Raw genomic sequence first — 56,062 nt, forward strand, 5'->3', positions numbered from 1 at the left:
CCAAAGGGCACGGACTTCGGCCGCTACTGCGGCGCGACCGTGATCACCCCGAACCTTTCCGAATTCGAAGCGGTCGTAGGGCACTGTGCCGACGACGCCACGCTGCGTCAGCGCGGCGAGGCGCTGCGCGAGGCGCTGGACCTGGAAGCGCTGCTCGTCACGCGCTCCGAGCGCGGCATGACGCTGCTGCAAAGGGGGCAGCCCCCGCTCGACCTGCCCACTCGTGCGCGCGACGTGTTCGACGTCACCGGCGCGGGCGACACGGTCGTCGCGGTGCTTGGCGCGGGGCTCGCCTGCGGGCTGTCGCTGCCCGATGCGACCGCGCTCGCCAACGTCGCCGCCGGCGTCGTCGTCGGCAAGCTCGGCACCGCGACCGTCAGCTGCGAGGAACTGCGCGAGGCGCTCGGCGCCACGCACTGAACAAGGAGTCATCATGTACATCGTCACCGGCGGCGCCGGCTTCATCGGCAGCAACATCGTGCAGGGCCTCAACGCCCGCGGCATCACCGACATCCTGGTCGTCGACGACCTCACCGACGGGCGCAAGTGCCTCAACCTCGCCGACGCGCACATCCGCGACTACGCGGACAAGGACGACTTCCTGCGCCGCATCCAGGCCGGCGAGGATTTCGGCCGCATCGAGGCGGTATTCCACGAAGGCGCCTGCTCCTCGACCACCGAGTGGGACGGCCGCTTCGTGATGACCGTGAACTACGACTACACCAAGGCGCTGTTCGGCTGGTGCGTCGAGCGCGGGATTCCCTTCCTGTACGCCTCCTCGGCCTCGGTCTATGGCATGGGCCCGACCTTCCGCGAGGCGCGCGAATTCGAGCGTCCGCTGAACATGTACGCGTACTCGAAGTTCCTCTTCGACTGCCATCTGCGCCCGCAGCTGCCGAACGTCAAGAGCCAGGTCGCCGGCCTGCGCTACTTCAACGTGTACGGCCCGCGCGAGCAGCACAAGGGCAGCATGGCGAGCGTCGCCTGGCACTTCAAGAACCAGCTCAACGAGAGCGGCCGGCTGCGCCTCTTCGAAGGCTCGGACGGCTACGGCCCGGGCGAACAGCGGCGTGACTTCATCCACGTTGACGACGTCGTCGCCGTGAACCTGTGGCTGCTCGACAACCCGCAGGTCTCGGGCATCTTCAATGTCGGCACCGGCAAGGCGCAGAGCTTCAACGAAGTAGCCCGCGCCGCGATCAATTGGCACAAGGGCGAAGGCGGGGGCGGCGGCATCGACTACGTCGCCTTCCCCGAGCACCTCAAGGGCCGTTACCAGAGCTACACGCAGGCCGACATGGGGGCACTGCGCGCCGCCGGCTACGCGGACACGTTCATGCCGGTCGAAGTCGGCGTACCGAAGTACATGGATTGGCTGGCACAGAGCCTCGGATGACGCAGCCGCGGCAGATCCTGGTGGTCGGCCCGTCGTGGGTCGGGGACATGGTGATGGCACAGAGCCTCTTCATGACCCTGAAAGCCGAAGGTCCGTGCGAGATCGACGTCCTCGCGCCGGGCTGGTCGCTGGCCATCCTGGAGCGCATGCCCGAGGTGCGCGGCGGCATCGCCATGCCGCTCGGCCACGGCCAGATCGGCCTGAAGGAGCGCTGGCGGCTGGGCCGCGAACTTGCCAGGCGGCACTACGATCAGGCGATCGTGCTCCCGGGCTCCCTGAAGTCCGCACTGGCCCCCTTCTTCGCGCGGATCCCGCAGCGCACCGCCTTCCGCGGCGAGATGCGTTACGGCCTCATCAACGACATGCGCCGCCTCGACAAGGCCGCGCTGCCGATGACCGTGCAGCGCTTCGTCGCCCTCGGGCGCCCTGCCGGCAAGCCGCTGTCGCAGCCCTTTCCGCGCCCGCGTCTGGTCGCGAACACGGCCAGCCAGGCGCGTCTGCGTGCCGAACTGGGCCTCGACCCGGACCGCCCCGCGATCGCCTTCATGCCCGGCGCCGAATATGGCCCCGCCAAGCAATGGCCGCTCGCGCACTACGGCACCCTCGCCGCCGAGCTCGTCGAGCGCGGCTACCAGGTGTGGGTGCTCGGCTCGGCCAAGGACGCGCCCGCCGGCCAGGAAATCGCCGCGAAGGCGGGAGAGGGCAAAGGTGAGGGCGTGCATAACCTGTGCGGCCGCACCCAGCTCGGCGACGCCGTCGACCTGCTGGCGATAAGCGCTGCCGCGGTGACCAACGACTCCGGCCTGATGCACGTCGCCGCGGCGCTCGACCGGCCGCTGGTCGCCGTCTATGGTTCCTCGACGCCCGACCACACGCCACCGCTGTCCGACCGCGTCGCGGTCCGCTACCTGCGGCTCGAATGCTCGCCCTGCTTCGAGCGGGTGTGCCCGCTCGGTCACACCCGCTGCCTGCAGGACATCACGCCGGCCAGCGTGCTCGCCGCCCTCGCGACGCTGGGCGTGACGGCGCAGCAGGACACCCGCGGAGCCGCCTGATGCGCGTACTGGTCGTCAAGACCTCGTCGCTCGGCGACGTCATCCACACTTTGCCGGCGCTCACCGATGCCGCGCGCGCGATCCCCGGCATCCGCTTCGACTGGGTCGTCGAGGAAGCCTTTGCCGAGATCCCGTCCTGGCACCCGGCCGTCGACGAAGTGATCCCGGTCGCCGTGCGGCGCTGGCGCAAGTCGCCCTTCGCGGCGCTGCGCAGCGGCGAATGGCGGCGCTTCACCCGCCGCGTCAGACAGGGCCGCTACGACGCGACCATCGACGCGCAGGGCCTCATCAAGAGCGCCTTCCTGACGCGCTACGCGAGCCGGCCGGTGCACGGCCTGGACCGCAACTCGGCGCGCGAACCGTTCGCGACGCGCTTCTACACGCACACCCATCCTGTGCCGGTCGGTCACCATGCCGTCGAGCGCGTGCGCGAACTGTTCGCCCGCGCGCTCGGCTACCCCGTGCCCGACGGCCCCGGGGAATACGGTCTGGATCGCCGCCGCGTACTGCCACCCGGACGCGACGTGGGCGACTACCTGCTGTTCCTGCACGGCACCACCTGGGCGACCAAACACTGGCCGGAAACCTATTGGCGGCAACTCCTCGGACTCGCCCGCGACGGCGGCTGGGCGGTGCGCCTACCCTGGGGCAACGACGAGGAGCGCGCGCGCGCCGAACGCCTCGCCACCGGCCTCGCCAACGTCACCGTGTTGCCGCGCCTGAAGCTCGCCGGCATCGCGGCCCAGCTCGCTGGCGCGCGCGCCTGTGTCGCCGTAGACACCGGCCTCGGCCACCTCGCCGCGGCCTTCGACGTGCCGACGCTGTCGCTGTTCGGCCCGACCAACCCCGGCTTCACCGGCGCCTGGGGCCACAACCAGTTCCACTTCGCGTCGAACATGGCCTGCGCGCCCTGCCTGCAGCGCCGCTGCACGCACGAACCGACCGAGGAGGAGCGGTCCCGCTTCGACCTAACGACCGAGCAACCGCTGTGTTTCACGCGCCTCGCCCCGGAGCGCGTGTGGCGCGCGCTGCAGTCCGTGATCGCGGACGGCGCCCCGGGCGAGGAAGCGGCCGGCACGCCCCCCTCGCCGGACGACTGCAGCGAGGCGTTGCGCCCCGTTTTCGACCGCAAGGCCCGCTGATGCAGCTTGCTTTCTGCCTGTACAAGTACTTTCCCTTCGGCGGCCTGCAGCGCGACTTCCTGCGCATCGCGCTGACCTGCCAGGCGCGCGGCCACGGCATCCGCGTGTACGCCCTCGAATGGGAGGGCGAGGTGCCGCCGGGCTTCGAGCTCGTGCGCGTGCCGGCGAAGGCGTTCTCCAACCATCGCCGCTACGCGAAATTCACCGACTGGGTGCAGGCCGACCTGCGCCGCCACCCCACCGACCGCATCGTCGGCTTCAACAAGATGCCGGGGCTCGACGTGTATTACGCCGCCGACCCCTGTTTCGAGGACAAGGCGCGCCGCCTGAGGAAGCCGCTGTACCGCTACAGCCCGCGCTACCGCCACTTCTCGGCCTACGAGCGCGCGGTGTTCGCGCCCGAGGTGCATGCCGAGATCCTGACCATCTCGCCCGCGCAGCAGGCCCTGTTCGCGAAGTACTACGGCACGCCGCAGCGCCGCTTCCACCCGCTGCCGCCGGGCATCGCCCCGGACCGCCGCGCCCCCGCGAACGCCACCGGGATCCGCGCCGCCTTCCGGGAGGAGTTCCACCTAGCCAACGACGACCTTCTGGTCGTGCAGATCGGCTCCGATTTCCCGCGCAAGGGCCTGGACCGCACGCTCGCGGCGATCGGCGCGCTGCCCGATCCCCTCAAGCGCCGCACGCACCTGATGGCACTCGGCGCCGACGATCCCAAGCCCTTCATGGACCAGGCGCGCACGCTGGGCATCGCCGGGCGCGTGACGCTGCCCGGCGGGCGCAGCGACGTGCCACGCTTCCTGCTCGGCGCCGACCTGTTCACCCACCCGGCACGCCACGAGAACACCGGCACCGTGCTGCTCGAAGCCCTGGTCGCGGGCCTGCCTGCCTTGGTCAGCGGCGCCTGCGGCTACGCGCACTACATCGAGGAAGCCGAGGCCGGGCGCGTCATCGCGGAACCGTTCGACCAGGCCGAGATGAACGCCGCGCTCGCACAGATGCTCGACGACGACGCGGCGCGGGCTCGCTGGCACAGCAATGCGCTCGCATATGCCGACAGCCACGACCTGTACAGCCTGCCGGAGCGCGCCGCCGACGTGATCCTCGGCTCGCGGGGCCCGGACCGTCGCGGACGCCAACCGGCGTGATGTTCCGATGAGTACCGTCGTCCTCGCCGAACCCATCGCAACGCTGTGGGCCGGGCGCGACCCCTTCGCAGCCGCTGCGGCGCTCACCGGCACCGTCGTGCGCGAACTCGAAGGTCGGCGCACCTTCCGCTTCGAGCTCGCCGGTCGCGGCTACTACGCCAAGCTGCACCGCGGCATCGGCTGGGGCGAGATCCTCGAGAACCTCGCGCGCCTGCGCCACCCGGTGCTCGGCGCCGAGAACGAATGGCGCGCGATCCAGGCCTTCCACGCGCACGGCCTGGGCACGATGACGGCAGTGGCCTTCGGCGACCGCGGGCGCGGCCCGGCGCGGCGCGAGTCCTTCCTGATCACCGAGGCGCTGGAACCGACCATCGACCTCGACGCCTTCACGCGCGAGTGGGCCGACAAGCCGCCACCGGTGGCCCTCAAACGCGCGCTGCTCAAGGAAGTGACCCGCATCGCGCGCGGCATGCACGAAGCCGGCATCAACCACCGCGACTTCTACCTGGTCCACTTCCTGCTCGACCTGGACCCGCCACCGGCGCCCGACCGGCTGCGCCTGTCCGTGATCGACCTGCACCGCGCGCAGCTGCGCGAACGCACGCCGCGGCGCTGGCGCGACAAGGACCTCGCGGCGCTGTACTTCTCCGCGCTCGACATCGGCCTCACGCGGCGCGACAAGCTGCGCTTCGTGCGCGACTACTTCCCCGGCCCGCTGCGCGAGACGCTCGCACGTGAAGCGCGCCTGTTCGCCCACCTCGAACGCGAGGCCGCCCGCCTCAAGCGCCGCTACGAGCGCAAGTTCGCCCATCGGCCGGCACTGCAGCGATGACCCCTCAGGCCCCCGTCGCCACGCCCCCGTTGATCGCCGCCCCCCCCCTCATCGACGCTGCCGCATTGCGCATGGCCGGACGCGCACCCGCCGTGCCCTTCCGCGTCGCGCTCGGCGACGGGCGCGAGCTCACGATGCTCCGCCTGCTGCGCGTACTGCCGCACAAGCGCGTCGTCGGCGAAAGCCTGCTCGACGGCCGACGCGTGCTCGCGAAGCTCTTCATCGACAAGGACAGCGCCCGCCACCGGGAGCGCGAACACCGCGGCATCGGCGCGCTGGCCGCCGCGGGCATCCCGACGCCCGCCACGATCGCCGCCCCGGCACTGCCAGGCGGCGGCCACCTCCTGCTGACGGAATTCCTCGACGACGCGACGACGCTCCTCGACCACTGGCGTCCGCTCGCCGCATGCCCGCCGGGCGAGGCCGCCGCCATCGCCCTGCTCGCCCCCGCGTTCAGCCTGCTGGGGCGCCTGCACCGGGCCGGTCTCGCCCACGACGACCTGCATTTCGGCAATTTCCTGCTGCACGACGGGCAACTGCACCTCATCGACGGCGACGCCGTCACGTGCGCCGCGGCGCCACTCGCGGCCAAGCCCGCCGCCCGCGACCTCGCGATGCTGATCGCACAGCTGCCGCGTACCTGGGACGGCTCCCTGGCGCCGCTCCTCGACGCCTACCGCGACGGCGGGGCGCAAGCCATCGACGCCACCGTGCTCGCCCGCGCGCTGCGGCACGAGCGCGCGTGGCGCCTGCGCGACTACCTCGACAAGAGCGGGCGCGACTGCACCCTCTTTCGCGTGCGCCGCAGCGTGCACCGCTTCGAGGCCGTCGTGCGCGGCGAGGCCGACACCCTCGCTCCCATCCTCGCCGACCCCGACAGCTGGATCGCCGCCGGCAAGGCGCTGAAGCGCGGCAACACCTGCACCGTAGCGCGCGTGGAACTGGACGGGCGTCCGCTCGTCATCAAACGCTACAACCTCAAGCACCTGGGCCACGCGATCTCGCGCGCATGGCGGCCGACGCGCGCCTGGCACTCGTGGCGCGAAGGACACCGCCTCAGCCTGTTCGGCATCCCGACGCCGCGGCCGCTGGCGCTGATCGAGGAACGCTGGGGACCGCTGCGCGCGCGCGCCTGGCTCGTCACCGAATACTGCGGCGGGCCGGACATGCTCGCCCATCTCGCACCGGACACCGAACCCGCGCCCGCCGAGGCCGCCTCGCTGCGCGTGCTGTTCGAGACCCTGTACCGCGAACGCATCAGCCACGGCGACCTGAAAGCGACCAACCTGCTGTGGGACGGCAGCCAGGCCCTCGTGATCGACCTCGACGCTGCCTGCCAGCACGCCACGCAAACCGGCTTCCACCGCGCCTGGCGCCGCGACCGCGCGCGCTTCCTGCGCAACTGGCCGGCGGAATCGCCGCTACATCGCTGGCTCGACGCGATGCTGCCGGGTCGCCCCTGAGCATTCCAAGCGGCAGTCGAATACGACCATTCGCCCTGAGCTTGTCGAAGGGCATCGGCAGGGCTTCGACAGGCTCAGCCCGAACGGCACGGGGTTGCCATGCCGGCACGCCGGACCTTACTCCCCGGCGGCCGCCCCTTCGCCGTGCTCCGCGAACTGCATCGCGTACAGCCGCGCGTAGTGGCCGTCGCGCGCGAGCAGTTCGGCATGTGTGCCGCGCTCGACGATGCGCCCTTGCTCCATGACCATGATCACGTCGGCCTTCTCGATCGTCGACAGCCGGTGCGCGATCACGAGCGTCGTACGCCCGCGCATGACCCGGTCGAGCGCGGCCTGGATGTGGCGCTCCGACTCGGTGTCCAGCGCCGACGTCGCCTCGTCCAGGATCAGCACCGGCGCATCCTTCAGCAGCGCGCGCGCAATCGCCAGGCGCTGACGCTGTCCACCCGACAGCACGACGCCGTTCTCGCCGATGTCCGTGTCGTAGCCCTGCGGCAGGCGCTCGATGAACTCGGCCGCAAAGGCCGCCCGCGCGGCGCGCTCGACCGCCTCGCGCGGCGTGCCGGCAAGATCGCCATAGGCGATGTTGCTCGCCACCGAATCGTTGAACAGCGTCACCTGCTGCGTCACCAGCGCGATATGGCGGCGCAGGTTCTTCAGCGTGTAATCCTCGACATCGACGCCGTCGATCAGGATGTGGCCGCTCTCATGATGGTAGAAGCGCGGGATCAGGTTCGCGAGCGTCGACTTGCCGCTGCCGGAGCGCCCGACCAGCGCCACCATCTGCCCCGGCTCCACGCTGAAGCTGATGCCGTCGAGCACCGGCCGGTCCGTGCCCGGATAGCGGAAACTCAGGTCGCGCACTTCCAGCCGCCCCTCGACCCGGTCGCGCTCGACCGTGCCGCGGTCCTCCTCGATCGGCTCGTCGAGCTGCTCGAAAATGCTCTCTGCCCCCGCGACGCCGCGCTGGATCGTCGAACTGACCTCCGACAACTGCCGGATCGGCTTCGGCAGCAAGCCGGCCGCGGTGATGTAGGCCACCAGGTCGCCCGCCGACGCCTCGCCGCGCAACAGCAGCACCAGGAACAGCAACGCCGCCATCGCCGCGTAGGTCACCAGCTGCAGCGCCGGCGTGTAGATCGCGCCGGTCTTGACCATGCGCAGCTGCTTGTTCGTGTTATCCGCGCTCGCCGCACGGAAGCGCCGCGACTCGTACTCCTCGCCGCCGAAGCTGCGCACCACCCGGTAGCCCTGGATCGTCTCCGAGGCCACGTGCGTCACGTCGCCCATCGCTGCCTGGATCTTCCTGCTCTGCTTGCGGAACTTGCGGCTCGCGTTCGTCACCATGAGCCCGATCACCGGCAGGATGGCCAGCATCACCAGCGTCAGCTTCCAGTTCATCCACAGGATGTAGCCGAACAGGAAGATCACCGACAGCCCTTCGCGGATGACGATCTTGATCGCATCCGTCGCGGCCCCCGTCACCATCGTCACGTTGAAGGTGATGCGCGAGATAAGGTGGCCGGAGTTCGTCTGGTCGAAATAACGGTTCGGCAGTCGCAGAAGGCTGTCGAACAGCCCCATGCGCAGATCGTGCACCAGGCCCAGCGACACCTTGGCGAGGAAGTAATTGCCCAGATAGGACCCCACCCCCTGCCACATCGCGATCGCCACGATCATCACCGGCACGGCCTTCATCAGCGGCAGCGTCGCGAGCAGCGGCACGCCGGGGAACATCACCGCGTCCGGGTTCGTCAGGCCATCCACGAAATACTTGAGAATCCCCGCGAGCATCGGCTGGGACGAGGCGAAGATCAGGAAGCCCACGATACTGACGGCAAAGGCCGGCACGTAGGGCCGGACGTAGGTCAGCAGGCGAAGATAGATCCTGAGGCTGGAAGCGGGCTTCGTTTCTGCGGGCTTTGGTTCTTTATGGCGCTTCAAGTCGTGGAGCATCCGGAAAGGGGAATCGTGCACCGCCGCAAAACGGGCTTGCAGGGAAGCATGCGGGGTAGAATTGTACCTTTGAAACCCGGCGCCCGAACCCCGTGACCAAGCTGACCCGCGAAGCGTTTTCTGCCCTGCGCAAAGGCGCAACGGTCATCGAGGCAGACCCGAAGGGAGAAAAGGTCCTGCGCCTCGGCGACGGCTCCTTTCTCAAACTGTTCCGCCGCAAGCGCATCCTCTCGTCGGCGCTGCTCTTCCCGCCCGCAAGACGCTTCCGGAACAACGTCGAATCGCTCGCTGCGCGCGGGATTCCCTGCCCGCAGGTCACGGAACTGTACGAATTCGACAGCGAGGGCAAGACCGCCGTACGCTACTGGCCGCTGCCCGGAGACACGGTCCGCGGCCTGCTGCCCGGCCTCCCGGCCGCGGAACGCGGCGCCATGCTGCTGCGGCTCGCCGCCTTCATTGCCCGACTGCACGACCTGGGCATCTATTTCCGCTCGCTGCACTTCGGCAACGTGATCCTCACGCCGTCGGGGGAATTCGGCCTGATCGACCTGTCCGACATGCGCGCGCAACGCGCACCGATCAGCCGCCCCAAGCGCATCCGCAACTTCCGCCACTTCTTCCGCTACAAGGACGATGCCCGTTTCATCACGGAACTCGGCACCGCGCGCTTCCTCGCAGCCTACAACGATGCGTCGCGCGTGCGCATGGAAGCGGCGCACCTGGCGCGCATGCCCAACCTCAATCCGGCGTCCTGACCCCGTCCCGGGCGCGGTAATACGCTTCGAGGGCGGGCCGGCCGCTTTCGATCACGGCCATGAAGACCGGGATCCAGAAGAATACCCACAGCGTGCGCGGGGAGGCGATCACCCCGTTGGTGTCCGTCAACAAGCCCCCCCAACCTACCAGCGCCACCAGGAGCCAGGAAGATCGCGCACGCCAGGTCAGCACGAAGAAGGCTGCGGCCATCGCGGCGAACGTCAGCAGACTCGACAATCCGCCGAAATAGAACGCTGAGACGTAGGCACTGTGCGGATGATAGAACTGCCCCAGGATCAGGTGCTGGTCCTTTCCGCATCCGAAAACCACGCCGCACTCCCCGACCACTCTCCGGATAGCCGCTTCCCAGATATCCAGTCGGTAGCTCGCTCCGCGCTCCAACAAGATCGAGCCGGCGCCGCTGGCAAGCAGAACCAGCACGACAAGCCCGAGCACGATCAGCACCGCCTTGATATACCGGCGCTGAACCGCGTATCCGACCAGGAAGAATGCCATGCCGAGCAGTGCCGAACGGGCCTGAAAGACGACCGCACATGCGGCGCAAAGCCCGACGAGCCCCAGCAGGCCAAGCCAGCGGGCGACAGCCGACGATCGTGCCAGACGCGCCTCGACGTGGAACACCCACAGAAAGACCAGACCGGAAATGATCATGAGTGCCGCGAAAATCGGATTCCCGGTACGTCCCCACAGTGCGATTCGCTGCGCCAGACCGGAGGTCCGAAGGGCCAGGACCCAATCGACCGTCGCCACGACCAGCAATGCCAGCGCGACCAGCGAATACGCCAGGAACGACCGCCTGACCGCGCCCTCGTTCTTCTCGATCATCACGCAAGTCAGGAACAACACCGCGATATAGACGGAATCCTTAAGGAAGGAGACATCCCTGAACCCAAGCAGGAGTGCGAACAACCCGAAGCAGGCGAAGAAGACCGGGGCCGCCTTGTACGGTTCAAGTGCCAATCGCGGCAACGACAGCCACCAGATCACCGCGGGGACAGCCAGACCGGCATAAAAGATGTTGTTCGATGCCTTGGCCGATATCGGCAGGAAAAAGGACACCATGAAGACGAACAGGACAGCGGGAAAGAATTCCGCCCGGAATCTGCTCGGGCGCATCGCGGATACTGGCATTCGATCTCGTCAGAAAATACGCGTCAATAACCGAACAATTCGTAGTCGCGTTCATAAACGCGCCGAATCCGGTCGATCGTGCGCGTTTCAAAGGTCATTGCCTGCGGCTTCGTCTCGGAGACGTTGACTGCTTCCAGCGCCGCATCGACACCGAGGCTGGCGCAGACATGGCGAAAGTCCTCGACGATGGTTTCCTGCCGCCCGATGTAATCCATGCGAACCTGGCCAAGCGAATCGCACAGGAATTCCCACTGCGGAGCGAAGTGAATCTGCCGATGCGCGTTCTCTTCGCACAGCCAGTGCTGCACGAATCGATCGAAGGAATCGTAGCCTGTGACCAAATTATGCGCGGCCAGATCGCGCGGACCCCGGTTGCTCGAGCACAGATAGCGATAGGCCGAATATGCGCGGTCTAGCGGGTTGCGCACGAAGCAGAATTTGTAAGCGCGTTCGAAGAACTCCGGAAAACTGCGCTCGTAGAACCACAGCGGCATGTGTCCCTGCGTCCGCTGCGGAAACAGGGCCGTCTTTATACTGCTCCCCGCGCATTTGGGCACGTGGATGAAGATGCATGAATGCCGCTGAAAATCCTCCGGAAGAAACACGCTGTCCGACAGGATCTTGTCGAGCGCAGACCGGTCGACGATCGAGCGGCGACTGAGAACGGTCTCCCGCGTGGCCTTGGGAACCAGCTTCCAGAGATACCTTCTCGTCTGACCGCGCCACATTTGCAAGGCGACCGCAGGATCGCGCGCGCTCGCCCACAGGAAGAAGAGAGTTGTATGTGCGTGCTTGAGGATTGACATTCGTATACTTGACCTCGGCTTCGCGGGCTAGATGCCGACCCTCTGACGCAGCCGCTCGACCCAGCCCACAGGCGGATGCTCACGCAGCGGCGGCACGAGGGCGTGCGCAATCTTCTCGCCCAAACGATCGAAACGATACTCCTGCTCTGCCAGCGCCTGCCCGGCTGCGGCAATTCGGTCGGCAAGAGCGGGATCCGCGCGCAGCGCCGCGAGCTTCGCGCTCAGTTCCACGGCATCGCGGTATAGCACGACGTTTTCCATGTCGCGAAACCCCAAGGCGGCGTTCTCCCCGGCCCCCTGATCATTGGCGCACAGCACGCAGCCGCAGGCCATCGCCTCGAAATTCTTGATCATGTACTCGCCGATGCCCGCATCGGCGCTGACGAAGAAGCGGATGCGGTTGAGCGTCCGCAGGTATTCCTCACCCGAGGCCGTGCGCGTGATCAGGATCTGCTCGCGCGCGGCGATCTCGTCGAGCATCCGCCGGCGCCCCGTATAGACCGAACTCTTGGTGCTGCCGACGAAGGCGAGCTCGATGTCGCGCGCGAGGCCCAGGTTGCGCAGCATCGCCTGATCGTAGCCCTTGGGCACGAACACCGCGTCGAAACCTTCGCCACGCAGCCGCTGCGAAACCGTGAAACCGGACGAAATCACGCGCGCCCAAGGCAACTGCGCATAGTGGCGGCTGAACTTGCCCTGGTATTTTCCGGGGAAGTAGTTCTGGCAGGCGTCGTGCTCCAGGATCACCAGATTCGGCACCGTACGGATGAACGAAACCTGCCGGATCTCCTGCTTGAAGCGCAGGAAGAACACGATGCGGTCGTAGTCCTCGACGCGGACCTTGCGCCGGAAGTAGCGCCGCAGGTTGGCCTGATCCTCGCCCCCGAGCCAGCGCAGGTCGCAGTCGGTATGCGCAACGATGCCGTCGTAGAGACGGTCGAGGATGACGCGTTGCTCTTTCTGCACCAGCAGCAGGACGCGCAGGCGCGGCGCGCCGCTCATCGGGTCCATTCCGGCTCGCCGAGCACCGCCTGCACCATCGGCAACGCAAAGAAGCGCCGGCGCGCGGCCTCGTCCGAGAATCCGGCATACAGGCGCATGAAACCGCGCTCGACGAGCTCCGCCCGCCCGACTGTCGTCATGCGCGCGTGCTCGACCAGCAGACGCGCCAGCCCCTCCGCGTCGCGCAAGGGAAACAGCGCCCCCGCGTCGCCGACGACCTCGGGAGCGCCTCCGCAATCCGTCGCGATCACCGGTACGCCTGCGGCCATCGCCTCAAGCAGCACCATGCCGAAAGGCTCATGGTCGGAACTCAGCGCGAACAGATCGAAGACCGAGAAGGCGCGGCGCGCGTTCGGCACCTGTCCGAGGAAGCGCACCCGCCCGGCGATGCCCAGCTCTCCGGCAAGCTTCCGCAGCGAGTCCTCCAGGCGCCCCTTGCCGAGGATCGCCAGCAGCGCGTCGCCGGGGAGCTCCGGCAGGGCACGTGCGAATCCGCGCAGTAGCGTAGTCTGGTCCTTGTCCGGGTGCAGGCGGCCGACATTGCCGACGACGAAGGCATCGCGCGGCAGCCCGAGCAGGTCGCGCGCAGCCTCGCGCGGCAGCACTTCGGCACGCACGGTATCGACGTCGATGCGATTGTGCAGCGTCGCGATGCGCTCGGCCGGCCACGACGGCACGCCGCGGCGGATGTCGTCGCGGATCGCGTCGGACACCCCCAGCAGCCCGAGGCGCTTGCCGAACCAGCGCGCAAAAAGCTTGTGCGTCAGGCGCTCGTAGTCGCCGAAGGCGTGATGCACGCCGATCACCGGGAGTTTCGTCCCCCAGCACGAAATGTGGATGGGCTTGAAGCGGTGCGCGAGGATCAGCGCGAAGTCGCGCCCGGCGATGATCTCGCGCACGCGGCGCATCGCGTCGAGCTTGAGCCCGCGCACGTCGGCGCCGTCGTAGTCGAGGTAGATCACCTCGTCGGACGCCGACAACGCAGTGACTTCGTCGCTGGGCGGGTCGGTCAGGTAGACCGTCGTGACCTTGTACGGCGAATCCTTGAACAGCACCGCGTACTGCCGCGCGACGTCACCGAACGGACCGTAGTGACAGTGGCAGAACTGCAGGATGCGGCGCTCAGCCAAGGGCCGCGCCCTCCTTCACGACCAGCACGTCCTCCATGATCAGATACTGCAGATCGGAGCCGAAGAACATGTTCAGCGCGTCGGTCGGCGAGCAGATCATCGGCTCGCCGCGGCGGTTGAGCGAGGTGTTGAGCACCACGCCGTTGCCGGTGAGCTTCTCCAGCTCCTTCATCAGGTCGTAGTAGCGCGGGTTGTACTCGCGCTTGAGCACCTGCGCGCGCGAGGTGCCGTCCTCGTGCACGACTTCGGGCACGCGGCTCTTCCATTCCTCGGCGACCTCGAAGGTGAAGGTCATGAAGGGCGCGGGGTGGTCGGTCTGCAGCATCTGCGGGCCGACGGTGTCGAGCATGCTGGGGCAGAAGGGGCGCCAGCGCTCGCGGAACTTGATCTGCTCGTTGATGCGGTCGGCGACGCCGGCCGCGCTGGGGCAGCCGAGGATGGAACGCCCGCCGAGCGCGCGCGGGCCGAACTCCATGCGTCCCTGAAACCACGCGACGGGGTTGCCGTCGGCGAGGATCTGCGCGATGCGGGCGGGCATCTCGGTGTTGCCGTTCGCGATCTTCTCCCACTTCGGCTGCGCCGGGTGCTTCGCGCACGCGGCGATCACGTCCTCGTTCGTGTAACGCGGGCCGAGATAGACGTGCTCCATCTTCTCGACCGGCACGCCGCGTGCGACCGACACCCAGGACGCCGCACCCACCGCCGTGCCCGAGTCGCCGGAAGCCGGCTGCACGAAGAGCTCGCGCAGGTCGGGGCGCGCAATGATCTTCTGGTTGAGCTTGACGTTCAACGCGCCGCCGCCGGCGAACGCCAGCCGCCCGGTCTCGCGCAGGATGTCGCCGAGGTAGTAATCCATCATCTGCAGCGCGAGGTCCTCGAACAGCTTCTGCATGCTCGCGGCGTAGTGGATGTAGGGTTCGTCGGCGATGTCACCGGCACGCTTGGGCCCCAGCCAGTCGATCAGCTTGGGCGAAAAGTAGAAACCCTTGCCGTTTTCCTTGTAGCGGCGGAAGCCGATCACGTTCGCGTAATCGGTGTCGATTACGAGTTCGCCGTTCTCGAATTTCGCCAGGCGCGAGAAGTCGTACTTGTCCGGATCGCCATAGGGCGCCATGCCCATGACCTTGTACTCGCCGTCGAGCATCTCGAAGCCGAGGTACTCGGTGATCGCGCCGTACAGGCCGCCGAGCGAATCGGGGTCGTAGAACTCCTTGATCTTGTGGATCCGGCCGTTCTCGCCATAGCCGAAGAAGGTCGTCGCGTACTCGCCCTTACCGTCGATGCCGAGGATCGCGGTCTTCTCGGTGAAGCCGGAACAGTGGTAGGCGCTCGATGCGTGCGCGAGGTGGTGTTCGACCGGCACGATCTCGGTTTTCTTCAGGTCGAAACCCAGCTGTGCGAGGCACCACTCGATGCGCTTCTTGTAGCGGTAATAGCGGCGATTGCCCGTCAGGATCGCGTCGAGGCCGCGGTCCGGGGCGTACCAGTAGCGCTTCGCGTAATGCCAGCGCGCCGGCTCCGTGATGCTGATGGGCGCGAACGGGATCGCCACGGCGTCGACGTCCTTCGGCTGGATGCCGGCGAACTCCAGGCAGAACTTCGCCGCCTCGTAAGGCATGCGGTTCTTGGCGTGCTTGTCGCGCACGAAGCGCTCTTCTTCGGCCGCCGCGACGAGCTTGCCGTCGATGTACAGGGCGGCGGAGGGGTCGTGCGTCAGGGCGCCGGACAGGCCGAGAATGGTCAGAGCCAAGGGTGAAGCCTCAAGAATCGTAGTGCCGGTGCCCCATTGAGCCCCGGCATCGGAATGACGAAAAATCTTTGCAGTATACCGTCCCGATCACGGTCGCTGGCAACGCACGAGACCTCGCGATGTAACACATGTCGTACGATCGACGCTTCGCGATCGGGCTCGGCGCCCACGGGCTCGACATGCGGCACCGCGGCAAGAAGACTGAAGCGCCGCCGACGGTGCCGCTCAGGGCGCCCTCAGGGCGCCCTCAGGGCGCCCTCAGTGCGCCTCATCCCAGTTGTCGCCGACGCCGACCTCGACCAGCAGCGGTACCGCCAGCTCGGCCACGCCACACATCTGCGCCGGAAGTTCCGCACGCACGCGCTCCAGCTCGTCGCGCGGCACCTCCAGCACCAGTTCGTCATGCACCTGCAGGACCAGGCGCGACTTCAGCCCCGAAGACGCGAGCCAGCCGTGCACGGCGATCATCGCCTTCTTGATCAGGTCCGCCGCCGTGCCCTGCATCGGCGCGTTGATCGCCGCGCGCTCGGCCCCCTGTCTTCGCCCCACCTGCTGCGCACGGATGTCGGGCAGATGGAGACGCCGGCCGAACACCGTCTCGACGTAGCCGCGCTCCTTGGCCTCGGCCTTGACGCGGTCCATGTAGGCGGCGACCCCCGGGTAGCGAGCGAAGTAGCGATCGATCCAGCCCTGGGCGGCGGCGCGGTCGATGCCGAGGTTCTTCGCCAGGCCGTGCGCGCTCATGCCGTAGATGAGGCCGAAGTTGATCACCTTCGCATAGCGCCGCTGCTCGCTCGTGACCTCCGCGGGCGTCACGCCGAACACCTCCGCGGCGGTCGCGCGATGCACGTCCTCGCCTTGCGCGAAGGCTTCGAGCAGGCGCGCGTCGCCCGACAGGTGCGCCATGATGCGCAGCTCGATCTGCGAGTAGTCGGCCGACACGATCACGTGCTCGCGCGGCGCGATGAAGGCCGCGCGGATGCGCCGCCCTTCGGCGGTGCGGATCGGGATGTTCTGCAGGTTGGGGTCGGAGCTCGCAAGCCGCCCCGTGACCGCGACGGCCTGCGAGAAGCTCGTGTGCACGCGCCCGGTCTTCGGATTGACCATGCGCGGCAGCTTGTCGGCATAGGTGCTCTTGAGCTTGGCGAAGCCGCGGTGTTCGAGCAAGAGCTTGGGCAGCGGATAGTCGTCGGCGAGCTGCTGCAACACCTCCTCGTCGGTCGAGGGCTGGCCGGTCGCGGTCTTCTTCACCACCGGCAGGCCCAGCTTGCCAAAGAGTATCTCGCCCAGTTGCTTCGGCGACGCGAGGTTGAACGGCTGACCGGCCAGGTTGTGCGCCTCGCGCTCCAGCTCCATCAGGCGGCGCCCCAGCTCCTCGCCCTGTTGTGCGAGGAGGAACGGGTCGATCAGCACGCCGGTGCGCTCCATGTCGAACAGCACCTGCATCGCCGGCAGCTCGATGTCGCGGTAGAGCGCGGCGAGTGCCGGCACGGCCTCCAGTTGCGGCCACAGCTTCCGGTGCAGGCGCAGCGTGATGTCGGCGTCCTCGGCGGCGTACTCGGTCGCGCGGTCGATCGCGACCTCGTCGAAACCGATCTGCTTCGCCCCCTTGCCGCACACGTCCGTGTAGGGAATCGTCGTCAGGCCGAGGTGGCGCTTCGCCAGCGAATCCATGTCGTGCGACTTGTCGCTCTCGAGCACGTAGGACTGGAGCAGCGTGTCGTGCGCGATGCCGGCGAGGCGAATGCCGTGGTTGGCCAGCACGTGGGCGTCGTACTTGAGGTTCTGGCCGAGCTTGGCATGCTGCGCGGATTCGAACCACGGCTTGAGGCGCGCCAGCACCTCGTCGAGCGGCAGCTGCACCGGGACGTCCGGCCCGCGGTGCGCGAGCGGCAGGTAGGCCGCCTCGCCCGCGACGATCGCGAAGGACATGCCGACGAGCCGTGCCGCCATCGGATCGAGGCTGGTGGTTTCAGTGTCGAAGGCGACCAGCTCGCCGGCGTTCAGCTTTGCGAGCCAGACATCGAAGGTCGCCCAGTCGAGAATGACCGAGTACCCGCCGCGGTGCGCTCCCGGCACGCCCGGAGGATCCTCGGCGTCGACGACGCCAGTGCCTGCCTCAGCTGCCACCGCACCAGTCAGCCCGTCCAGATCCTTCAGCCAGCCGCGGAACTCGAAGCGCTCGTACAGCGCGCGCAGCGCCGCCTTATCGTCCCCGCGCGCCGGCAGATCGTCGAGTGCGACCGGCAACGCGACGTCGGTCGCCACCGTGACGAGCTTCTTCCCCAGCGGCAGGAAGTCGAGGTGCTTCCTCAGATTCTCGCCCACCTTGCCGCCGACCTTGTCGGCATTGGCGACGAGCTTGTCGAGCGTGCCGTACTCGGCCAGCCACTTCACCGCGGTCTTCGGGCCGCACTTCTCGACCCCCGGCACGTTGTCGACGGTGTCGCCGACCAGCGCGAGGTAATCGACGATGAGCTCGGGCGGCACGCCGAACTTTGCGGCAACGCCGACCTCGTCGAGCACTTCCTCGCTCATGGTGTTCACCCACTTCACGCCGGGGCGCACGAGTTGGGTCAGATCCTTGTCTCCGGTCGAGATCACGACCTCCCAGCCGCGCTCGAGCGCCAGGCGCGTCAGCGTGCCGATCACGTCATCGGCCTCGACCCCTTCGACCGCCAGCAGCGGCCAGCCTTCGGCCTGCACCGCCTCGTGCAGCGGCTCGATCTGGGCGCGCAGGTCGTCGGGCATCGGCGGACGATGCGCCTTGTACTCCGGATACCAGTCGTCACGGAAGGTCTTGCCCTTGGCGTCGAACACACAGGCGCGGAATTCGGCCTTGTAGTCGCTTTCGAGCCGACGTAGCATCGACAACACACCCCGGATCGCACCTGTCGGCTCGCCCTTCGAATTGCGCAGATCCGGCAGCGCGTGGAAAGCGCGATACAGATAGCTGGAACCATCGACGAGCAACAGGACGGGCATCGGACAAACTTCCTTGCGGGATCCGGGCGAATTCCGGAATCAGATGAAGCCGGCACACGGACCGGCAGAACGACAAGACGAGAACAACATGACCGCGAAAGAGAAAGTCCCTCCCAACGCACCGAGCAGCACGACGCAGCGTTTCAACGCCCGCGAGTCGTGGCGGATCTTCGGAATTATGGCAGAGTTCGTCGAGGCGACCGAACGGCTCAACGCTGTCCGGCCCGCGGTGTCCATCTTCGGCAGCGCGCGCATCCCGCCCGACCACATGTACTACATCCTCTCGGAAAAGATCAGCCGCCTGCTGTCCGACGCCGGCTTCGCGGTGATCTCCGGCGGAGGCCCCGGCATCATGGAGGCGGCGAACAAGGGCGCCTATTTCGGCAAGAGCCCGTCGATCGGCCTCAACATCCAGCTGCCGATGGAACAGAGCTCCAACCCCTACCAGGACATCTCGCAGACCTTCCAGCACTTCTTCGCGCGCAAGTTCATGTTCGTGCGCTTCGCCTCGGCCTACGTCGTGATGCCGGGCGGCTTCGGCACGCTGGACGAACTGATGGAAGCCCTGACGCTGATCCAGACCGGCAAGAGCCGCAAGATTCCGATCATCCTCGTGCATGGTCCGTTCTGGAAAGGCATGATCGACTGGTTCCGCGACCGCCTCGTCGCCGAGCGCATGATCAACCCCGAGGACCTCGACCTGATCCAGGTCATCGACACGCCCGAAGAGGTCGTCGAGGCGATCTTCAAGCACTACGAGAACCGCGGCTTCCTGCCGCTGCCCGAGGAACACGAACTGCTGCTCAACCTGTAGTGATTGTTCATTCGAATACTCGACGCGGGATGCGCCTCGTATCGGCGAACCGCCCCCGAATGACGGACGCACAACGCGGGTCCCTGCTAGAATCCGCGCCATCCAAGGAGAGCACCATGCGCCGCAACCTGATCGTGCTGCTGATGGCCCTCGCAACCCCGGTTGCGGCCCAGCAGCCTCCGAAACTCGAACCGATCCCCGAACCGCCGCCGATGCCCGCGAGCGATCCGTCGCTGGATCCCGAAGTCCGCATCGTCAAGCGTGGCGAGGACACCGTGCAGGAGTACCGCATCCGCGGCAAGCTCTACATGGTCAAGGTCACGCCGCCGCACGGCGTGCCCTACTACCTGATCGACAACGAAGGCAACGGCGTGATGACGCGGCAGGACGTGCTTCCGACGCTCGCCGTGCCGATGTGGGTGATCAAATCCTGGTAATGCAACCCCGGCCTGCGGGCCACTGAGCACCGTCTTACCCAGCCATGTCCGTTTTCACCGCTGTCGCCCCCGAGACGCTGTCGCGCTGGCTCGGCCGTTATGCCATTGGCCGCCTCGTCGAGCTGCAGGGCATCTCGGCCGGCGTGCAGAACAGCAACTTCTTCGTCACGACCACGCTCGGCCGCTATGTGCTGACGCTGTTCGAGGCCATCCCGCGCGCCGAACTGCCCTATTTTCTCCACCTCATGGCCCACCTCGCGCGCCACGGCCTGCCGGTGCCGGCGCCGATCGCGGATCGCGACAACGAATATCTCGGCACGCTGTCGGAGCGCCCTGCCGCGCTGGTGATGCGCCTGTCGGGCAAGTCCGAGATGGCCCCCACGTCCACGCACTGCGAGCGCGTCGGCGCGATGCTCGCAGGCCTGCATCTGGCCGGGCTGTCCTACGGCCGGCGCCAGGACAACCCGCGTGGTGCGGCGTGGCGCACGACCGCCGCCGCGCGCGTGCGCCCCTTCCTGCCGGCGGACGAACAGGCCCTGCTCGATGCGGAGCTCGCCTTCCAGGCCGCGGTGGACTACGCCAGCCTGCCGCAGGGCGTGATCCACGCCGACCTCTTCCGCGACAACGTGTTGTGGGATGGCGACTACATCGGCGGCGTGATCGATTTCTACTTTGCCGGCCACGACGCGCTGCTCTTCGACGTCGCCGTGACCGTGAACGACTGGTGCACGACCGCAGGCGGCGAACTCGACCCTCAGCGCACGGCCGCCCTGCTCGCCGCCTACCACGCCGAACGCCGCTTCACGGATACCGAACGCGCGAACTGGCCGGCGATGCTGCGCGCCGCTGCGCTGCGCTTCTGGCTGTCGCGCGCCGAGGACTTCCACCTGCCCAAGCCGGGCGAAATGGTGCTCGTGAAGCCGCCCGCCGAATACCGCGACATCCTGCGCCTGCGTATCGCCGCGACGCCTCCGCTACCGATCTGAACGATGAACGATCCGCACACGACCGATCACGCCGCATCGCACCGCCGCCATCCGCTGCCGCCGGCGGCCCACGTCACGCCTGGCGACACGCTCGGATGGATCGCCGCGGGCTGGAAGACCTTTATCGCCAACCCCGGCACCTGGGTCCTCCAGACGCTGGCGCTGATCGCGGTGCTGTTTGTGCTCGCCGCGGCGGTGGGCTTCATCCCGACCATCGGCCCGCTGCTCGCCCCGCTGGTTCTCCAGCTGGTGTTCCCGATGCTCGTCGCCGGCATGGTCACCGGCGTCCATGCGCAGCATGAGGGCCAGCCGCTGCGTGTCGCCCATCTGTTCGAGGGCGCCCGCCGTCACGCGGGCAACCTGTTGATGGTCGGCTTCTTCTTCGTGCTCGGCGGGCTCGCCGCGGCACTGATCGCGGTTCTCGTCGGCAGCAGCGCCGCCGTGACCGGCATGCTGGTCGGCCTGCTCGGCAGCATCGGCCTCGCCAATGGCGTCGCCCTGCTTTCGGCCGCACTGTGGCCCGTCCTGCTGATCCTGCTGCTGATGGCGCTGTGGTTCGCCCCGGCGCTGGTCGTGCTGCAGAACGTCTCGCCGCTCGACGCTATGAAGCTCTCCCTGCGCGCCTGCATCTCCAATCTCGCCAGCTTCATCGTCCTCGGCTTCGTGCTGTACGTCCTGACCTGGTTCGCCATGCTGCCGTTCGCGCTGGGCGTCCTCGTGCTCGTTCCGGTGATGGCCGGCGCGCTGTACGCGGCCTGGCAGGACACCTTCGCTCCGCACGCCCCGCAGCCGACACCCGCGCTGCCCGGCCCCACCGACGCCCCTGCCGAGTAAGCGCATGCACGCACGACAACTTCCGGCCCAGCGCGGCTTCGCGTGGCTCGGCGAAGGCCTGCAACTGTGGCGGCGCAACCCCGCGCTGCTCACCTTCGCGTCCTTCGGCTACCTGCTGCTGCTGATCCTCGTCAGCGTCGTGCCGTTCATCGGGCAGGTCCTCGCTTCGCTGCTGATGCCCGTCCTGTCGCTGGGCGTGCTCAACACCTGCCAGGCCATAGCCGCCGGCCGCAAGGCGGGGCCGGACGTGCTGTTCTCCGGCTTCCAGCAGAATCTCCCCGCGCTGGTCGCGATCGGCGGCATCTATCTCGCCGGCAGCCTGCTGGTGCTCGCGCTCACGGCCGTCGCCGACGGCGGCGCCCTGTTCGGAATCATGACGAGCGGCGGCAAGCTCGATCCGGAAATCGCCACCAGCACCGGTTTCACGATGGCGCTGCTGGTTGCGATCACGCTGTCGACACCGGTGATGATGGCCTACTGGTTCGCCCCCCTGCTCGCCGGCTGGTGGCAGGTGTCGGCCCCCAAGGCGATGTTCTTCAGCTTCTACGCCTGCCTGCGCAACTGGCGCCCGTTTCTCGCGTACTCGATCGCGCTGGCGCTGTTCGGCGCGATCCTGCCGGGCATCGTGCTCGGCATCGTCGGCATGGTCTCGCCGACGCTCGCGACCCTGCTGTCGGTGCCGCTGCCGCTGCTGCTGATCCCCATCGTCTTCGCCAGCTTCTACACCAACGCGCGCGACATCTTCGGCGAGCCCGGCAATGTCCCCGAGCAAACCTGACGCCGGCACGTTGGGGCTGCTGGGCGGGACCTTCGACCCGATCCATTTCGGACACCTGCGCCTCGCCGAGGAGGCCCGCGAGGCGCTCGGGCTCGCGCAGGTCGCGCTGATCCCGGCCGGCCAGCCGCCGCACCGCGATATGCCGCAGACCCCCGCCGCAGACCGCCTGGCGATGGTGCAGCGGGCGAGCGCCGGCAATCCGGGCCTCGTCGTCGACGCTGGCGAAGTGTACGCACCGGACAAGAGCTACACGGTGCTGACGCTGGAGCGCCTGCGCGCACTCCACGGGCCGCGGCGCCCGCTGGTGCTGATCCTCGGCGCCGACGCCTTCAACGGCCTGCCGGGCTGGCACCGCTGGCAGGAACTCTTCGGCCTCGCCCACATCGCGGTCGCCAATCGCCCGGGTTTCGCGCCGCACGGCCGGCGCTGGCCCGGCACGCTGTCGCCGGAACTCGACGCGGCGTGCGCGGGTCGCATCGACACGGACCCTGCAGCCCTGCACCGGAGCCCGGCCGGGCGGGTCGTTCCCTTCGACATGACGCCGCTGGCTATTTCCGCGTCGCTGATCCGCGACCTCATCCACGGCGGGCACAGCGCCCGCTATTTGCTGCCCGATTCCGTTCTCGACTATATTGGGCTGCACCACCTTTACCGCAGAACCTGATGGACACCCGCACACTCGAAAAAACCGTCGTCGCCGCCCTCGAAGACATCAAGGCCAAGGACATCGAAGTCCTCGACACCACCCGTCTGACTTCGCTGTTCGACCGCATCGTCATCGCCACGGGCGACTCGAACCGCCAGACGCGGGCGCTGGCGCGCAACGTGCAGGAAAAGGTCCGTGAAGCCGGCGCGCCGGTCATCAGCGTGGAAGGCGAGGAAACCGGCGAATGGGTGCTCGTCGACCTCGGCGACATCGTCGTGCACATCATGCAGCCGGCGATCCGCGTCTACTACAACCTCGAGGAACTGTGGGCCGCCCCCTCGACCCTGCGGCGCGGCCGCAGTGCGGCGGGCGTCGCGGCGCAGTGACGCCTCGCCTGCAACCGGCCCGGGGCCGGTCGCAGCGCTCGCACACTCATCCATGAAACTGCTGATCGTCGCCGTCGGCACGCGCATGCCCGCATGGGTCGAGGCCGGCTTCGACGAATTCGCGCGCCGCATGCCGCGCGAGTTGCCGCTGCAGCTCGTCGAAGTGAAGGCCGAACCACGCACCACCGGCAAGACCGTCGAAGGGATGATGGCGGCCGAAGCGACCCGCATCGAGGCGGCCCTGCCGCCGCGCTGCCGCCGCGTGATCCTCGACGAGCGCGGCAGCGACCTCACCACCGTCGCGCTCGCCGGCCGGCTTGAAGCCTGGCAGGCCGACGGTGCCGACGTCGCGCTGATCGTCGGCGGCCCCGACGGCCTGTCACCGGCCCTGAAGTCGAGCGCGCACGAGCGCATCCGCCTGTCCAGCCTCACGTTGCCGCACGCGCTGGTGCGCCCGCTGCTCGCCGAAGCCCTGTACCGCGCCTGGACGGTGCAGAAGAACCACCCTTACCACCGGGAATGAGCGGTGCAGCGGGGGACGTTGCCGACGGGCGCCTCGTCCTCGGTCGCGACGCCCCGGAAGGCGCCGGCACTCGCATACCTCGCCCCTATTTCACGGCGCCGAAATCGAACACCAGCGGCTCGGACACGCTCTTGTGTTCGGCATTGGCCTTGTTGAACACGGCGACCTGCCCGGTGAGCCGGGATCCCGGCTTGAACACGACATCGTCGGCGTTGCCGGTATCGAGGGCGCGGGCGAATTCCAGATTCCAGTACCCGGCCTTCCACACGCCCTTGGCTGCGACGTCCGCGGCACTGCCCGAGGCGTTCGCTGCCGCGAACGAAGGCAGGCGCTCGCCCTTGTTTTCCTTCGGGCGCGGCAGCATCTCGTAGGGTGCGGTGCCCTCGTCGCGCCGCTTCGAGATGTAGATCACCGGACCGTCCTTCACCTGATACTCGGCGGCCGATTCCTGCATCTTCGTCGTCACGTGGTGCGTCATGTCCTCCGCGATGCCGCCGGGGTTGGTGCGCGCGGCCGACCACAGCCACACGTCGACCGTGTAGTCCCGGGTCGACAGCATCGTGCGGTCGAAATCACCGGCAAGGTGGAAGCGCACCGCGAACATGTCCTCGAGCTGGTTCTCGCGCTGGTACTTGTCGCCGCGCCAGCTCCATTCCTTGTGCACGGTGTCCGCGGCATCGTCGGGATAACGCACGGCGAGATAGAGGCGCCCCGCCGCGACGCCTGCCTTCAGTTCCACCGCAAGGCTGCCGGCTTTGTTGCGCTCGCCGGCCGGATCGAGACCGTACTTCGCGCGGTCCTCGCGCTCCAGCGCGGGCTTCACGGGGACCTTGACCCAGCCGCTGCTGCCCCACTCGCCCAGTTCGCCGTCGACCTTCGGAGCGGCGGCGAGGTTCGCCACCGGAATCACCTGCGGGGCCTGGGCCTGCGCGGCCAACGGCAGCAGCAACAGGAGCGTGGCAAGTAGTTTCATGGGCGGCTCGGTCGGGTGTCGGGATCGCGCTTATTCAACGACGATCTTGCCGAACATGCCCTGATCCTTGTGATCCTCGATCGTGCAGATGACGTCGAACTCGCCCTTGTTCACGGTGACGAAGAAGAGCTCGACCGAACCGCCGTTCTTGTAGGCCTCGACAGCCGTGAAGTACGGCGCCTTGATCTCTCCGCCATTCGGCTTGGGCGTCTGCACCTTGCGCCACGCGACCGACTTGAAGAACTCCGTCGCGGTGTAATAGTGGTCCTTCTGGCCCACGTTCCTGATCACCAGGCGGTAGGGCTGGCCGGCCTTGAGCTTGAGATCCTGCGGCGTGAAGCTGTACTCGGCGAGCTCGACCGTGATCGTCTCCATCGCGTCCCAGTTGGCGGCCTTCACGATCGCAGCGGCATCGGCGACCGGATCGGCCGCGCCGGCCAGGAACGGAACGGAAAGAACTGCCGCGGCGACAAGAGAGATGAGGGACGTGCGCATACGGGCTTGCTCCAGGGTAAGCGGGCGGCTCTTTGGCGCCGGCCGGGTTTGACGATGCCGGATCGACTTGCGTGCATCGACGGCGCGGGCCGCAAGCACACGGGCATTTGATGACCCTGAAATTGTATCAATTAAATGCGATGACAACGTCGACTGACGGGCTGCCCCGCCGCGTACATTCAGTGGCGCCGCGCGCGGACGCGCGGGTCGCCACGCAGCAAGGAGCGTAGAATCCGCCCCTACAACCGCCGGCCTCCCGCATTTGACCGTCAGACCGCCATGAGCAACCTTCAAGCCCGAATCTACCTCGCCTCGCGCAGCCCTCGCCGGCGCGAACTCCTGCGCCAGATCGGCGTGCATTTCGACCTGCTGGTATTCCGCGGCACGGAGCGTGGCGCGGACGCCGACGTCGACGAAACGCCGCTGCCTGACGAGAACGTGGAACACTACGTCGAGCGGGTCGCGCTCACCAAGGCCCAGGCCGGCTGCAGACGCCTGCAATGGCGCACGCTGCCGCAGCACCCGGTCTTGTCCGCGGACACCACGCTGGAGCTCGACGGCGAGATCATCGGCAAGCCGGCCGACGCCGCCGATGCCGCGGCCATCCTGCGCCGCCTTTCGGGACGCACGCATCGCGTGCTGACCGCGGTGGCGATCAGCGACGGTGCGCGCACGCGCAGCTCCATCAGCACCAGCGAAGTGCGTTTCCGCGCCCTGACCGACGCGGAGATCCGCCACTACGTCGCCTCTGGCGAACCGATGGACAAGGCCGGCGCATACGGCATCCAGGGGCGCGCCGCGATCTTCATCGAGGAGATCCGCGGCAGCTACACCGGAATCATGGGCCTGCCGCTGTACGAGACCGCGCAGCTCCTCGACGCCTTCGGCCATCCCCTGTAAGCTCGGCAGGTTCCCGCCCGGCGTTTGCCGGGCCGCACCCTCGATGGGCAATGCGCAATCGGTGCCTCACGTCTGCGCTTGCGCATTTCCCATTGGCAGCCATTTCATGAGCATCGAATTCCTCATCAACTTCACGCCGCAGGAGACGCGCGTAGCGATCGTCGAACAGGGTGTAGTGCAGGAGCTGCACGTCGAGCGCACCGCCAGCCGCGGCATCGTCGGCAACATCTACCTCGGCAAGGTCGTGCGCGTGCTGCCGGGCATGCAGTCCGCCTTCATCGACATCGGCCTCGAACGCACGGCCTTCCTGCACGTCGCCGACATCTGGAGCGACCGCCACAACGGCGAGGCGGGCAAGCCGATCGAGCGCATCCTCGCGGAGGGGCAGAACCTCACGGTGCAGGTGCTGAAGGACCCGATCGGCACGAAGGGCGCCCGCCTGTCGACGCAGATCAGCATCGCCGGACGCCTGCTCGTGTACCTGCCCCAGGAAAAGCACATCGGCATTTCGCAGCGCATCGAGGACGAGGCCGAGCGCGAGGCGCTGCGCGAGCGGCTCACGCGCCTCGTGCCCGAGGACGAGGCCGGCGGCTTCATCGTGCGCACGATGGCCGAATCCGCGTCCGACGAGGAGCTCGCTTCCGACATCGCCTACCTGCGCAAGCTGTGGGGCGAGATCCGCAACAGCGCGACCGGACGTTTCCCCCCCAGCGTGCTGTACGAGGACCTGAGCCTGGGCCAGCGCGTGCTGCGCGACCTCGTCAATGACGACACCACGCGAATCCTCGTCGACTCGCGCGAGAACTTCCAGAAGCTCACCGCCTTCGCCTCCGAATACAGCCCCAAGGTCCTGCCGCTGCTCGAACACTACGGCGGCGAGCGCCCACTGTTCGACCTGCACAGCGTCGAGGAGGAGATCCAGAAGGCGCTCGCGCGGCGCGTGAACCTCAAGTCCGGCGGCTACCTCATCATCGACCAGACCGAGGCGATGACCACCGTGGACGTGAACACCGGCGGCTTCGTCGGTGCGCGCAACTTCGACGACACGATCTTCAAGACCAACCTCGAGGCCGCGCAGACCATCGCGCGCCAGCTGCGCCTGCGCAACCTCGGCGGCATCATCATCATCGACTTCATCGACATGGAAAACCCCGAGCACCGCGACATGGTGCTCGACGAGTTCCGCAAGGCGCTCGCGCGCGACCACACCAAGATGACGGTCAACGGCTTCACCGCGCTGGGCCTGGTCGAGATGACGCGCAAGCGCACGCGCGAGTCCCTCGCCCACCTGCTGTGCGAGCCCTGCCCGACCTGCGGCGGCCGCGGCGAAGTGAAGACCGCCCGCACCGTGTGCTACGAGATCCTGCGCGAACTGCTGCGCGAGGCGCGCCAGTTCAACGCCCGCGAATTCCGCGTGCTCGCGGCGCCCAACGTGATCGACCTCTTCCTCGACGAGGAGTCGCAGTCGCTCGCGATGCTGTCGGACTTCATCGGCAAGAAGGTCTCGCTGCACCCGGAGGCAAGCTACTCGCAGGAACAGTTCGACATCGTGCTGCTGTGACAGCCCCGGCGACACCCCAAGGCATGGAGCCGACGCCGCACAGCTTCGGCAACGCGCCGCTACGCTACTTCGCCGCCACGCGCCCCGCCTTTCTCACCGTAACGCTGGTCGGCTGCCTGATCGGGCTGGCCGCGGCGCGGGCCGACGGCGTCGCGCTCGATGCGCTGCGTGCGCTCGTGACGGTGCTTTTCGCCTTGCTCGCGCATGCCGGCGCGAACGTCCTCAACGACTACCATGACGCACTCAGTGGCGCCGACGACGCAAACGCCGAGCGGCTCTACCCCTTCACCGGCGGCAGCCGCTTCATCCAGAACGGCGTGCTGACGACGGACCAGACCGCACGCTTCGCCTACGCGCTACTCGGGCTGGTCGTGCCCGCGGGGCTGTGGCTCGCCTACGGTTCAGGGGGCGGCCTGATTGCGATCGGGCTCGCGGGACTCGTCCTTGGCTGGGCCTATTCCGCGCCACCGCTCAGGCTCGCGAGCCGCGGACTGGGCGAATTCGCGATCGCCGGCGCGTGGCTGCTGGTCGTCGTCGGCGCGGACTTCGCACAGCGCGGGGCCTTCGCATGGACGCCCGTCGCGGCGGGACTCTCGTTCGCGCTGCTGGTCGCGAACCTCCTCTTCATCAACCAGTTCCCCGACCGCGCCGGCGACGCAGCCGCCGGCAAGCGCACGCTGGTCGTGCGGCTCGGCGCCGACACCGCGAAATGGGGCTACTTCGCGCTCGCACTCGTGGCCTACGGCTGGCTCGTGCTGCAGGTCGGACGCTACAACCTGCCCCAGGCCTGCGCGGCGGCGGCGCTGACGCTGGTGCTGTCGTTCCATGCGGCGCGCCAGTTGCGCGACCATGCCGACGAGCCGGCCGAACTGCGCCCCGCGATCAAGCTCACGATCGCGGCAGCGAACCTGCACGGCCTGGTGCTCGCCGCAACGCTCGCCTTCGCGCGCCACACCTGATCCCATCTTCGGACCGAATACATGATCGGACGCATCGCCGGCATCCTGCTGGAAAAGAACCCGCCCCAGATCGTCGTCGACGTGCATGGCGTCGGCTACGAAGTCGACGTGCCGATGAGCACCTTCTACGGCCTGCCCGCGACGGGCCAGCCCGTCGCGCTGTTCACCCATCTCGCGGTACGCGAGGACGGCCATTTCCTCTATGGCTTCGCCAGCGCCGACGAGCGCGCGGCCTTCCGCCAGCTGCTGAAGGTCTCGGGCATCGGTGCGCGTACGGCGCTCGCGGTGCTCTCTGGCCTGTCGGTGATGGACCTCGCGCAGGCCGTCGCGCTGCAGGAGGCGGGACGCCTGGTGAAGATCCCCGGCATCGGCAAGAAGACCGCCGAACGCCTGCTGCTGGAGCTGCGCGACAAACTCGGCAAGGCGCTGCCAACGCTGGGGGCGACGGTCTCGGCGGGCGTCGTCGCGGCGGCACCGGATGCGCGCAGCGACATCCTCAACGCGCTGCTCGCGCTCGGCTACAACGAGAAGGAAGCGCTCGGAGCGATGAAGGCGGTACCCGAGGACAGCGGCGTGTCGGACGGCATCCGACTGGCACTCAAGAGCCTGTCGAAGGCCTGAAGCGCCGGCTCGCGCTGCGCTAAACTGCCGCCATGATCGAAACCGACAAGCTGCAGGCTCCGCGCATCATCTCCGCACAAGCCACCGACCGCCAGGAAGACGTGGTCGAGCGCGCGCTGCGCCCAAAGCGCCTGGCCGAATACGTCGGCCAGGCGAAGATCCGCGAACAGCTCGAAATCTTCATCGCCGCAGCCCGCCAGCGCGGCGACGCACTCGACCACGTGCTGCTGTTCGGCCCGCCGGGCCTGGGCAAGACCACGCTCGCGCACATCGTCGCGGCCGAGATGGGCGTGAACCTGCGTTCGACCTCCGGCCCGGTGCTGGAACGGGCCGGCGACCTCGCAGCGCTGCTCACGAACCTCGAACCGCACGACGTCCTCTTCATCGACGAGATCCACCGCCTGTCGCCGGTCGTCGAGGAGATCCTGTACCCCGCGCTGGAAGACTTCCAGATCGACATCATGATCGGCGAAGGCCCGGCCGCGCGCTCGGTGAAGCTGGACCTGCCGCCCTTCACGCTGGTCGGCGCGACGACGCGCGCGGGCATGCTGACAAACCCCCTGCGCGACCGCTTCGGCATCGTGTCGCGGCTGGAGTTCTACACGCCGGAGGAGCTCGCCTACATCGTGAGCCGTTCGGCGCGCCTGCTCGAGGTGACGATCGACGACAGCGGCGCCTTCGAGATCGCGCGCCGCTCGCGCGGCACCCCGCGTATCGCCAACCGCCTGCTGCGCCGCGTGCGCGACTACGCGCAGGTCAAGGCCGACGGCGACATCACCGCGGCCGTCGCCGACGCGGCGCTGCGCATGCTCGATGTCGACCACCTCGGACTCGACCTGATGGACCGCAAGCTGCTGGGGGCCATGCTGGAGAAATTCGCCGGCGGGCCGGTCGGCCTCGACAACCTCGCCGCGGCGATCGGCGAATCGTCCGATACGATCGAGGACGTGCTCGAACCCTACCTGATCCAGCAGGGCTACCTGCAACGCACGCCGCGTGGCCGCATCGCCACCGCGGCGATCTGGGAGCACTTCGGACTTGCACGACCGGGGCGCGGCGACGGAGACCTGTTCGGCGCCTGAGCCCACGCGATGCGCACTTTCATCGCCTTCACGATGACGCTGTGCCTGCTCGGCGGCGCTTGGCTGCTGCAGGGGCCGGCCTTCTTCTGGCCGGACCGCCTCGACCCCTCGCAGGGCGTGTTCCTCAGCGGCCTGTCGGCGCAGCTGCTGGGCGCCGGCCTGCTGGCGATCGCCGGCCTCGGCACAATGGTGATCGCGCGCGCGGCGCGCGGCGTCCGCGGCGCTGCGACACGCGGCTGGCAGCTCCGCTACTTCCTGCTGATCCTGCTTGCGCTAGGCCTCGTCAGCGCGGCCTTCAGTCTCGGCGAGCGCGGGCCGAACCCGGACTGGCGTGCGCCGGGGAGCATTGCTCCCTCTTAGGAATGGACTGTGGGAGCGGCTTCAGCCGCGAATGTGCGCCGATTCGCGGCTGAAGCCGCTCCCACAAGGTCGGGCGAAGGCCCACCGTCCGTCTCAGCCGACCTGAACGGCCAACCCCTTCAGGTATTCCCCCTCCGGCACCGCCAGCCCGATCGGGTGATCCGCTGCGGCCGACAGCCGATGCACGATGCGCGCATCGACACCGGCGTCGCTCGCCGCGCCGGCGACAATCTTCTGGAAGAGCTCCAGGCCGATACCGCCCGAGCACGAGTAGGTCATCAGGATGCCGCCCGGGTTGAGCAGGCGGAAGCCGAAGAGGTTGATGTCCTTGTAGGCACGCGCGGCGCGGTCCGCATGCGCGGCCGAGGGTGCGAACTTCGGCGGATCGAGGACGATGAGGTCGAAAGTCCGCCCCTCGGCCTTCAGCGCGCGGAGCGCCGCGAACACGTCGGCTTCCATCCACTCCGCGCGGTCCGCGTCGAGCTGCGGATTGAGCTCGACATTACGCCGCGCGACTTCCAGCGCCGGCCCCGATGAATCGATTGACAGCACCGACGTCGCGCCGCCCGCGAGCGCCTGCAGCGAGAAGCCGCCCGTGTAGCAGAAGCAGTTCAACACGCTGCGCCCGGCCGCGAGGAGTCCGGTGAGGCGGCGATTGTCGCGCTGGTCGAGGTAGAAGCCGGTCTTGTGGCCGGCGACGACATCAACCTCCATCCGCACGCCGTTCTCGACGATGGTCAGCGCCTCCGCCGGCAACTCGCCATGCACGCAGCCGGTCTTCGGCTCCAGCCCTTCGAGCTTGCGCACATCGGAGTCGGAACGCTCGTACACCGCCTTGCAGCCGGTCGCCTGCGCCAGGCCGGCGACGATCGCGTCGCGCCATTTCTCAGCGCCAGCGCTGGTGAGCTGCACGACGACCACATCGCCGAAACGGTCTGCGATCACGCCCGGCAGGCCGTCCGATTCGCCGTGGATCAGGCGCACGCCGCTCTCGCTCGCGAGCAGGGGATGGGTCGCGCGACGGGCGACCGACTCGGCGACGCGACGCTTGAAGAAGACATGATCGATCGAGACGTCGGGCGCAAAGGTCCACATGCGCGCGCGGATCTGCGACTCGGGCGACCACGCGGCGCGGCCGAGCGGACGGCCATCATCCGCGACGACCTCGACCGTGTCGCCGGGCCGCGCGCGGCCTTCCAGGCGGGCCACGGAGCCCGCGAACACCCACGGGTGGCGGCGCAGGAGCGAGCGCTCCTTGCCGGGATTCAGAACGAGCTTGGACATGGCGAAAACCGCAGAAGGATCAGGCGCGTGAGTTTAAAGCCACACGCGGCCCCCCGCCAGCGAAGCATCCGCAAGGCTGCAGCCCGAACCGCAGTCAGTCCTGCATGCGCTTGCGGATACGATCGGCGGTATCGAGCAGCTCCGGCAGGTCGCGCGAGCCCAGCAAGGCGCCGAAATGCTCGATCGCACGCTGCGTCAGGAACAGGTGTCCGTTGCCGCGGCGCGTGATCCAGCCGAGCTCGACGAGGCGCACGATCTTGCGCCGCACCGTCTCGCGCGGCAGGCCGGTCGCCGCAGCGATCGAATAGGCGTTGCACGGGCGCATGACAGTGGCAAACTTGTCACCATCGACGCCCACGTGCACCTCGCCGCTGTTCTCGAGCGAGCCGATGTTATGCAGCGCGATTTCGCCGAGCAGAAGCGGCAACAGGATGTCGCGCTCGAACTCTTCGAACAGGCGCCTCAGGCTCCGGATCTGGTAACGGGCTAGCAGGATCGCCGCAGTACGCAAGGGCGAGGGGCAGGGGCCCTCCACGACCGCATAGCCCCCCTCTCCGGCATTGAGGCTGTTGGCTTCTGGATTCTTTACAGTACGGCTCATGGCTGCCTTTCTCCCGACGCCCGCAATAGGGCGTAAGGCAGACGTGTCGGGGTGAAACAACGTGGCTCTGTTGGAGCCTTCTTGTTTTGAGCATAGCGCAGACCCGCCCCGCGGCCGGGAATTTCTCTACCCGATTTGGGCAGGATTTCACAACCCGGAATTTATAACCAAATATTTCCGGACGAGTTGCGCCTCAGCGGCGACGCGCGCGCGGATGCGCGGCATCGTAGACTTTTGCAAGGTGCTGGAAATCGAGATGGGTATAGACCTGGGTGCTGCGGATGCTCGCATGGCCGAGCAGTTCCTGCACCGCCCTGAGATCGCCGCTCGATTGCAGCACATGGCTTGCAAAGCTGTGGCGCAGCATGTGTGGATGCACATGCACGCCGAGGCCGCGCATCTGCGCCCAACGCGCCAGGCGCGAGCGGATCGCTCCGGAACTCATGCGCGTGCCGCTGCGCGTGACGAAGAGCGCAGGCTCGTCGTTCCGCGCCAGGGTGCCGCGCTGCGCGAGCCAGGCCGCAAGGGCGGCGACGGCCTGCGTGCCGACCGGCACGGAGCGCATCTTGTTACGCTTTCCGTGCACGGTGACCATGCGTTCGGCGAGATCGAGCGCGGGGCCGACATCGAGCGCCGCGAGCTCCGCAAGACGCAGCCCGGACGAATACAGCAGTTCGAACATCGCGTGGTCGCGCAGCTCCAGGCCATCCCCGGCCTCGGCGTCGAGCAGTGCCTGCGCCTGGTCGGGCGAAAGCGCCTTCGGCAAGGGCTGCGGCGATTTGGGCGGACGCACGCCTTCGGCGGGATTCACGTCCATCTCCCCGCGCTGGCGTATGAACCAGCGGAACAGCCCGCGCCAGGCCGACAACGCGCGCGCGATCGAACGTCCGCCCAGGCCTTCGCCGTGCATGCGCGCGACGAAGCGGCGGATATCGTGGGAGGACAGGGACTGCGGAGCGCGCCCGTCGGCAAGCCGATGCAGACGCTCGAGATCGCGACGGTAGTTCTCCAGCGTCAGCGCGGCAGCGCGCCGCTGGGTCGCGAGATAGCCGAGATAGGCCGCCAGCCACTCTGGCGGCGGTTCCGCGACAACGGCCGGGGCGTCGCGGCCGGCCATGCTCAGCCCAACTGCCGGCTCAGCGCCGCAGCGACGATGTCGCCGATGCGCGAGACGTAGAGGGTGCCCATCTCGGGGTAGAAGCGCTCGCTCTCCTGGCTGCCGAGGGCGAGCAGGCCGAAAGTCTGCGCGTCGCGGCGCAGCGGGATCAGCGCGACCGAGCGCACGTGCGCCGAGGCGTCGCCGAACCATTCGAGCACTTCGAGGTTGAGCGGCGCACCGCAGTGGGGATGGCGCATGTCGCCGGCGAAGAAGCGCACCGCCTCGCTGACCGGCGCGAAATCCTCGCCGTCGCCCGTGAGCACCGAGTTCCAGATGCGCAGCACGACGCTAGGCACCGCGAAATCGTCACGCAGGTTCTCGAACAGCGCGTGGCGCAGGCTTTCGTAGTCCTCCGCCTCAAGCAGCGCGAGCGTCAGGCGATGCACCTTCTCGCCGATCTCGTCGTTTTCCTCGCCAAAGCGGATGAGTTCGGAGAGCTTGCCTTCGAGCAGCCGGATCTTGTCGCGCAGCGCATGCAACTGGCGCTCGGCGAGCGAGATCGCCTGCCCGCCGTGCGGATGGGGCACGGTCAGCTGGGTAAAGAGATCGCCGTGCTCGGCGAGGAAATCCGGATGTTCCTTGAGATATCGTGCGACGTCGGCTGCATTCATGGAAAGACCGCTCCCTGCGGACGGTTCGCGTCCGCGCGTGTTCATTGGCAACCGGGCCGGCGCGTGGATTGCACGGCGCCGCCCGGCCAGATCATGCGAGTTCGATCTCGCCTGCAAATACCGTCACAGCCGGCCCGGTCATCAGCACCGGTTCGCCGACACCCGCCCACGCGATCTCCAGTTCGCCGCCGCGCGTCTCCACGCGCACCGGCGAGGCCAGCAGCTCGCGCCGAATGCCCGCGACCACCGCCGCGCACGCGCCCGTGCCGCAGGCGAGCGTCTCGCCGGCACCGCGCTCATATACGCGCAGGCGGATGCGCTGCTCATCCACCACCTGCATGAAGCCGGCATTGACGCGGGCGGGGAAGCGCGCGTGCTTCTCGATCAGCGGCCCCTGCACGGCCACCGGCGCGGCGTCGACGTCGGCAACGACCTGTACCGCGTGCGGGTTGCCCATCGACACGGCGGTGATCGCGACCGGCACGCCGGCGACGTCGAGCGGCTGCACGACGGCGTCCGAATCCGAGACGAAGGGCACGCGCGCCGGCTCGAACACCGGCACGCCCATGTCGACCGTGACAAGCCCGCTGTCCTCGAGGCGCGGCGCGATCACGCCGGACTTCGTCTCGACGCGGATCTCGCGCTTCGCCGTGAGCCCCTGCTCATGCACGAAGCGCACGAAGCAGCGCGCGCCGTTGCCGCACTGCTCGACCTCGCCGCCGTCGGCGTTGAAGATGCGATAGCGGAAGTCCACGCCCGCCTGCCCGGCCGGCTCGACGACCAGCAGCTGGTCGCAGCCGACGCCGAAATGGCGGTCGGCGAGGAAGCGGACACGCTCGGGCGTGAGTTCGACGTGCTGGCGCACGGCGTCGATGACGACGAAGTCGTTGCCGAGGCCGTGCATTTTGGCGAAGCGCAGGTGCATGGAAGGTGTTCCGCTCAGAAGGTTCGAATCGGCGCGAGCCGAACTTTGGGATTCTCGCGCAGCATCCGGGGGGAGTCCAGCGACGCACGGCAATGCCTTGCCTCCTGCCCCAAAACACGCGCGATTGCGTGGGAGCGGCTTCAGCCGCGAATGGGCGCCGATTCGCGGCTGAAGCCGCTCCCACAGGGCAAGACATCACGGGCGCGCCTGTTCATGACGATGACCATGATTGTTCGGTGGCCGACGCCGCTCCCACAGTGCAATTCCGCGTCGGTGCTGCGTCGCTTGCCCCTGCTCAGTACGGCCGCTTCTCCCCCGGCGGGCGCGTCTTGAAGCGCCGATGCACCCAGTAATACTGCTCCGGCATCGTGCGCACGACCGACTCGATCCACTGGTTCATGCGCAGCGTGTCGGCCTCGACATCCTCGGTCGGGAAATCCGCCCAGGGCTCGCCCAGCCGCGTCACGTAGCCCTTGCCGCCCGGCAGCATCTCGGTCACGACCGGCACGACCGCCGCGCGCGCGAGGCGCGACAGGCGCGACAGGCCGGTGATCGTCGCCGCCGGCACGCCGAAGAAGGGCACGAAGATCGAGTCCTCGCGCCCGTAATCCATGTCCGGCAAATAGTAGAACGGCCGCCCCGCCTTCATCGCCTTCACGGTGCCGCGCACGCCGTCCTGGCGCGACAGCAGCAGCTGGTCGCCGAAGCGGCTGCGGCCGTGGAACAGCCAGCGGTCGAACACCGGGTTGTTCTGGCGCGCATAGACGCTCACGCTGTTGAACTCCATCGCGAAGCGCGCGCCGCCGATGTCGAGGCCGAGGAAGTGCGGCGCCAGCAGCAGCACCGGACGCCCCGCGGCGATCAGGGCATCGACGTGCTCGCGCCCTTCGAGCCGGATCAAGCCCTTCAGGCGCTCCTCGCTCGCCCACCACAGCAGCCCGCGCTCGAGCATGCTACGGCCCAGCGCGTGGAAGTGCGCCCGGGCGATACGCGCGCGCTCCGCCTCCGTCATCGCCGGAAAACACAGGCGCAGGTTCACGTTCACGATGTGGCGGCGCCGGCCCGCGAAGCGATAGAGCAGCTCGCCGACCGCGCCCCCGATGCGCGCCTGCACGCCCAGCGGCAGCCAGTGCAGCAGCCAGAACACCGCCACGGCGATCGAGCTCGCCATGCGCGCCATCATCGTTCGCCCTCCGGCGCCGGCACGCCCGACGGGCGCTTGTAGCGGTTGTAGCCCCACAGGTACTGCGCCGGACCCGCCAGGATCAGGCGCTCGATCTCGCGGTTGATCACGACGCAGCGCTCCTCCAGCGAACCGGCGATCGGCTCGACCGGCTCGGAAATGCGCACCACGTAGCCCTCGCCGCGCGGCAGGCGCTCGGTCCAGATCATCAGCACCTTCACGCCCTTGACCTCGGACAGGCGCGCCGCGAGCGTCATCGTCCACGCCTGCTTGCCGAAGAAGGGCGCCCACACGCCCTCGCCCTGTCCCGGCGCCTGGTCGGGCAGCATGCCGACCATCTCGCCGCTCCTGAGCGCCTTCACGAGACGGCGCACGCCCGACACATCGGCCGGCGCAACGCGGATCTCGCCGCGTGCGCGCCCCGCCTCCATCAGCGGCCCCAGCGCGCCCTTGCGCGGCGGGCGGAACAGCACGGTGATCGGTCCGTGCGTCGAACAGTACTGCGCGCACATCTCGAAGCAGCCGAGATGCGGCGTCAGGAACAGGACGCTGGCGCCCTCGGCGCGCGCGCGCTCGATCAGCTCGCGCCCTTCGACGCGCACGACGCGCGACAGCACCTCGTCCTGCGGGCGCAGCCACACGTAAGGCAGCTCCAGCGCCTGCCGGCCGGCCTCGGCGATGGCAGCCTGCAGCAGCGCCGGATCGGTACGGCCGACCGCGTTCGCGAGATTGGCCTCGAGCCTGCGCGCGTAGGACGGCGAGAAGCGCCACGTCAGCCAGCCGGCCCAGCCGCCGAGGCGGTGCAGCCAGGCGAGCGGCAGTCGCGCGAGAATCCGGAAGAGTAGATTGACGATCACGGGCGAAGGGCCGGATCGCGGGCAGGAAGTCCGCACGATTGACCGGCCGGGTCCAAAGACTATAATTATCGCCTAGCCGCCGAGTTAATACGACAACTTGCAGGGCGGCGCCCGAACGTACCTGAGCGGTCGAGGCAAACAAATACTGCTAAAGCGTCGCCTGCTCGACGAAATCCCCCGAGCCGGCCACGACGCCGGAACACTCTGGGGATTTTTGTTTTCAGGAGCAGTGCATGAGCAGGGAATTCCTCTTCACCTCGGAATCGGTTTCCGAAGGCCATCCCGACAAGGTCGCCGACCAGGTTTCCGACGGCGTCCTCGACGCGATCCTCGCCGAAGACCCGAAGGCGCGCGTCGCCTGCGAGACGCTGGTGTCGACCGGCCTCGTCGTGATCTCGGGCGAGATCACGACCACCGCCCACCCGAACTACCGCGAGATCGCGCAGGAAGTCATCCGCCGCATCGGCTACGACAACTCCGACATCGGCTTCGACTACAAGAGCTGCGCGGTGCTGGCCGCGATCAACCGCCAGTCCGCGGATATCGCGCAGGGCGTCAATGAAGGCGAAGGCCTGGACCTCGACCAGGGCGCCGGCGACCAGGGCCTGATGTTCGGCTACGCGTGCAGCGAGACCCCGTCGCTGATGCCGCTGCCCATTTATTATGCGCACCGCATCATGCAGCGCCAGGCCGAACTGCGCAAGGACGGTCGCCTGCCCTGGCTGCGCCCGGACGCGAAGAGCCAGCTCACCGTGAAGTACGTCGACGGCAAGCCGGTCGCGATCGACACCGTGGTCGTGTCGACGCAGCACAGCCCGGAAGTCTCGCACGCGCAGATCGCCGAGGCCGTCATCGAGGAGATCATCAAGCCGGTGCTGCCAAAGGAACTGATGAAGGGCGAGGTGCGCTACCTGATCAACCCGACCGGCCGCTTCGTCATCGGCGGCCCGCACGGCGACTGCGGCCTGACCGGCCGCAAGATCATCGTCGACACCTACGGCGGCGCGGCCCACCACGGCGGCGGCGCCTTCTCGGGCAAGGATCCGTCGAAGGTCGACCGCTCGGCCGCCTATGCCGGCCGCTGGGTCGCCAAGAACATCGTCGCGGCCGGCCTCGCCGAGCGCTGCGAAGTGCAGGTCGCCTACGCGATCGGCGTCGCCAAGCCGGTGTCGATGATGGTCGAAACCTTCGGCACCGGCAAGATCGCCGACGAGAAGATCGCCGAGCTGGTGCAGCGTCACTTCGACCTGCGCCCGAAGGCGATCATCCAGGGCCTCGACCTGCTGCGCCCGATTTATGGCAAGACGGCCGCCTACGGCCACTTCGGCCGCGACGAGCCGGAATTCACCTGGGAAAACACCGACAAGGCCGCCGCGCTGCGCGCCGACGCCGGGCTGTAAGCCCGCAGGCCGGGACGGCCACCAGGCCATCCCGGCGTTCCACCGCGGCCGAGTGACACACTCCTCACCCGACCCACGATGCCAGGACACGGCGCAGCGGTTCGGTTTATCCTCGCATTTGCCCGGCATTCCCGCGACGGCGACAAGGCCGGCCGCGAACCACCCGACGAGAGAAGCTCGCGTCACGGCCCCACAGACGGCAACAAGCCGCGCCCGGACGTTCGATCAAGACACCGGACAGACGAAGTCTTTGGAGCGTTCGTTGCCACCACAACCCTTTCTCGGGTCATTGCGCCTGCGTATCGTCCGCACGGCACCCGAGCCGCTCTGCCGCCTCCTGATGGCCGCGAGCGGCCTCCTCGCGCTGGAACTCGATCCGCCGGACTTCACGATCGCACCGTCCGCGATCGCCCCCCTGCTCCTCGGCTATCTGCTCTTCGCCGCATGGCTGCTCGCGCGGGAGCTCCGGGGACTGCGGGCACTCGCGCATGCCGCATGGGCGGACCTCGCATGGTGCCTCGCACTTACCGCGGTAAGCGGCGGCACCAGCAGCGTGCTGTTCTTCTTCCTGCTGTTGCCGATCATGTCCCACGCCTTCCGGGACGGCTATTCGGCCGGCTGGACGATGACGTGGGTGACGACCGCCGGCTTTCTCGCGGTGGGGCTGCCGACCTCGCCGGGAGGCATCCTGTTCGAGGTCAACCGCGCCATGATCCGGCCCCTCACGCTGCTGATCCTGGGCTACATGATCGCGCGCGAGGGCGGCGTGCAGATCGGCGCGCGCAAGCGGCTGTCGCTGCTCGCCCGCATCGACACCGTGGCGAACCCCCGTTTCGGCGTCGACCGTACCCTGCTCAACGCCGCCGAACAGCTGCGGACAGCCTACGGCGTGCGCGAATGCCTGATCGTACTGCAGCACACGGACTCCGGCGGATGCATCCTCGCCCGTGCCACCGCGGACCACCCCGCAACGGAAACGCTACCGCCCCTTGTGGCCGCCCCGCTCCTGACGCTGCCGCAGGAAGCACTCATCGTGTATTCGCCTCGGGGCCAGCACTGCCTCGGCGCTTCCACCGAAGCAGTGCTCCCGCACTGTCAGGGGCTCGGCGATCTCCTCGAAACACAGGCATTCGCATCGGTACCGATGAGCCATGGCGGTCGATCCGAAGGCCGGATATTCCTCGTGGGCGACGTGCTCCCACCCTTCGACGACGCGGAGCTGAAATTCCTCGCCGAGGCCGGCATGCACCTGGCTCACATCGTCGAAAAAGTCGCCCTCCTCGACCGCCTGGCCTCGCTCGCCGCCGAGCGCGAACGGCGACGCATGGCGCACGATCTCCACGACCGCGCGATCCAGCCCTACCTCGGCCTGCAGCTGGGCCTCGAGGCCGCCCTGCGGCGGCCGGAATGCCCGCCGGCCCTCGTCGATGAACTGCGCGGATTGCAGCGGCTCGCCCACCAGAGCGCCGGCGAACTGCGCACCATGCTCGACGGCCGACGCGTGGAATCGCCGGACGAGGACCTCCTGCGCGACTCGATCGCCCGGCTCACGCAGGAGTACCGCGACCGCTTCAGCATCGAGCTTGCCTGCGACTGCCCGTCGGGATTCAAGGTCAACGACCGGCTTGCCGTCGACCTCGTCGGCCTGATCAGCGAAGGCCTGAGCAACGTCCGTCGCCACACCGCCTCGCGCTGGGCAAGGCTTTCCCTGCAGGACGATGGCGGGACGTTGCGCCTCGCCCTGACCAACGAACGCCCCCCGTGGGGCGGCACCGATTTCGTGCCGAAATCGATCCGGAACCGCGCACGCGAGCTCGGCGGCGACGCCCGGGTGGACCAGGGCACGGCCACCGAGACCACCGTTCGCGTCCATATTCCCTTGTGAGACTTCCGTGACGATCCGGGTAGCCATTATCGACGATCACCCCAGCATCACCTGGGGATTCGAGCGCCTCATCGCAACCGAAATGCCGCGCATGTCGCCCGTCGGCACCGCGCACGACCTCGCGGGCGCGCGCCGGCTGTTGCGCGATGCGCGCCCGGACGTGGCGCTCCTCGACCTCGATCTCGACGGCGAGAGCGGCATCGAACTGATTGCGGAGTTCGCGGATGATGCGATCCGGTTCCTTGTACTGACCGGGATGCGGAACGAAAGCGCCCGCCAGAACGCGATACGTGCCGGCGCTCGCGGAGTGCTCGGCAAGAGCGAGCAACCGGCGATGATCATCCGCGCCATCGGCCGCGTGCATGCCGGCGAACTGTGGCTCGACCGCGCCCGCACCGGCGAACTCGTGGACAGCCTGCGCCGCCAGGCTCGCTCGGCTGCCGACCCGTTCGCGACACTCACGCCGCGCGAAAAGCAGATCGTCGCCGTCGCGCTGGAACACAACGGCGCACCCAATAAGCGCATCGCCGAGCATCTGGGCATCGGCGAAAACACGCTGCGCAACGCCTTGTCGACGATCTATTCGAAGGCCGGCGTGTCGAACCGGCTGCAACTCTACGCACTCGCCCTGAAACATCCTCCCAAGGGTTGATTTCCGTGCCTTGCGTCACGACGAACAGACATGACATTACGAACGTCATGCTGACACACACCCATCAGGGAGGAAATAAACACGGCAATCAACGCCATCTCGTGTACAAGACGGCGCGGGCGCGCCATGAACCCCCCAAAAAAACCGGGGCAATGCCCCGGCTTCTTATCCGTTCCGGGACGCGGCGTTTTTTTTACTTGCCGCCCTTGGTCGATGCAATGAAAGACACCTCCCCCTGCTTCGCGGGATTGCCATCCACGTCATCGACAGAGACCTCCACCAAATAGGTGCCGACCACCGGGATGGGGTAGTTGGCGATGTACTGGATGGCATTGCCGGCGGCGTCGAGCTCCCAGCGAATGTTGGAAGAACCCTCGCCGGCGACGTATTCGGATTGACCATCCGGCGCCTTGACCAGGATGCGCACCGATTCGTACGGCGGCAGGGGCTTGCCCTCGCAATCCGTGAAGACCCATTTGATCGGGAGAGTGGAACCGACCTTGAACTGCCGGCCGGCGACGCTCATCGGCGGCAGGGGATTGACGTTCAGCGCCACCGTATAGCTCGATGCCGCTTCGCCGGTATGGGAGGCGTCATCGTCCGCTTCTGCGGTCAGCGTAAAGGCTCCGACCCCATCGACCGTGAAAGTGCCGGTCGCGGTGACATCGATGCCCGCATCAACCGGCAGCGCTGGGCTGATGGAGAGGCCGTCGGTGAGAACGGTCTCCACGGCCCCGCCGACACTCGCAACGATAGCCCGCATCGCGGTGATGCCCGTCCCCGCACCGCCTTCCACCGGATCGTTGGCGGTGAAGCTCACGGCCAGATTGCCATGCACGCACAGCTTGCTCGCGGCGCTCGGGCTGCCGATGGTCACCCCGGGTGGCTGGGTATCGACGGCAACCGGCGCGGTCACGATCACGGTGAAGGTCCTCTGGGCTTCACCCACGCCGACGCCGGTTTCCGGCTTGACGTCCAGGGTCACGTCGTACGTGCCGACCGGCACGATGGGCGTATTGGTGAAGGTGAAGCCCACCGCTTGACTGCCCGAGCCGGGGTTGGTCAGGGTGAAGCCGGAGGGCGCGAAGGAGAACCCGCCTTTCAGTGCGTCGACTTGGGCGGTAGTAAGCGTGCCTCCGACAGGCTCAACGACCGTCACATTGCCGGTGGAAATGGTGACCTCGAGGCTTCCGCTGCTGCCTTGACCGTAAACGGGCGGCAGTGCGCTGTCACACGAGCCAGTGTTTTGGACGGGCGGGGAAGTCACGGTAAACGAGGCCAGGCTGCTGGAACCAGCGCTCGAGGTGACATAGCTATAGGAATTGGGGGTCGGAGTGGTGACTTGAAGAGGACCGGTGGTGCCGCAGGCGGGCTTGGGCGGCTGGGCGGCAAAACCCTGCGCACTTGCGCACAGCAGGCCGAGCATGACGGCGCAGATCATGCTCCGCGGCATGATAGTGCGAGACAACTTCGTGTGTTCCATGACGATCTTCCCCCCATTCCGGCTTCATTGATGATCAACGGCCATCGCAGCGCCGCAAAGGACAGGCCCGCGATGGTGGCAGATTCATGCTATTGCCTTGAAGCGAGGGACGGCAGGTCGTACTGTCACTTATCGGACATGACATCCGTAACGTTTTGAAGCTGTCCCGTGACATACGACACGGTGCTTACCGCCTGCGCGGATGGCGACTCGTGTCTTGGCGAAGATGGCGGCAAGCGCTTTGCGCAGGGAGTTCTCGCTGACGCCGAACGACTCGGTAAGGCATTTATCGAGGGCGCCGTTCCGTTCGATGGTGACCGCGACGATCTGGCGTTCGCACGGCGTGAGATTCGCGGAGGGATCGGCGGGCGGTTGGGTGTAGTAGCCGTGCAGGCTGTCGATCAGACTGCCGGGCGGGAGCGGTCCAGCCACAGCTCGCCGCATGGACATGCTCTATGGCGCGCAGCGACGGCGGGCCAAGTCGCGACTCCCGCCGCATCTGCAGCAATCGAGAGCCGTCGCACATGCGGCTCAACGCAGCACCCGCCTTACGGCAACTCCGCCGGATGCGTGAACACGTAGTCCCTGTCCTTCACCGGCTGGTGGCAGCCGAAGCACTCCTGCACGAAGTTCGCATCGGCCCCGTAAGGCTTCTGCGCCTTGCCGAGCCAGCGCGCGAAACCCCAGCCGCCCGTCGCGGCATACTTGGCGCTGTCCTTGACCATGAACTCGGCGTGAACGAAGTCGCCCGGCGCGAGCGCCGTGTCCCAGCGATCGTGCTTGACCGCCTTCCACACGAGCTTGCCGAGAATCGCGCCGTCGGGCCACGGATTGGTCCGCCCCTCACGCGCCGCCTTCGCGGCTGCCTCGTTGCCGAGTACCGCGCGCAGCGTGTTGTTGTCGGAGCGGTGATGGACCGCGATCACCTGCCACTGGCGGTAGCCCTCGGGCAGGATGATGCCGTTGGGTGCGGGTTCGACCGCGGATGCGGATGCGGCAGCGCAAAGCAGGGCGCCAGCCAGCAAAGGGAATCGTCTGCTCATGGAAAATCCTCGTTGTCGGGGAAAACCGTGGTCGCAAAAGCGGCCCACGCCTCAGTCAACAACCGACGGACGCGAATTGTTCCAGGCAGCGGAAAAAAATCAGCGGCGGCGCCGCTGCTGCGGATTCACCGGACCACGTCCTTCGATGTGGCGGAAGGTGATGCGCCCCTTGCTCAGGTCGTAGGGCGACAGTTCCAGCGAAACCTTGTCTCCGCACAGGATGCGGATGTGATGCTTGCGCATCTTGCCTGCGGAATACGCAACGAGATTGTGACCATTGTCCAGCGTCACACGGAATCGGGCATCAGGCAGCACTTCGACCACCACTCCACCCATTTCGATCAGTTCTTCCTTGGCGATGACGTTTTCTCCTGGGAAAGGCGAAAAAAGAAAAGGCCGGGCTTGTGCCAGGCCTTTCGGGATGCGTTCCGGAACGGATTCCGGTTTCCGGTCCCGCCAGGGGCCGGAGGCGCGGCACAGGTGCCGCGCCGGCGCAGGCTTAGTCAGCCGCGCGGATGTTCGATGCCTGTTGCCCCTTGGGGCCGGTGGTAACGTCGAAAGTGACGCGCTGGCCTTCGGCCAGGGTCTTGAAACCGCTGCCCTGGATCGCGGAGAAGTGGGCGAACAGATCATCGCCGCCGTTTTCCGGGGTAATGAAACCGAAGCCCTTGGAGTCGTTGAACCACTTCACGGTACCGTTTGCCATATCTTGAATTTCCTGAAAAATAAGGGACTTGCCCCAGAGGTGAGGGCGAAGGTCAAGACGGCAGGGTGAAGAGGCAAGGAACGCCGCAGAAACAGCAGAAACCGGACCAGACAACAACTGTGCTACTTGAAGATCGCTGCCGCGCACTATGGACTGATTTGCCCTGCTCTGCAAACGAAATATCTTTTGTTACATTTTAGAAGATACCCGGAGATGCCCGGCCCCACCGACCCCGGCACCGGCCGCGGGCGCGCACCACCGGCGGGTTCAAGCACGGGCGGGAGGGGGATCGCCACTCTCCCCGCGCCGAAGCGCAACGGGCCGGGATGCTCTAAAATCTGCTTTCGCAACCCCACTCCGGATTGACCTCCATGTTGCATCTCGCGCGTCGCGCCCATGCGCCGTTGTTGTCCGGGCTGCTGCTCGCCGGCTGCGCCTCCGCGCCGCCTCCCGTTTATCGCAGCGAAACCTTCGCCGCCGAATCGCCCTTCGTCACCTGGAGCACGCGCGAACCCGACGCAGCCTGCGAGATCGGCAAGCGTGCGCTGCTGAGCCAGGGCTACCAGGTCGACGCGTCGAACGCGACGCGCATCCGCGGCGAGAAGTTCTTCCTGCCGAAGACCGACTACGGCATGACGCTCAACATCACGCTGGTGTGCCTGCCGAGCAACGTCGGCACCGCGATCTATGCGAACGCACTGCAAACGCGCTACGAGTTGAAGTCCGCCGCGACGAGCGCCGGCGTCGGCGTCGCGGGCCTCGGCTCGATTTCGTTGCCGTGGACCGCCGACAAGGAGGCTCTGGTCAAGGTCGGCGAGGAAACGATCTCCGACCCGGACTTCTACAAGCGGCTCTTCGGCCTGATCGACTCACTGCAGGGCAGCTGAGCGCATCGCACGCGCGTGCAGCGCGGAAGCGTAGGGCGGGAGGAGCCGAAGGCGTATCCCGCCATGCGGCCGCGGGATGCCCTCTGCCGGTGGATTGGCGGGATGCGCCGCGCTGCTCCGGCCCTGCGGGCCTTCAAGCCTGCCCTTGTCGCGGCGGCCGGCGCGTAGGTTATAATCCGCCTTCGCCGAGGAGCGCTGCGAGACTCCCGTCCCAGGCTCGGCCATCCGTAACTGCGCTCACCTTAACCCGTGCCGGGCACGGGGTGACGAGGTGAGCTCACCCGCAGCACCCCTTCCCGGCCACACGTTCAGGAGTTCACATGAACACTGTGGCTGAAACCTTCACCGATTACGTCGTCGCCGACCTCAAGCTCGCCGACTGGGGCCGCAAGGAAATCCGCATCGCGGAAACCGAGATGCCCGGCCTGATGGCGATCCGCGAGGAATTTGCCGCTGCGCAGCCGCTGAAGGGTGCGCGCATCACCGGCTCGCTGCACATGACGATCCAGACCGCGGTGCTGATCGAGACGCTGACGGCGCTCGGCGCCGAGGTGCGCTGGGCCTCGTGCAACATCTTCTCGACGCAGGACCACGCCGCCGCCGCGATCGCCGCCGAGGGCATCCCCGTCTTCGCCGTGAAGGGCGAGTCGCTGGCCGACTACTGGGACTACACCCACCGCATCTTCGACTGGAAGGACGGCGGCCGGGGTGAAAAAGTCTATTCCAACATGATCCTCGACGACGGCGGCGACGCGACGCTGCTGTTGCATCTCGGGGCGCGCGCCGAGAAGGACATCTCGGTGCTGGCGAAGCCGGGTTCGGAAGAGGAGACGATCCTCTTCGCCGCGATCCGCGCCAAGCTCGCGCAGGACTCGAGCTGGTACTCGACCCGCCTCGCGCAAGTGAAGGGCGTCACCGAGGAAACCACGACCGGCGTGCACCGCCTGTACCAGATGCACGAGCGCGGCGAGCTGAAGTTCCCGGCGATCAACGTCAACGACTCGGTCACCAAGTCCAAGTTCGACAACCTCTACGGCTGCCGCGAGTCGCTCGTCGACGGCATCAAGCGCGCCACCGACGTGATGGTCGCGGGCAAGATCGCAGTGGTCGCAGGCTACGGCGACGTCGGCAAGGGCTCGGCGCAGGCGCTGCGTGCGCTGTCCGCACAGGTATGGGTCACCGAGGTCGACCCGATCTGCGCGCTGCAGGCGGCGATGGAAGGCTACCGCGTCGTGACGATGGACTACGCCGCCGAACACGCCGACATCTTCGTGACCGCGACGGGCAACTACCACGTGATCACGCACGATCACATGGCGAAGATGAAGGACCAGGCCATCGTGTGCAACATCGGCCACTTCGACAACGAGATCGACGTCGCGTCGGTCGAGAAGTACCAGTGGGAAGAGATCAAGCCGCAGGTCGACCACATCATCTTCCCCCCGGTTGACGGCAAACCCGGCAAGCGCATTATCCTGCTCGCGAAGGGCCGCCTGGTGAACCTCGGCTGCGCAACCGGCCACCCGAGCTACGTGATGAGCTCATCGTTCGCGAACCAGACGATCGCGCAGATCGAGCTGTACACGCGCACCGCGGACTACCCGGTCGGCGTCTACACGCTGCCCAAGCACCTCGACGAGAAAGTCGCGCGCCTGCAGCTGAGGAAGCTCAACGCGCAGCTCACCGAGCTCACCGACGCACAGGCCGCCTATATCGGCGTCTCCAAGCAGGGCCCGTACAAGTCGGCCCATTACCGCTACTGACGGGGGCACGCCATGGCCAAACCTGAAATTTCGATCGAATTCTTCCCGCCGCAGACACCCGACGGCGACGAGAAGCTGCGCGCGACGCGCGACAAGCTCGCGCGCCTCAAGCCCGCCTTCTTCTCGGTGACCTATGGCGCCGGCGGTTCGACGCGCGAGCGCACCTTCGCGACGGTCAAGGAGATCGCCGCGCAGGGCTTCGAGGCCGCACCGCACCTGTCCTGCATCGGCTCGACGCGCGCCGGCATCCGCGAGATCCTCTCCGACTATAGCGCCGCCGGCATCCGCCGCATCGTCGCGCTGCGCGGCGATCTGCCTTCGGGCGTCGGAGATCCGGGCGAGTTCCGCTATGCGAACGAGCTGGTGGAATTCATCCGTGCCGAGACCGGCGACCGTTTCCGCATCGAGGTCGCCGCCTATCCGGAATGGCATCCGCAGGCAAGAAGCCCGCAGGACGACCTGCAGGCCTTCAAGCGCAAGGTCGAGGCCGGCGCGGACTCCGCGATCACGCAGTACTTCTACAACGCGGAAGCCTACCTGCACTACGTCGACCAGGTGCGCGCAATGGGTCTGGACACCCCCATCGTGCCCGGGATCATGCCGATCGTGAGCTTCTACAAGCTCGCACGCTTTTCGGATGCGTGCGGCGCGGAGATTCCGCGCTGGATGCGCAGGAAATTCGAGTCCTACGGCGACGATACGGCATCGATCCGCGCCTTCGGTCTCGACGTGGTCACCGCGCTGTGCGAGCGCATGCTCGCCAACGGCGCCCCCGGCCTGCACTTCTACAGCATGAACCAAGCCAGCCTCACGATGGCCATCTGCGAGCGCCTCAAGCTCGTCTGACGAAAAGGGCACCCCGCCACAACGCGGCGGTGCCCTTGTTTTCACGCGCGGCGAGTCTCAGCTGGACTGGGCCGCTACCCCGTTTGAAATGTCCTGCAGGCAGCCCAGCACTTCCATGCTCGCTGCCTCCATCGCTGCGATGTCCTGGAGGCCGGACTGGTTGTCGCCCGACAGCAGGCGCTCGAGGCCACGCCGGCCGCTCTCATGCACGCGCGCATGCGGCGCCTCCAGCCGGCGGTAGGCGGGCAAGGACGCAAAGCGCTTGCCCGGCCCCTCGTAATACCAGTGCCCGAGCCGGCACTTGTGGTGGCTGGAAAATTCGTCGGGACGTTTGGCGGAATTGCCCGACGCGGCCTTGTAGACCTCCATCTTGAAGATCAGGTGGTCGAGCTTGGCCAACTCGACGAAGCTGCGCACCGCGGCGCCCTCCATCATGTTCCCCATCTCGCGCGACAGGCCGAACAGTTCGCTCATGCTCCCGCGCGCGCTGCGCCCCTCGCCGGCCGCGTCCGAGGCCTTGCCGGCGAGCGTCTGGATCATCGCCTGCGTCTGCCCGGTCTCGCCCTGGATCGCGCCGACCAACTCGGAGATCTCGTTCGTCGCCGCCGCGGTGCGTTCCGCGAGTTTGCGCACCTCGTCGGCGACCACGGCGAAGCCGCGCCCCTGCTCGCCTGCGCGCGCGGCCTCGATGGCCGCGTTCAGCGCGAGCAGGTTGGTCTGGTCCGCGATCTCGCGGATCAGACGCACGATCCCGTCGATCTGGCCCGCACGCTGATTGAGCTGATGCACGGAAGCAACCGTGCCGCGCGTTTCCTCCGCCAGGCCGTCCAGGCTTGCCGAGATGCGCTCGATGGCCGATGCGCTGTCGCCCGCCGACTGCGTCGAACGCTGGGCGACGTCATGCTGCTGCTTGAGCCCATCGGCCAGCAGGCTGAACGTTCCCTGCACCGAAACGAGCGACTCGCCATAGGTCTTGAGATTCCCGAACAGCGCGTCGAGCATTTCGGTGCGCCGTGCCGCCACCTCCACCTCGCTGCGCTGCCGTGCAAGCTGCTCCTCGAGCCCGGCCGAGCGCAGTCGCTCGCGTTCCAGAGCTTCCTTGCTCGCAGCGAGTTCCTGCCTCAGGGCCGCGAGCTCCGCACCGCCTGCAAACCATCCCATTTCTTCATCTCCCTGAGCTACGTTCATCAGCAACCCGGCGCCGCGCCGGCACCGGGGGATTCCCTTCAGTCGAAATATCGGCAAAAGACGTATGACATTTAGTCTAATCGGATCTTCTTATACACATTCCGGCATTCACTCACATGCCCTTGCCGCTTAGTGCGCATAAGCCCTCGGCCTAGGCCCTCGATCGCATTGACGAGGCTCCGGCTACGACTATATATGTAGAGTGAGACGCAATCTCACCTACCCCGACAGGGCGGCACCCGCTGCCTCCGTGGGCCGGCTTTCCGGTCGCCGCGGTCGCTTGCATCCGACCGCCCCCTGGCCAACCAGCAACAAGGAGAACAGCCATGGCCTACCGGATCGAAGGGCGACTGCTGGAAGTCTGTACCTGCAAAGCGATCTGTCCGTGCTGGATCGGAGACGATCCCGACGGAGGCACCTGTGACGGGACGCTCGCGTGGCATATCGACAAGGGCGAGATCGGCGGCACCGATGTGTCGGGGCTCACCTTCGGCATGCTGGCGCACATTCCCGGCAACGTCCTGAAAGGCAACTGGCGAGCCCTCGCCTTCGTCGACGATCGCGCCAGCAAGGCGCAGGAAGAGGCGCTGCTGTCGGTCTTCACCGGCCAGCTCGGCGGCCCGATCGCGGACCTGGCGCAACTGGTCGGCGAGGTCGTCGGGGTGGAGCGCGTCGGGATCGAGTTCGACGTCCAGGAAGGCTCGGGGCGGCTGCGCATCGGCAACACGGTCGAAGCCGACCTCGAAGGCGCGCGCGGACCCGACGGCCGGGCGACCGCGATGAACGACACGATCTTCTCGTCGATTCCCGGCTCGCCGGCCTACATCGGCCGCGCGCCGCGCTACCGCGCCCAGTCTGAGCAGCTGGGCATCAACGTCAACCTGAGCGGCTACAACTCGGTGCAAGGCTTGTTCTGCTTCGAGGCCTAGCACGCGGCAACCGCCTCCTGACAGAGTCCATGCCCGCGGCGCAAGCTCCGCTGCGCGCGATCTCCCGGCGCGACACCTTCACCGTCGCGCTGGTAGCCCTCGTGCTCGCCGCATGGGTCGCCCTGTGGCTGTGGGAGCGCTCGCCCTACGGCCGCTACCTCAACCACGCCGAACTCGGCGGCCTTGCGCACGCCCCGACGGCCGATGCGGTACTGGTGCAGTCGGCCTTGTACATCGGCGGCTGGCTGCTGATGACGATCGCGATGATGCTGCCGACGACGCTGCCGCTGCTGGACGCCTTCCGGCGCATGACGGCGCTGCGCGACGACCGCCGCGGGCTGCTGGCACTCGTGATTGTCAGCTACCTCGGGGTGTGGCTGATCGCCGGCGCGGCAATGCATCTGTTCGATTTCGGCTTGCACGAGGCCTTCGAGCAGCTCGCCTGGCTGCAGGCCAACCCATGGCTATTCGGCGCCGCGCCGCTGCTGCTGGCCGGAGCCTTCCAGTTCTCGGACCTCAAGCACCGCTGCCTCGAACGTTGTCGTGCGCCGGTCGGCTTCGTCATCCAGCACTGGCGCGGCGGCAGCCCCGCGCTCCAGTCGCTCGCGATCGGCGCACACCACGGCCTGTTCTGCGTCGGTTGCTGCTGGGCGCTGATGTTGCTGATGTTCGCCGTCGGCACCGGCAGCATCGGCTGGATGCTCACGCTCGGCGCCGTGATGGCGATCGAGAAGAACCTGAGCTGGGGCCGTCACCTCAGCGCCCCGGCGGGTGTCGCGCTGCTGCTGTGGGGTGGCGCGATTACCCTCTCGCACCTCGCCGCCTGAACGCCAAACGGCTGCTCACCCCATGCCGTGGCGGCGCATCCAGGTGCGGAAATCCGCCTTCGCCGCGGCGCCACGCAGATGCCCCAGGTGCAGTACGAGGTTCTCGACCATCGCGTGCGCCGCGATCGCAGCCATGACTTCGAGCCGGTCCTCCGCGCACATGCCGTGCTCGGCGAGCCGGTGGTCGATGTCGCAGAAATGGCGCGCCATCAGGCTGCGCGCCTCCTGCTCGCCGATGGAAAGGTCGCCGAAGTCGATGTGATCCTCGGCTTCGATCTCGGCGATCAGCGATTCGACTGATTCGGGCGTCATGGCAAGTCCTCGCGCGAATGGTGACATCCGCTTGGACAGCCCCTGTTCGCCGCGAGTTGCCTTGAACCTGCGGTCAGCGCCGCGCGATGACCAGCACGCCCGCGATCACCAGCGACGCCCCGGCGAGTTGCGAGATGCCGAGCGCCTCGTCGAGCAGCAACCAGCCGAGCAGGATCGTGACGACCGGGCCCAGCGTGCCCATCAGCGACACCGGCCCGGCGCCAAGGCGGCGGATCGCCTCCGACACGAGCCACACCGGGGCGACCGTCGACAGCAGCGCCATGGCCGCACCGAGCGCATACACCTGCCACGGCAGATCGAGCGCGGATATCGGCCGCAGCACGAAGAACTGGGCGATGCACAGCACTGATGCGACGCTCGTCGCAAAGGCCGTCACACGCATCGAACCGAGGCGGCCGACAACCTGCCCGTTACCCATCAGGTACAGGGCGTAGGACAGGGAGCTCGCGAACACCAGCGCGCCGCCCAGTGCCACGTCGCGCGCTTCGCCGGCGATGTGCAGGTCGTGCCCCACCGCGAGGCCGATGCCGCAGTAGCACAGCGCCAGCGCCGCTAGCGTGCGCCGGCCGATCGGTTTCGCGAGGAAGAGCGCCGACAGGAGGATCACGAGCGTCGGGTACAGGAACAGGATCAGGCGCTCGAGCGCGGCGGTGATGTAGCGCAGGCCGAGGAAATCGAGATAGCTCGACAGGTAGTAGCCGGAAAAGCCCAGCGCGACCATCCACAGCCAGTCGCGCCCGTCCATGCGCTGCGCCGCGCGCGCATCGGCGACCAGCCCCATCACGATGAAGAACGGCAGCGACAGGCCCATGCGCAGCGCGAGCAGCGTCTCCGCGTCTACGCCATAACGGTACGCGAGCTTGACGAAGATCGCCTTGAACGAGAATCCGATCGCACCGAGCGTCGCAAACAGCAGCGCGGTACGATGCGAGGCACGGCTCATCCGGTCAGTGTCGACACCTCATCGGCGGCGTCCGCCCAGCAGCGAACCGAGCAGCCCGCGCACGATCTCGCGCCCGACAGAACTGCCTATCGTGCGCACGACGGTTTTCGCGGCGATCTCGACCAGCCCCTCGCGCTTGCCGCCGCGCGGTCCGGTCGAACCGAACAGGATGTCGCCCATGCCCCCCATACCGCCCAGGGCGCCGCCCTCCTGCCCTCCGGCAGGCGCCTGCCCCGCGGGCGCGCCAGCGGAAGCGCCCCCGGCCTGCCCGCGCAGCACCTCGTAGGCCGACTCCCGATCGAGGAGCTTCTCGTAGTGGCCGTACAGCACAGAGCCCTGGATCGCGGCGCGGCGCTCGTCAGGCGTCATCGGGCCGAGACGCGACGCAGGCGCGATCACGAAGGCGCGCTCGACGACCTCGGGACGGCCCTTGTCGTCGAGGAAGGACACCAGCGCCTCGCCCACGCCCAGTTCGGTGATCGCGGCGGCCGCGTCGAAGGCCGGGTTCGCGCGCATCGTTTCGGCGGCGGTCTTCACCGCTTTCTGATCGCGCGGCGTGAAGGCGCGCAGCGCGTGCTGCACGCGGTTGCCGAGCTGGCCGAGCACCGTTTCGGGCACGTCGAGCGGGTTCTGCGTCACGAAATACACGCCGACACCCTTGGAACGGATCAGGCGCACGACCTGTTCGACCTTGTCGACCAGGGCCTTGGGCGCCTCGCCGAACAGCAGATGCGCCTCGTCGAAGAAGAAGACCAGCTTGGGCTTGTCCAGGTCGCCGACTTCGGGCAGTTGCTCGAAGAGCTCCGCCAGCATCCACAACAGGAAGGTCGAATACAGCTTGGGCGAGTGGTAGAGCTTTTCGGCGGCGAGGATGTTGATGACGCCGCGTCCCGCGCTATCGGTCTGGATCAGGTCGGAGAGATCCAGCATCGGCTCGCCGAAGAAGCTGTCGCCGCCTTCCTGCTCGAGCGCGAGCAGGCCGCGCTGGATCGCGCCGATCGAGGCCGCCGACACGTTGCCGTATTCCGTCGTGAAGGACTTCGCGTTGTCGCCGACGTGCTGGATCATCGCACGCAGGTCCTTCAGGTCGAGGAGCAGCAGGCCGTTGTCGTCGGCGATCTTGAACACCAGCTGCAGCACGCCGGCCTGCGTCTCGTTGAGGTTCAGCAGGCGCGCGATGAGGAGCGGCCCCATGTCCGAGATCGTCGCGCGCACGGGGTGGCCGAGTTCGCCGAAGACGTCCCAGAACACCGCCGGATTCGCGCGCGGCGCGTATTCGGTGATGCCCAGCGCGGCGAGGCGCTGCATGAGCTTGTCGGATGCGACGCCGGCCGCGCCGGCCCCCGAGAGGTCGCCCTTCACGTCGGCCATGAACACCGGCACGCCGATCGACGAGAAGGCCTCGGCCATCTTCTGCAGCGTCACGGTCTTGCCGGTGCCGGTCGCGCCGGTGATGAGTCCGTGGCGGTTGGCGAGCCGGGGCAGCAGGGTGATTTCCTTCTGGGCGTTCTTTGCGATCAGCAGCGGTTCGGCCATTTCGGGATGCCTCTCTTGTTCGTTTGTGGCGGACTCAGTGTAGCAGCGGCGCGGGGGGCGTCCGTCATGGCGGCGAGCGGAAATCGCACAGGCTCACGCAGCGGTCGTAGGCGTCCTCGCACGCGACGTTGTGTGGAGCGCAGGCCCATAGCCGCGCCCCACAACCGCGGACGCAGGCATTCCATTCGGGCTTGGCCCGCGCCGGTCGCGTGAGCAGGTGCTCCACCGCGCTCTGCGCCGCACAGGTGCGTAGCGCGAACGTCCGCGGCGGCCCCGGCACGCGCTCCCACTCCTCGGCAGAGAACTGCAGCTCGCGTTCGAGCGCGTCGATGCGTGCCTCCTCGAGCAACCCCGAGCGCAGCAGCGACTCGAGACCGTGGCAGTCTGCGCGCCGCGCGTCGCCCTCGGTGCGTTTGCCGTCGAGCGGCAGACCGAGGTTGTGGCGGGCACACTCGTGCGCAAACAGGAACAGGCGCGACTCGGGCGTCAGGCGCGGCAGGAGCGCCTCGTTGTAGCGGATCGCTGGCGCGGCGCCGGAAAGACTCGCGACCACCTGATCGAGCGCGGGATCGCTCACGGCGGCCACTGCGCGGCCGGCGGCATCGGTGCAGCCGTGGTAGCTCGTGTGTTCCTGGGCAAACGCCCCTCCCCCCGCGCACAGCTGCGCGATTACCGCGCCCAGCATGAGCTTCCGCCGCATCGTCCCTCCCGTTCCCGCCAAGCCGGCCTTCCGGCAAGGAATGTCGAAAAATAATGACAGGAATCTACCAGAGCCGGACGGCTTCGGCACGGATCGCTGCCGTGAAGATGGGTGCGGCACGCGGGTATAATGCGCGCGGTTCAGTTCATTCAACGCCACCCGGCAGGATTCGAGGTTTTTTATGGCTGGTCATTCCAAATGGGCCAACATCCAGCACCGCAAGGGCCGTCAGGACGCGAAGCGGGGCAAGGTCTTCACCAAGCTGATCAAGGAAATCACCGTCGCCGCGCGCATGGGCGGGGGCGACCCGAACTTCAACCCGCGCCTGCGCCTCGCCGTCGATAACGCGAAGACGCAGAACATGCCGGGCGAGAACATCGATCGCGCGATCAAGCGCGGCACCGGCGAACTCGACGGCGTGAGCTACGAGGAGTCGCGCTACGAGGGCTACGGCATCGCCGGCGCCGCGGTGATGGTCGACTGCCTCACCGACAACAAGACCCGCACCGTCGCCGACGTGCGCCACGCCTTCTCGAAGTACGGCGGCAACATGGGCACCGACGGCTGCGTCGCGTTCCAGTTCAAGCACTGCGGCCAGCTGATGTTCGCCCCCGGCACGAACGAGGACGCACTGATGGAAGCCGCGCTCGAGGCCGGTGCCGAGGACGTCATCCCCAACGACGACGGCTCGATCGAAGTCGTCACGGCCCCGTACGAGTTCTCCTCCGTGAAGGAAGCGCTCGAGAAGGCCGGTTTCAAGGCCGAGTTCGGCGAAGTGACGATGAAGCCGCTGAACGAGACGGAACTCGAAGGCGACGAGGCAGCGCGCATGCAGAAGCTGCTCGACGCGCTCGATTCGCTCGACGACGTGCAGAACGTGTATACCTCGGCGGTGCTCGACGAGGAATAAGCCCCGGGGCTTGCAGCAACGCTTCCCGCGCCGCTACGGCGGCGCACGACAAAAACAGGGCCGGACATCCGGCCCTGTTTCCTTTCCGGCTCCCGACCGCCGTCAGTGCGAGCCGAAGAAGCCGATCGCGACCAGCGCCAGCAGCGTCAGGCCCGCGGCAATCAGCGTGAAGCCGAGGATCTTCGAGCCCAGCGCCATCGGCCGCGAGGGCGCATCCACGATGAACTTCTCCAGCTCCCCGCTCTTCTGCAGGCGCTCGTATTCCAGCGCATGTTCGCGGCGGTACTCCTCGACCGGCATCGAGCCCGTGAACATCACGACCTCCAGCGGGAATTTGTCCGGGCGGAAGTGGTTGTTGAAGAAATGCACGGTGAACAGGAAGACCACCGCCAGGAAGGCTTCCTCGCTGTGGAAGATCGCCGCGACGTTGAACACCCAGCCGGGCAGGAAGGTCGCCGTGATCGTCGAGGCCCACATCATCAG

At 67.5% G+C, this 56,062-nt stretch carries 57 protein-coding genes and 1 riboswitch (2 of these 58 cut by a window edge); of the genes, 31 read left to right on the forward strand and 26 right to left on the reverse strand.

Annotated features, from left to right (window positions below):
• The 7 genes in view from rfaE1 to F464_RS0121060 are tightly spaced (at most 13 nt apart) and all read left to right on the forward strand, a layout consistent with a single transcriptional unit that may run on beyond the window.
• Positions 1-420: the 3' portion of a D-glycero-beta-D-manno-heptose-7-phosphate kinase gene (rfaE1, locus tag F464_RS29225; RefSeq protein ID WP_018991833.1), read on the forward strand. It extends 531 nt beyond the left edge of the window; 420 of the gene's 951 nt are visible here — the last part of the coding sequence; its start codon lies beyond the left edge, outside the window; the stop codon is at positions 418-420.
• Between the two features lie 13 nt (positions 421-433).
• Positions 434-1,396 carry an ADP-glyceromanno-heptose 6-epimerase gene (gene rfaD, locus F464_RS0121035; protein WP_018991834.1) on the forward strand — a complete coding sequence of 321 codons (963 nt, stop codon included), beginning with the start codon at positions 434-436 and terminating at the stop codon, positions 1,394-1,396.
• Positions 1,393-2,451 carry a lipopolysaccharide heptosyltransferase II gene (gene waaF / locus F464_RS0121040; protein ID WP_018991835.1) on the forward strand — a complete coding sequence of 353 codons (1,059 nt, stop codon included), beginning with the start codon at positions 1,393-1,395 and terminating at the stop codon, positions 2,449-2,451. Before rfaD ends, waaF begins: the two co-directional genes overlap by 4 nt.
• Positions 2,451-3,593, forward strand: coding sequence for a lipopolysaccharide heptosyltransferase I (gene waaC, locus F464_RS0121045; protein ID WP_018991836.1), 1,143 nt, complete (start codon positions 2,451-2,453; stop codon positions 3,591-3,593). The genes waaF and waaC overlap by 1 nt, the downstream gene beginning before the upstream one ends.
• Positions 3,593-4,741 (forward strand): glycosyltransferase family 4 protein, encoded by a 1,149-nt coding sequence (locus F464_RS0121050; RefSeq protein ID WP_018991837.1) that lies wholly within the window; start codon positions 3,593-3,595, stop codon positions 4,739-4,741. The genes waaC and F464_RS0121050 overlap by 1 nt, the downstream gene beginning before the upstream one ends.
• Positions 4,742-4,748: 7 nt before the next feature.
• Positions 4,749-5,573 carry a lipopolysaccharide core heptose(I) kinase RfaP gene (rfaP, locus tag F464_RS0121055; RefSeq protein ID WP_018991838.1) on the forward strand — a complete coding sequence of 275 codons (825 nt, stop codon included), beginning with the start codon at positions 4,749-4,751 and terminating at the stop codon, positions 5,571-5,573.
• On the forward strand, positions 5,570-7,036 hold the full coding sequence (locus F464_RS0121060; RefSeq protein WP_157354023.1) for a lipopolysaccharide kinase InaA family protein: 1,467 nt from the start codon (positions 5,570-5,572) through the stop codon (positions 7,034-7,036). The genes rfaP and F464_RS0121060 overlap by 4 nt, the downstream gene beginning before the upstream one ends.
• A gap of 117 nt (positions 7,037-7,153) precedes the next feature.
• Here the strand turns inward: F464_RS0121060 and msbA are convergent, their stop codons facing one another.
• Positions 7,154-8,992 (reverse strand): lipid A export permease/ATP-binding protein MsbA, encoded by a 1,839-nt coding sequence (msbA, locus tag F464_RS0121065; protein WP_018991840.1) that lies wholly within the window; start codon positions 8,990-8,992, stop codon positions 7,154-7,156.
• 92 nt (positions 8,993-9,084) lie between these two features.
• Between msbA and F464_RS29230 the strand changes: the two genes are divergently transcribed.
• Complete coding sequence (locus F464_RS29230) at positions 9,085-9,747, forward strand: lipopolysaccharide kinase InaA family protein (RefSeq protein ID WP_018991841.1); 663 nt, start codon at positions 9,085-9,087, stop codon at positions 9,745-9,747.
• On the opposite strand, the gene F464_RS0121075 is transcribed toward F464_RS29230, so the two are convergent.
• The 6 genes from F464_RS0121075 to polA form a co-directional block, all read right to left on the reverse strand.
• Positions 9,731-10,900 (reverse strand): hypothetical protein, encoded by a 1,170-nt coding sequence (locus F464_RS0121075; RefSeq protein ID WP_018991842.1) that lies wholly within the window; start codon positions 10,898-10,900, stop codon positions 9,731-9,733. The two genes, F464_RS29230 and F464_RS0121075, sit on opposite strands and share 17 nt — an antisense overlap.
• A 23-nt stretch (positions 10,901-10,923) precedes the next feature.
• Complete coding sequence (locus F464_RS0121080; RefSeq protein ID WP_018991843.1) at positions 10,924-11,706, reverse strand: sulfotransferase family 2 domain-containing protein; 783 nt, start codon at positions 11,704-11,706, stop codon at positions 10,924-10,926.
• Positions 11,707-11,733: 27 nt separating this feature from the next.
• Positions 11,734-12,717: a glycosyltransferase family protein gene (locus tag F464_RS0121085; RefSeq protein ID WP_018991844.1), complete on the reverse strand. Its 984-nt coding sequence runs from the start codon at positions 12,715-12,717 to the stop codon at positions 11,734-11,736.
• Entirely contained in the window at positions 12,705-13,838 is a 1,134-nt protein-coding gene (locus tag F464_RS0121090) for a glycosyltransferase (RefSeq protein WP_018991845.1), read from the reverse strand. The genes F464_RS0121085 and F464_RS0121090 overlap by 13 nt, the downstream gene beginning before the upstream one ends.
• Positions 13,831-15,588 (reverse strand): carbamoyltransferase family protein, encoded by a 1,758-nt coding sequence (locus F464_RS0121095; RefSeq protein WP_018991846.1) that lies wholly within the window; start codon positions 15,586-15,588, stop codon positions 13,831-13,833. Before F464_RS0121095 ends, F464_RS0121090 begins: the two co-directional genes overlap by 8 nt.
• Before the next feature lie 258 nt (positions 15,589-15,846).
• A complete protein-coding gene (gene polA, locus F464_RS0121100) occupies positions 15,847-18,573 on the reverse strand; it encodes a DNA polymerase I (protein ID WP_018991847.1) in 2,727 nt (908 codons plus the stop codon).
• Between the two features lie 88 nt (positions 18,574-18,661).
• On the opposite strand from polA, the gene F464_RS0121105 reads away from it, so the two are divergent.
• The 8 genes from F464_RS0121105 to rlmH all read left to right on the forward strand — a co-directional run bounded on the left by F464_RS0121105 (position 18,662) and on the right by rlmH (position 23,977).
• A complete protein-coding gene (locus F464_RS0121105; protein WP_018991848.1) occupies positions 18,662-19,387 on the forward strand; it encodes an LOG family protein in 726 nt (241 codons plus the stop codon).
• 116 nt (positions 19,388-19,503) lie between these two features.
• A complete protein-coding gene (locus F464_RS0121110; RefSeq protein ID WP_018991849.1) occupies positions 19,504-19,824 on the forward strand; it encodes a DUF2782 domain-containing protein in 321 nt (106 codons plus the stop codon).
• 44 nt (positions 19,825-19,868) lie between these two features.
• A complete protein-coding gene (locus F464_RS0121115) occupies positions 19,869-20,810 on the forward strand; it encodes a homoserine kinase (protein ID WP_018991850.1) in 942 nt (313 codons plus the stop codon).
• Positions 20,811-20,813: 3 nt separating this feature from the next.
• Positions 20,814-21,644, forward strand: a complete 831-nt coding sequence (locus tag F464_RS0121120; protein ID WP_018991851.1) for a DUF2189 domain-containing protein — start codon at positions 20,814-20,816, stop codon at positions 21,642-21,644.
• Positions 21,645-21,648: 4 nt separating this feature from the next.
• Entirely contained in the window at positions 21,649-22,422 is a 774-nt protein-coding gene (locus F464_RS0121125; RefSeq protein WP_018991852.1) for a BPSS1780 family membrane protein, read from the forward strand.
• Positions 22,403-23,086, forward strand: a complete 684-nt coding sequence (nadD, locus tag F464_RS0121130; protein WP_018991853.1) for a nicotinate-nucleotide adenylyltransferase — start codon at positions 22,403-22,405, stop codon at positions 23,084-23,086. Before F464_RS0121125 ends, nadD begins: the two co-directional genes overlap by 20 nt.
• A complete protein-coding gene (rsfS, locus tag F464_RS0121135) occupies positions 23,086-23,454 on the forward strand; it encodes a ribosome silencing factor (protein ID WP_018991854.1) in 369 nt (122 codons plus the stop codon). The genes nadD and rsfS overlap by 1 nt, the downstream gene beginning before the upstream one ends.
• 52 nt (positions 23,455-23,506) lie before the next feature.
• Positions 23,507-23,977, forward strand: a complete 471-nt coding sequence (rlmH, locus tag F464_RS0121140) for a 23S rRNA (pseudouridine(1915)-N(3))-methyltransferase RlmH (RefSeq protein ID WP_018991855.1) — start codon at positions 23,507-23,509, stop codon at positions 23,975-23,977.
• 85 nt (positions 23,978-24,062) lie between these two features.
• Here the strand turns inward: rlmH and F464_RS0121145 are convergent, their stop codons facing one another.
• Positions 24,063-24,950 carry an ethylbenzene dehydrogenase-related protein gene (locus F464_RS0121145; RefSeq protein ID WP_018991856.1) on the reverse strand — a complete coding sequence of 296 codons (888 nt, stop codon included), beginning with the start codon at positions 24,948-24,950 and terminating at the stop codon, positions 24,063-24,065.
• A gap of 30 nt (positions 24,951-24,980) precedes the next feature.
• A complete protein-coding gene (locus F464_RS0121150; RefSeq protein ID WP_018991857.1) occupies positions 24,981-25,445 on the reverse strand; it encodes a cupredoxin domain-containing protein in 465 nt (154 codons plus the stop codon).
• A gap of 279 nt (positions 25,446-25,724) precedes the next feature.
• Here F464_RS0121150 and F464_RS0121155 point away from each other — a divergent pair, with 279 nt between their 5' ends.
• The 6 genes from F464_RS0121155 (at position 25,725) to F464_RS0121180 (ending at position 30,928) form a co-directional block, all read left to right on the forward strand.
• Positions 25,725-26,345, forward strand: a complete 621-nt coding sequence (locus tag F464_RS0121155; protein WP_018991858.1) for a Maf family protein — start codon at positions 25,725-25,727, stop codon at positions 26,343-26,345.
• 106 nt (positions 26,346-26,451) lie between these two features.
• Positions 26,452-27,906 carry a ribonuclease G gene (gene rng, locus F464_RS0121160; protein ID WP_018991859.1) on the forward strand — a complete coding sequence of 485 codons (1,455 nt, stop codon included), beginning with the start codon at positions 26,452-26,454 and terminating at the stop codon, positions 27,904-27,906.
• A 23-nt stretch (positions 27,907-27,929) separates the two neighbouring features.
• Positions 27,930-28,865, forward strand: a complete 936-nt coding sequence (locus tag F464_RS0121165; protein WP_018991860.1) for a prenyltransferase — start codon at positions 27,930-27,932, stop codon at positions 28,863-28,865.
• A 21-nt stretch (positions 28,866-28,886) separates the two neighbouring features.
• Positions 28,887-29,486 (forward strand): Holliday junction branch migration protein RuvA, encoded by a 600-nt coding sequence (gene ruvA, locus F464_RS0121170; RefSeq protein WP_018991861.1) that lies wholly within the window; start codon positions 28,887-28,889, stop codon positions 29,484-29,486.
• A 32-nt stretch (positions 29,487-29,518) separates the two neighbouring features.
• Positions 29,519-30,568: a Holliday junction branch migration DNA helicase RuvB gene (ruvB, locus tag F464_RS0121175; RefSeq protein ID WP_018991862.1), complete on the forward strand. Its 1,050-nt coding sequence runs from the start codon at positions 29,519-29,521 to the stop codon at positions 30,566-30,568.
• Between the two features lie 9 nt (positions 30,569-30,577).
• Positions 30,578-30,928, forward strand: coding sequence for a hypothetical protein (locus F464_RS0121180; RefSeq protein WP_018991863.1), 351 nt, complete (start codon positions 30,578-30,580; stop codon positions 30,926-30,928).
• A 93-nt stretch (positions 30,929-31,021) separates the two neighbouring features.
• Here F464_RS0121180 and F464_RS0121185 read toward each other — a convergent pair whose 3' ends face one another.
• The 7 genes from F464_RS0121185 to F464_RS0121215 form a co-directional block, all read right to left on the reverse strand.
• Positions 31,022-32,212 carry a class I SAM-dependent rRNA methyltransferase gene (locus tag F464_RS0121185; protein ID WP_018991864.1) on the reverse strand — a complete coding sequence of 397 codons (1,191 nt, stop codon included), beginning with the start codon at positions 32,210-32,212 and terminating at the stop codon, positions 31,022-31,024.
• A 94-nt stretch (positions 32,213-32,306) separates the two neighbouring features.
• Complete coding sequence (locus tag F464_RS0121190) at positions 32,307-32,813, reverse strand: IclR family transcriptional regulator (RefSeq protein WP_018991865.1); 507 nt, start codon at positions 32,811-32,813, stop codon at positions 32,307-32,309.
• Between the two features lie 193 nt (positions 32,814-33,006).
• Positions 33,007-33,930, reverse strand: a complete 924-nt coding sequence (xerC, locus tag F464_RS0121195) for a tyrosine recombinase XerC (protein ID WP_018991866.1) — start codon at positions 33,928-33,930, stop codon at positions 33,007-33,009.
• 2 nt (positions 33,931-33,932) lie between these two features.
• Positions 33,933-34,583, reverse strand: a complete 651-nt coding sequence (locus F464_RS0121200) for a DUF484 family protein (RefSeq protein WP_018991867.1) — start codon at positions 34,581-34,583, stop codon at positions 33,933-33,935.
• Positions 34,584-34,674: 91 nt separating this feature from the next.
• On the reverse strand, positions 34,675-35,508 hold the full coding sequence (gene dapF / locus F464_RS0121205; protein ID WP_018991868.1) for a diaminopimelate epimerase: 834 nt from the start codon (positions 35,506-35,508) through the stop codon (positions 34,675-34,677).
• A gap of 295 nt (positions 35,509-35,803) precedes the next feature.
• Positions 35,804-36,688 (reverse strand): lysophospholipid acyltransferase family protein, encoded by an 885-nt coding sequence (locus F464_RS0121210; protein ID WP_018991869.1) that lies wholly within the window; start codon positions 36,686-36,688, stop codon positions 35,804-35,806.
• The gene (locus F464_RS0121215; RefSeq protein WP_018991870.1) at positions 36,688-37,548 is read right to left on the reverse strand and encodes a lysophospholipid acyltransferase family protein; all 861 of its coding nucleotides are present in this window, start codon (positions 37,546-37,548) and stop codon (positions 36,688-36,690) included. The genes F464_RS0121210 and F464_RS0121215 overlap by 1 nt, the downstream gene beginning before the upstream one ends.
• A gap of 233 nt (positions 37,549-37,781) precedes the next feature.
• Here F464_RS0121215 and metK point away from each other — a divergent pair, with 233 nt between their 5' ends.
• The 3 genes from metK to F464_RS0121230 all read left to right on the forward strand — a co-directional run bounded on the left by metK (position 37,782) and on the right by F464_RS0121230 (position 41,485).
• Positions 37,782-38,948, forward strand: a complete 1,167-nt coding sequence (metK, locus tag F464_RS0121220) for a methionine adenosyltransferase (protein WP_018991871.1) — start codon at positions 37,782-37,784, stop codon at positions 38,946-38,948.
• Between the two features lie 262 nt (positions 38,949-39,210).
• Positions 39,211-40,833, forward strand: coding sequence for a sensor histidine kinase (locus tag F464_RS0121225; RefSeq protein WP_157354026.1), 1,623 nt, complete (start codon positions 39,211-39,213; stop codon positions 40,831-40,833).
• Positions 40,834-40,840: 7 nt separating this feature from the next.
• Positions 40,841-41,485, forward strand: coding sequence for a response regulator (locus tag F464_RS0121230; RefSeq protein ID WP_018991873.1), 645 nt, complete (start codon positions 40,841-40,843; stop codon positions 41,483-41,485).
• Positions 41,486-41,678: 193 nt separating this feature from the next.
• Here the strand turns inward: F464_RS0121230 and F464_RS0121235 are convergent, their stop codons facing one another.
• The 4 genes from F464_RS0121235 to F464_RS0121255 all read right to left on the reverse strand — a co-directional run bounded on the left by F464_RS0121235 (position 41,679) and on the right by F464_RS0121255 (position 44,717).
• Entirely contained in the window at positions 41,679-42,968 is a 1,290-nt protein-coding gene (locus F464_RS0121235) for a hypothetical protein (protein WP_157354036.1), read from the reverse strand.
• A 548-nt stretch (positions 42,969-43,516) separates the two neighbouring features.
• Positions 43,517-44,011 (reverse strand): cytochrome P460 family protein, encoded by a 495-nt coding sequence (locus tag F464_RS0121245; RefSeq protein ID WP_026296206.1) that lies wholly within the window; start codon positions 44,009-44,011, stop codon positions 43,517-43,519.
• Positions 44,012-44,110: 99 nt separating this feature from the next.
• Entirely contained in the window at positions 44,111-44,371 is a 261-nt protein-coding gene (gene infA, locus F464_RS0121250) for a translation initiation factor IF-1 (RefSeq protein ID WP_026296207.1), read from the reverse strand.
• Positions 44,372-44,510: 139 nt separating this feature from the next.
• The gene (locus F464_RS0121255; RefSeq protein WP_015434198.1) at positions 44,511-44,717 is read right to left on the reverse strand and encodes a cold-shock protein; all 207 of its coding nucleotides are present in this window, start codon (positions 44,715-44,717) and stop codon (positions 44,511-44,513) included.
• A 371-nt stretch (positions 44,718-45,088) separates the two neighbouring features.
• On the opposite strand from F464_RS0121255, the gene F464_RS0121260 reads away from it, so the two are divergent.
• From F464_RS0121260 to metF, 3 genes are all read left to right on the forward strand, one after another.
• Positions 45,089-45,604 carry a DUF2242 domain-containing protein gene (locus tag F464_RS0121260; protein WP_018991878.1) on the forward strand — a complete coding sequence of 172 codons (516 nt, stop codon included), beginning with the start codon at positions 45,089-45,091 and terminating at the stop codon, positions 45,602-45,604.
• 181 nt (positions 45,605-45,785) lie between these two features.
• A riboswitch (S-adenosyl-L-homocysteine riboswitch) is annotated at positions 45,786-45,850 on the forward strand.
• 74 nt (positions 45,851-45,924) lie between these two features.
• Positions 45,925-47,367, forward strand: a complete 1,443-nt coding sequence (gene ahcY, locus F464_RS0121265) for an adenosylhomocysteinase (protein WP_018991879.1) — start codon at positions 45,925-45,927, stop codon at positions 47,365-47,367.
• Between the two features lie 12 nt (positions 47,368-47,379).
• On the forward strand, positions 47,380-48,213 hold the full coding sequence (metF, locus tag F464_RS0121270; RefSeq protein ID WP_018991880.1) for a methylenetetrahydrofolate reductase [NAD(P)H]: 834 nt from the start codon (positions 47,380-47,382) through the stop codon (positions 48,211-48,213).
• A gap of 57 nt (positions 48,214-48,270) precedes the next feature.
• On the opposite strand, the gene F464_RS31915 is transcribed toward metF, so the two are convergent.
• Complete coding sequence (locus F464_RS31915) at positions 48,271-49,374, reverse strand: methyl-accepting chemotaxis protein (protein WP_018991881.1); 1,104 nt, start codon at positions 49,372-49,374, stop codon at positions 48,271-48,273.
• A 353-nt stretch (positions 49,375-49,727) separates the two neighbouring features.
• Between F464_RS31915 and F464_RS0121280 the strand changes: the two genes are divergently transcribed.
• The gene (locus tag F464_RS0121280) at positions 49,728-50,330 is read left to right on the forward strand and encodes a DUF1326 domain-containing protein (protein WP_018991882.1); all 603 of its coding nucleotides are present in this window, start codon (positions 49,728-49,730) and stop codon (positions 50,328-50,330) included.
• A gap of 29 nt (positions 50,331-50,359) precedes the next feature.
• Entirely contained in the window at positions 50,360-51,157 is a 798-nt protein-coding gene (locus tag F464_RS0121285) for a DUF2182 domain-containing protein (RefSeq protein ID WP_018991883.1), read from the forward strand.
• A 15-nt stretch (positions 51,158-51,172) separates the two neighbouring features.
• On the opposite strand, the gene F464_RS0121290 is transcribed toward F464_RS0121285, so the two are convergent.
• The 4 genes from F464_RS0121290 to F464_RS0121305 form a co-directional block, all read right to left on the reverse strand.
• On the reverse strand, positions 51,173-51,469 hold the full coding sequence (locus F464_RS0121290) for a hypothetical protein (protein WP_018991884.1): 297 nt from the start codon (positions 51,467-51,469) through the stop codon (positions 51,173-51,175).
• A gap of 73 nt (positions 51,470-51,542) precedes the next feature.
• Positions 51,543-52,433 carry a DMT family transporter gene (locus F464_RS0121295; protein ID WP_018991885.1) on the reverse strand — a complete coding sequence of 297 codons (891 nt, stop codon included), beginning with the start codon at positions 52,431-52,433 and terminating at the stop codon, positions 51,543-51,545.
• 18 nt (positions 52,434-52,451) lie between these two features.
• Entirely contained in the window at positions 52,452-53,969 is a 1,518-nt protein-coding gene (locus F464_RS0121300) for a helicase HerA-like domain-containing protein (RefSeq protein WP_018991886.1), read from the reverse strand.
• Positions 53,970-54,033: 64 nt separating this feature from the next.
• Positions 54,034-54,669 (reverse strand): hypothetical protein, encoded by a 636-nt coding sequence (locus F464_RS0121305; protein ID WP_018991887.1) that lies wholly within the window; start codon positions 54,667-54,669, stop codon positions 54,034-54,036.
• Positions 54,670-54,850: 181 nt separating this feature from the next.
• Between F464_RS0121305 and F464_RS0121310 the strand changes: the two genes are divergently transcribed.
• Positions 54,851-55,579 (forward strand): YebC/PmpR family DNA-binding transcriptional regulator, encoded by a 729-nt coding sequence (locus tag F464_RS0121310; RefSeq protein WP_018991888.1) that lies wholly within the window; start codon positions 54,851-54,853, stop codon positions 55,577-55,579.
• A 102-nt stretch (positions 55,580-55,681) separates the two neighbouring features.
• On the opposite strand, the gene F464_RS0121315 is transcribed toward F464_RS0121310, so the two are convergent.
• A protein-coding gene (locus F464_RS0121315; protein ID WP_018991889.1) for a hypothetical protein crosses the window boundary here: on the reverse strand, positions 55,682-56,062 show its end. 1,632 nt of this gene lie beyond the right edge of the window; the window shows 381 of its 2,013 coding nt (coding positions 1,633-2,013); its start codon lies off the right edge, out of view; the stop codon is at positions 55,682-55,684.

This window comes from Aromatoleum toluclasticum ATCC 700605 (assembly GCF_000378245.1).
In the GTDB taxonomy this organism is placed as follows: domain Bacteria; phylum Pseudomonadota; class Gammaproteobacteria; order Burkholderiales; family Rhodocyclaceae; genus Aromatoleum; species Aromatoleum toluclasticum.

Coding starts and splice junctions, on each gene's coding strand:
- waaF (WP_018991835.1), top strand. CDS start 1,393: ATGACGCAGCCGCGGCAGATCCTGGTGGTCGGCCCGTCGTGGGTCGGG.
- polA (WP_018991847.1), bottom strand. CDS start 18,573: ATGCCCGTCCTGTTGCTCGTCGATGGTTCCAGCTATCTGTATCGCGCT.
- F464_RS0121310 (WP_018991888.1), top strand. CDS start 54,851: ATGGCTGGTCATTCCAAATGGGCCAACATCCAGCACCGCAAGGGCCGT.
- rlmH (WP_018991855.1), top strand. CDS start 23,507: ATGAAACTGCTGATCGTCGCCGTCGGCACGCGCATGCCCGCATGGGTC.
- rfaD (WP_018991834.1), top strand. CDS start 434: ATGTACATCGTCACCGGCGGCGCCGGCTTCATCGGCAGCAACATCGTG.
- F464_RS0121190 (WP_018991865.1), bottom strand. CDS start 32,813: ATGAGCCGTACTGTAAAGAATCCAGAAGCCAACAGCCTCAATGCCGGA.
- F464_RS0121120 (WP_018991851.1), top strand. CDS start 20,814: ATGAACGATCCGCACACGACCGATCACGCCGCATCGCACCGCCGCCAT.
- F464_RS0121305 (WP_018991887.1), bottom strand. CDS start 54,669: ATGCGGCGGAAGCTCATGCTGGGCGCGGTAATCGCGCAGCTGTGCGCG.
- F464_RS0121180 (WP_018991863.1), top strand. CDS start 30,578: ATGCGCACTTTCATCGCCTTCACGATGACGCTGTGCCTGCTCGGCGGC.
- F464_RS0121155 (WP_018991858.1), top strand. CDS start 25,725: ATGAGCAACCTTCAAGCCCGAATCTACCTCGCCTCGCGCAGCCCTCGC.
- F464_RS0121085 (WP_018991844.1), bottom strand. CDS start 12,717: ATGGACCCGATGAGCGGCGCGCCGCGCCTGCGCGTCCTGCTGCTGGTG.
- ruvB (WP_018991862.1), top strand. CDS start 29,519: ATGATCGAAACCGACAAGCTGCAGGCTCCGCGCATCATCTCCGCACAA.
- F464_RS0121145 (WP_018991856.1), bottom strand. CDS start 24,950: ATGAAACTACTTGCCACGCTCCTGTTGCTGCTGCCGTTGGCCGCGCAG.
- F464_RS0121295 (WP_018991885.1), bottom strand. CDS start 52,433: ATGAGCCGTGCCTCGCATCGTACCGCGCTGCTGTTTGCGACGCTCGGT.
- F464_RS0121255 (WP_015434198.1), bottom strand. CDS start 44,717: ATGGCAAACGGTACCGTGAAGTGGTTCAACGACTCCAAGGGCTTCGGT.
- F464_RS0121050 (WP_018991837.1), top strand. CDS start 3,593: ATGCAGCTTGCTTTCTGCCTGTACAAGTACTTTCCCTTCGGCGGCCTG.
- F464_RS0121290 (WP_018991884.1), bottom strand. CDS start 51,469: ATGACGCCCGAATCAGTCGAATCGCTGATCGCCGAGATCGAAGCCGAG.
- metK (WP_018991871.1), top strand. CDS start 37,782: ATGAGCAGGGAATTCCTCTTCACCTCGGAATCGGTTTCCGAAGGCCAT.
- metF (WP_018991880.1), top strand. CDS start 47,380: ATGGCCAAACCTGAAATTTCGATCGAATTCTTCCCGCCGCAGACACCC.
- F464_RS0121185 (WP_018991864.1), bottom strand. CDS start 32,212: ATGTCCAAGCTCGTTCTGAATCCCGGCAAGGAGCGCTCGCTCCTGCGC.
- F464_RS0121115 (WP_018991850.1), top strand. CDS start 19,869: ATGTCCGTTTTCACCGCTGTCGCCCCCGAGACGCTGTCGCGCTGGCTC.
- waaC (WP_018991836.1), top strand. CDS start 2,451: ATGCGCGTACTGGTCGTCAAGACCTCGTCGCTCGGCGACGTCATCCAC.
- F464_RS0121280 (WP_018991882.1), top strand. CDS start 49,728: ATGGCCTACCGGATCGAAGGGCGACTGCTGGAAGTCTGTACCTGCAAA.
- nadD (WP_018991853.1), top strand. CDS start 22,403: ATGTCCCCGAGCAAACCTGACGCCGGCACGTTGGGGCTGCTGGGCGGG.
- F464_RS0121285 (WP_018991883.1), top strand. CDS start 50,360: ATGCCCGCGGCGCAAGCTCCGCTGCGCGCGATCTCCCGGCGCGACACC.
- rng (WP_018991859.1), top strand. CDS start 26,452: ATGAGCATCGAATTCCTCATCAACTTCACGCCGCAGGAGACGCGCGTA.
- F464_RS0121075 (WP_018991842.1), bottom strand. CDS start 10,900: ATGCCAGTATCCGCGATGCGCCCGAGCAGATTCCGGGCGGAATTCTTT.
- F464_RS0121200 (WP_018991867.1), bottom strand. CDS start 34,583: ATGAATGCAGCCGACGTCGCACGATATCTCAAGGAACATCCGGATTTC.
- dapF (WP_018991868.1), bottom strand. CDS start 35,508: ATGCACCTGCGCTTCGCCAAAATGCACGGCCTCGGCAACGACTTCGTC.
- F464_RS0121210 (WP_018991869.1), bottom strand. CDS start 36,688: ATGGCGCGCATGGCGAGCTCGATCGCCGTGGCGGTGTTCTGGCTGCTG.
- F464_RS0121165 (WP_018991860.1), top strand. CDS start 27,930: ATGGAGCCGACGCCGCACAGCTTCGGCAACGCGCCGCTACGCTACTTC.
- xerC (WP_018991866.1), bottom strand. CDS start 33,930: ATGGCCGGCCGCGACGCCCCGGCCGTTGTCGCGGAACCGCCGCCAGAG.
- F464_RS0121110 (WP_018991849.1), top strand. CDS start 19,504: ATGCGCCGCAACCTGATCGTGCTGCTGATGGCCCTCGCAACCCCGGTT.
- F464_RS0121080 (WP_018991843.1), bottom strand. CDS start 11,706: ATGTCAATCCTCAAGCACGCACATACAACTCTCTTCTTCCTGTGGGCG.
- F464_RS0121260 (WP_018991878.1), top strand. CDS start 45,089: ATGTTGCATCTCGCGCGTCGCGCCCATGCGCCGTTGTTGTCCGGGCTG.
- F464_RS0121125 (WP_018991852.1), top strand. CDS start 21,649: ATGCACGCACGACAACTTCCGGCCCAGCGCGGCTTCGCGTGGCTCGGC.
- rfaP (WP_018991838.1), top strand. CDS start 4,749: ATGAGTACCGTCGTCCTCGCCGAACCCATCGCAACGCTGTGGGCCGGG.
- F464_RS0121150 (WP_018991857.1), bottom strand. CDS start 25,445: ATGCGCACGTCCCTCATCTCTCTTGTCGCCGCGGCAGTTCTTTCCGTT.
- rsfS (WP_018991854.1), top strand. CDS start 23,086: ATGGACACCCGCACACTCGAAAAAACCGTCGTCGCCGCCCTCGAAGAC.
- ahcY (WP_018991879.1), top strand. CDS start 45,925: ATGAACACTGTGGCTGAAACCTTCACCGATTACGTCGTCGCCGACCTC.
- F464_RS31915 (WP_018991881.1), bottom strand. CDS start 49,374: ATGGGATGGTTTGCAGGCGGTGCGGAGCTCGCGGCCCTGAGGCAGGAA.
- F464_RS0121300 (WP_018991886.1), bottom strand. CDS start 53,969: ATGGCCGAACCGCTGCTGATCGCAAAGAACGCCCAGAAGGAAATCACC.
- F464_RS0121235 (WP_157354036.1), bottom strand. CDS start 42,968: ATGGAACACACGAAGTTGTCTCGCACTATCATGCCGCGGAGCATGATC.
- F464_RS0121060 (WP_157354023.1), top strand. CDS start 5,570: ATGACCCCTCAGGCCCCCGTCGCCACGCCCCCGTTGATCGCCGCCCCC.
- ruvA (WP_018991861.1), top strand. CDS start 28,887: ATGATCGGACGCATCGCCGGCATCCTGCTGGAAAAGAACCCGCCCCAG.
- msbA (WP_018991840.1), bottom strand. CDS start 8,992: ATGCTCCACGACTTGAAGCGCCATAAAGAACCAAAGCCCGCAGAAACG.
- F464_RS0121245 (WP_026296206.1), bottom strand. CDS start 44,011: ATGAGCAGACGATTCCCTTTGCTGGCTGGCGCCCTGCTTTGCGCTGCC.
- F464_RS0121105 (WP_018991848.1), top strand. CDS start 18,662: ATGACCGCGAAAGAGAAAGTCCCTCCCAACGCACCGAGCAGCACGACG.